Source organism: Ornithinimicrobium sp., from assembly GCF_051004135.1.
Lineage (GTDB): Bacteria > Actinomycetota > Actinomycetes > Actinomycetales > Dermatophilaceae > Ornithinicoccus.
Window position 1 is genome coordinate 1 of record NZ_JBPCKQ010000206.1, and the last position, 55,851, is coordinate 55,851.

Annotated in this window: 53 protein-coding genes (1 of these 53 only partly in view); 24 read left to right on the top strand and 29 right to left on the bottom strand. The window is 71.3% G+C overall.

Annotated elements, in window-relative coordinates; all coding sequences use genetic code 11:
* The 3 genes from dnaE to ACR2FV_RS14485 all read right to left on the bottom strand — a co-directional run.
* On the bottom strand, positions 1-2,868 hold a 2,868-nt coding region (gene dnaE, locus ACR2FV_RS14475), incomplete at its 3' end, for a DNA polymerase III subunit alpha (RefSeq protein ID WP_434016402.1).
* The gene (locus ACR2FV_RS14480; protein ID WP_434016403.1) at positions 2,865-3,347 is read right to left on the bottom strand and encodes an SAV_6107 family HEPN domain-containing protein; all 483 of its coding nucleotides are present in this window, start codon (positions 3,345-3,347) and stop codon (positions 2,865-2,867) included. The genes dnaE and ACR2FV_RS14480, both read right to left, overlap by 4 nt.
* 82 nt (positions 3,348-3,429) lie before the next feature.
* Positions 3,430-3,759, bottom strand: a complete 330-nt coding sequence (locus ACR2FV_RS14485) for a DUF6504 family protein (RefSeq protein WP_434016404.1) — start codon at positions 3,757-3,759, stop codon at positions 3,430-3,432.
* 68 nt (positions 3,760-3,827) lie between these two features.
* Between ACR2FV_RS14485 and ACR2FV_RS14490 the strand changes: the two genes are divergently transcribed.
* Positions 3,828-5,165, top strand: a complete 1,338-nt coding sequence (locus ACR2FV_RS14490; RefSeq protein WP_434016405.1) for a polyprenyl synthetase family protein — start codon at positions 3,828-3,830, stop codon at positions 5,163-5,165.
* 13 nt (positions 5,166-5,178) lie between these two features.
* Here the strand turns inward: ACR2FV_RS14490 and ACR2FV_RS14495 are convergent, their stop codons facing one another.
* Entirely contained in the window at positions 5,179-5,559 is a 381-nt protein-coding gene (locus ACR2FV_RS14495; protein WP_434016406.1) for an Rv2175c family DNA-binding protein, read from the bottom strand.
* Between the two features lie 176 nt (positions 5,560-5,735).
* Here ACR2FV_RS14495 and ACR2FV_RS14500 point away from each other — a divergent pair, with 176 nt between their 5' ends.
* Both ACR2FV_RS14500 and pknB read left to right on the top strand, forming a co-directional pair.
* A complete protein-coding gene (locus ACR2FV_RS14500) occupies positions 5,736-7,058 on the top strand; it encodes a LysM peptidoglycan-binding domain-containing protein (RefSeq protein WP_434016407.1) in 1,323 nt (440 codons plus the stop codon).
* A gap of 46 nt (positions 7,059-7,104) precedes the next feature.
* Positions 7,105-9,141, top strand: coding sequence for a Stk1 family PASTA domain-containing Ser/Thr kinase (gene pknB, locus ACR2FV_RS14505; RefSeq protein WP_434016408.1), 2,037 nt, complete (start codon positions 7,105-7,107; stop codon positions 9,139-9,141).
* 7 nt (positions 9,142-9,148) lie between these two features.
* Here the strand turns inward: pknB and ACR2FV_RS14510 are convergent, their stop codons facing one another.
* The 4 genes from ACR2FV_RS14510 to ACR2FV_RS14525 are packed head-to-tail and all read right to left on the bottom strand — an operon-like array spanning position 9,149 to position 13,114.
* Entirely contained in the window at positions 9,149-9,766 is a 618-nt protein-coding gene (locus ACR2FV_RS14510) for a molybdopterin-dependent oxidoreductase (protein WP_434016409.1), read from the bottom strand.
* Positions 9,763-10,809, bottom strand: coding sequence for a threonine aldolase family protein (locus ACR2FV_RS14515; protein ID WP_434016410.1), 1,047 nt, complete (start codon positions 10,807-10,809; stop codon positions 9,763-9,765). Before ACR2FV_RS14515 ends, ACR2FV_RS14510 begins: the two co-directional genes overlap by 4 nt.
* Positions 10,809-12,167, bottom strand: a complete 1,359-nt coding sequence (locus ACR2FV_RS14520) for a class II 3-deoxy-7-phosphoheptulonate synthase (RefSeq protein ID WP_434016411.1) — start codon at positions 12,165-12,167, stop codon at positions 10,809-10,811. The genes ACR2FV_RS14515 and ACR2FV_RS14520 overlap by 1 nt, the downstream gene beginning before the upstream one ends.
* Before the next feature lie 35 nt (positions 12,168-12,202).
* Complete coding sequence (locus ACR2FV_RS14525) at positions 12,203-13,114, bottom strand: 1-acyl-sn-glycerol-3-phosphate acyltransferase (RefSeq protein ID WP_434016412.1); 912 nt, start codon at positions 13,112-13,114, stop codon at positions 12,203-12,205.
* Positions 13,115-13,197: 83 nt separating this feature from the next.
* Between ACR2FV_RS14525 and ACR2FV_RS14530 the strand changes: the two genes are divergently transcribed.
* On the top strand, positions 13,198-13,959 hold the full coding sequence (locus ACR2FV_RS14530; RefSeq protein ID WP_434016458.1) for an alpha/beta hydrolase: 762 nt from the start codon (positions 13,198-13,200) through the stop codon (positions 13,957-13,959).
* Complete coding sequence (locus ACR2FV_RS14535; protein ID WP_434016413.1) at positions 13,956-14,522, top strand: hypothetical protein; 567 nt, start codon at positions 13,956-13,958, stop codon at positions 14,520-14,522. The genes ACR2FV_RS14530 and ACR2FV_RS14535 overlap by 4 nt, the downstream gene beginning before the upstream one ends.
* Before the next feature lie 29 nt (positions 14,523-14,551).
* Here ACR2FV_RS14535 and ACR2FV_RS14540 read toward each other — a convergent pair whose 3' ends face one another.
* From ACR2FV_RS14540 to ACR2FV_RS14550, 3 genes are read right to left on the bottom strand one after another with little or no spacing between them, the layout of a single operon-like run.
* Positions 14,552-15,550: an ROK family glucokinase gene (locus ACR2FV_RS14540; protein ID WP_434016414.1), complete on the bottom strand. Its 999-nt coding sequence runs from the start codon at positions 15,548-15,550 to the stop codon at positions 14,552-14,554.
* Positions 15,547-16,518 carry an ROK family glucokinase gene (locus ACR2FV_RS14545; RefSeq protein ID WP_434016415.1) on the bottom strand — a complete coding sequence of 324 codons (972 nt, stop codon included), beginning with the start codon at positions 16,516-16,518 and terminating at the stop codon, positions 15,547-15,549. The genes ACR2FV_RS14540 and ACR2FV_RS14545 overlap by 4 nt, the downstream gene beginning before the upstream one ends.
* Positions 16,515-16,991, bottom strand: coding sequence for an SRPBCC family protein (locus ACR2FV_RS14550; protein WP_434016416.1), 477 nt, complete (start codon positions 16,989-16,991; stop codon positions 16,515-16,517). Before ACR2FV_RS14550 ends, ACR2FV_RS14545 begins: the two co-directional genes overlap by 4 nt.
* A gap of 112 nt (positions 16,992-17,103) precedes the next feature.
* On the opposite strand from ACR2FV_RS14550, the gene ACR2FV_RS14555 reads away from it, so the two are divergent.
* The 5 genes from ACR2FV_RS14555 to ACR2FV_RS14575 all read left to right on the top strand — a co-directional run bounded on the left by ACR2FV_RS14555 (position 17,104) and on the right by ACR2FV_RS14575 (position 23,469).
* Positions 17,104-18,894 carry an AMP-dependent synthetase/ligase gene (locus ACR2FV_RS14555; protein ID WP_434016417.1) on the top strand — a complete coding sequence of 597 codons (1,791 nt, stop codon included), beginning with the start codon at positions 17,104-17,106 and terminating at the stop codon, positions 18,892-18,894.
* 65 nt (positions 18,895-18,959) lie between these two features.
* A complete protein-coding gene (locus ACR2FV_RS14560) occupies positions 18,960-19,388 on the top strand; it encodes a MarR family winged helix-turn-helix transcriptional regulator (protein WP_434016418.1) in 429 nt (142 codons plus the stop codon).
* On the top strand, positions 19,385-21,349 hold the full coding sequence (locus ACR2FV_RS14565; RefSeq protein ID WP_434016419.1) for an MFS transporter: 1,965 nt from the start codon (positions 19,385-19,387) through the stop codon (positions 21,347-21,349). The genes ACR2FV_RS14560 and ACR2FV_RS14565 overlap by 4 nt, the downstream gene beginning before the upstream one ends.
* An 87-nt stretch (positions 21,350-21,436) precedes the next feature.
* Entirely contained in the window at positions 21,437-23,188 is a 1,752-nt protein-coding gene (locus ACR2FV_RS14570) for a DEDD exonuclease domain-containing protein (protein WP_434016420.1), read from the top strand.
* Positions 23,185-23,469 carry an Lrp/AsnC family transcriptional regulator gene (locus ACR2FV_RS14575; protein ID WP_434016421.1) on the top strand — a complete coding sequence of 95 codons (285 nt, stop codon included), beginning with the start codon at positions 23,185-23,187 and terminating at the stop codon, positions 23,467-23,469. Before ACR2FV_RS14570 ends, ACR2FV_RS14575 begins: the two co-directional genes overlap by 4 nt.
* A 12-nt stretch (positions 23,470-23,481) precedes the next feature.
* On the opposite strand, the gene trpD is transcribed toward ACR2FV_RS14575, so the two are convergent.
* Both trpD and ACR2FV_RS14585 read right to left on the bottom strand, forming a co-directional pair.
* Positions 23,482-24,549, bottom strand: coding sequence for an anthranilate phosphoribosyltransferase (trpD, locus tag ACR2FV_RS14580; RefSeq protein WP_434016459.1), 1,068 nt, complete (start codon positions 24,547-24,549; stop codon positions 23,482-23,484).
* Between the two features lie 41 nt (positions 24,550-24,590).
* Positions 24,591-25,004: a hypothetical protein gene (locus tag ACR2FV_RS14585; RefSeq protein ID WP_434016422.1), complete on the bottom strand. Its 414-nt coding sequence runs from the start codon at positions 25,002-25,004 to the stop codon at positions 24,591-24,593.
* Between the two features lie 131 nt (positions 25,005-25,135).
* Here ACR2FV_RS14585 and ctaE point away from each other — a divergent pair, with 131 nt between their 5' ends.
* The 5 genes from ctaE to ACR2FV_RS14610 all read left to right on the top strand — a co-directional run bounded on the left by ctaE (position 25,136) and on the right by ACR2FV_RS14610 (position 29,887).
* Positions 25,136-25,777 carry an aa3-type cytochrome oxidase subunit III gene (gene ctaE, locus ACR2FV_RS14590; RefSeq protein ID WP_434016460.1) on the top strand — a complete coding sequence of 214 codons (642 nt, stop codon included), beginning with the start codon at positions 25,136-25,138 and terminating at the stop codon, positions 25,775-25,777.
* A gap of 67 nt (positions 25,778-25,844) precedes the next feature.
* A complete protein-coding gene (gene qcrC / locus ACR2FV_RS14595) occupies positions 25,845-26,666 on the top strand; it encodes a cytochrome bc1 complex diheme cytochrome c subunit (RefSeq protein ID WP_434016423.1) in 822 nt (273 codons plus the stop codon).
* Positions 26,666-27,730 carry a cytochrome bc1 complex Rieske iron-sulfur subunit gene (gene qcrA, locus ACR2FV_RS14600; protein ID WP_434016424.1) on the top strand — a complete coding sequence of 355 codons (1,065 nt, stop codon included), beginning with the start codon at positions 26,666-26,668 and terminating at the stop codon, positions 27,728-27,730. The genes qcrC and qcrA overlap by 1 nt, the downstream gene beginning before the upstream one ends.
* Complete coding sequence (qcrB, locus tag ACR2FV_RS14605) at positions 27,727-29,523, top strand: cytochrome bc1 complex cytochrome b subunit (RefSeq protein ID WP_434016425.1); 1,797 nt, start codon at positions 27,727-27,729, stop codon at positions 29,521-29,523. The genes qcrA and qcrB overlap by 4 nt, the downstream gene beginning before the upstream one ends.
* A gap of 25 nt (positions 29,524-29,548) precedes the next feature.
* Positions 29,549-29,887, top strand: coding sequence for a metallopeptidase family protein (locus ACR2FV_RS14610; RefSeq protein ID WP_434016426.1), 339 nt, complete (start codon positions 29,549-29,551; stop codon positions 29,885-29,887).
* On the opposite strand, the gene ACR2FV_RS14615 is transcribed toward ACR2FV_RS14610, so the two are convergent.
* The 11 genes from ACR2FV_RS14615 to ACR2FV_RS14665 form a co-directional block, all read right to left on the bottom strand.
* Positions 29,884-33,000: an FAD-binding and (Fe-S)-binding domain-containing protein gene (locus ACR2FV_RS14615; RefSeq protein WP_434016427.1), complete on the bottom strand. Its 3,117-nt coding sequence runs from the start codon at positions 32,998-33,000 to the stop codon at positions 29,884-29,886. The genes ACR2FV_RS14610 and ACR2FV_RS14615 overlap by 4 nt on opposite strands.
* Positions 33,001-33,178: 178 nt before the next feature.
* Positions 33,179-33,580, bottom strand: coding sequence for a cytochrome c oxidase subunit 4 (locus ACR2FV_RS14620; protein WP_434016428.1), 402 nt, complete (start codon positions 33,578-33,580; stop codon positions 33,179-33,181).
* A complete protein-coding gene (ctaD, locus tag ACR2FV_RS14625; protein ID WP_434016429.1) occupies positions 33,577-35,379 on the bottom strand; it encodes an aa3-type cytochrome oxidase subunit I in 1,803 nt (600 codons plus the stop codon). Before ctaD ends, ACR2FV_RS14620 begins: the two co-directional genes overlap by 4 nt.
* Complete coding sequence (ctaC, locus tag ACR2FV_RS14630) at positions 35,379-36,212, bottom strand: aa3-type cytochrome oxidase subunit II (RefSeq protein ID WP_434016430.1); 834 nt, start codon at positions 36,210-36,212, stop codon at positions 35,379-35,381. Before ctaC ends, ctaD begins: the two co-directional genes overlap by 1 nt.
* A gap of 133 nt (positions 36,213-36,345) precedes the next feature.
* Positions 36,346-37,035: a leucyl/phenylalanyl-tRNA--protein transferase gene (gene aat, locus ACR2FV_RS14635; RefSeq protein WP_434016431.1), complete on the bottom strand. Its 690-nt coding sequence runs from the start codon at positions 37,033-37,035 to the stop codon at positions 36,346-36,348.
* 10 nt (positions 37,036-37,045) lie between these two features.
* Entirely contained in the window at positions 37,046-38,029 is a 984-nt protein-coding gene (locus ACR2FV_RS14640) for a carbohydrate kinase family protein (protein ID WP_434016432.1), read from the bottom strand.
* A 22-nt stretch (positions 38,030-38,051) separates the two neighbouring features.
* Positions 38,052-38,414, bottom strand: a complete 363-nt coding sequence (locus ACR2FV_RS14645; protein WP_434016433.1) for a HesB/IscA family protein — start codon at positions 38,412-38,414, stop codon at positions 38,052-38,054.
* 81 nt (positions 38,415-38,495) lie between these two features.
* Positions 38,496-39,605, bottom strand: a complete 1,110-nt coding sequence (locus tag ACR2FV_RS14650; protein ID WP_434016434.1) for a glycerate kinase — start codon at positions 39,603-39,605, stop codon at positions 38,496-38,498.
* A 45-nt stretch (positions 39,606-39,650) separates the two neighbouring features.
* On the bottom strand, positions 39,651-40,781 hold the full coding sequence (trpS, locus tag ACR2FV_RS14655) for a tryptophan--tRNA ligase (RefSeq protein ID WP_434016435.1): 1,131 nt from the start codon (positions 40,779-40,781) through the stop codon (positions 39,651-39,653).
* 73 nt (positions 40,782-40,854) lie between these two features.
* The gene (locus ACR2FV_RS14660; protein WP_434016436.1) at positions 40,855-41,874 is read right to left on the bottom strand and encodes a glutathione S-transferase family protein; all 1,020 of its coding nucleotides are present in this window, start codon (positions 41,872-41,874) and stop codon (positions 40,855-40,857) included.
* 4 nt (positions 41,875-41,878) lie between these two features.
* Positions 41,879-43,291, bottom strand: coding sequence for a dipeptidase (locus tag ACR2FV_RS14665; RefSeq protein WP_434016437.1), 1,413 nt, complete (start codon positions 43,289-43,291; stop codon positions 41,879-41,881).
* Positions 43,292-43,396: 105 nt separating this feature from the next.
* On the opposite strand from ACR2FV_RS14665, the gene ACR2FV_RS14670 reads away from it, so the two are divergent.
* On the top strand, positions 43,397-43,975 hold the full coding sequence (locus ACR2FV_RS14670) for a DUF3043 domain-containing protein (RefSeq protein WP_434016438.1): 579 nt from the start codon (positions 43,397-43,399) through the stop codon (positions 43,973-43,975).
* 12 nt (positions 43,976-43,987) lie between these two features.
* Here the strand turns inward: ACR2FV_RS14670 and ACR2FV_RS14675 are convergent, their stop codons facing one another.
* Both ACR2FV_RS14675 and gcvT read right to left on the bottom strand, forming a co-directional pair.
* Complete coding sequence (locus ACR2FV_RS14675) at positions 43,988-44,203, bottom strand: hypothetical protein (RefSeq protein WP_434016439.1); 216 nt, start codon at positions 44,201-44,203, stop codon at positions 43,988-43,990.
* Between the two features lie 17 nt (positions 44,204-44,220).
* Positions 44,221-45,327, bottom strand: coding sequence for a glycine cleavage system aminomethyltransferase GcvT (gcvT, locus tag ACR2FV_RS14680; protein WP_434016440.1), 1,107 nt, complete (start codon positions 45,325-45,327; stop codon positions 44,221-44,223).
* 130 nt (positions 45,328-45,457) lie between these two features.
* Between gcvT and ACR2FV_RS14685 the strand changes: the two genes are divergently transcribed.
* Complete coding sequence (locus ACR2FV_RS14685; protein ID WP_434016441.1) at positions 45,458-47,005, top strand: leucyl aminopeptidase; 1,548 nt, start codon at positions 45,458-45,460, stop codon at positions 47,003-47,005.
* Between the two features lie 19 nt (positions 47,006-47,024).
* On the opposite strand, the gene ACR2FV_RS14690 is transcribed toward ACR2FV_RS14685, so the two are convergent.
* Both ACR2FV_RS14690 and ACR2FV_RS14695 read right to left on the bottom strand, forming a co-directional pair.
* Positions 47,025-47,210 carry a DUF5302 domain-containing protein gene (locus ACR2FV_RS14690; protein ID WP_434016442.1) on the bottom strand — a complete coding sequence of 62 codons (186 nt, stop codon included), beginning with the start codon at positions 47,208-47,210 and terminating at the stop codon, positions 47,025-47,027.
* A gap of 81 nt (positions 47,211-47,291) precedes the next feature.
* The gene (locus ACR2FV_RS14695; protein WP_434016443.1) at positions 47,292-47,657 is read right to left on the bottom strand and encodes a hypothetical protein; all 366 of its coding nucleotides are present in this window, start codon (positions 47,655-47,657) and stop codon (positions 47,292-47,294) included.
* Positions 47,658-47,715: 58 nt separating this feature from the next.
* Here ACR2FV_RS14695 and lpdA point away from each other — a divergent pair, with 58 nt between their 5' ends.
* From lpdA to ACR2FV_RS14710, 3 genes are all read left to right on the top strand, one after another.
* Positions 47,716-49,101, top strand: coding sequence for a dihydrolipoyl dehydrogenase (lpdA, locus tag ACR2FV_RS14700; RefSeq protein ID WP_434016444.1), 1,386 nt, complete (start codon positions 47,716-47,718; stop codon positions 49,099-49,101).
* Positions 49,102-49,177: 76 nt separating this feature from the next.
* Positions 49,178-51,151, top strand: coding sequence for a 2-oxoglutarate dehydrogenase, E2 component, dihydrolipoamide succinyltransferase (sucB, locus tag ACR2FV_RS14705; RefSeq protein ID WP_434016445.1), 1,974 nt, complete (start codon positions 49,178-49,180; stop codon positions 51,149-51,151).
* Between the two features lie 23 nt (positions 51,152-51,174).
* Positions 51,175-52,140 (top strand): TIGR01777 family oxidoreductase, encoded by a 966-nt coding sequence (locus ACR2FV_RS14710; protein WP_434016446.1) that lies wholly within the window; start codon positions 51,175-51,177, stop codon positions 52,138-52,140.
* Between the two features lie 4 nt (positions 52,141-52,144).
* Here ACR2FV_RS14710 and ACR2FV_RS14715 read toward each other — a convergent pair whose 3' ends face one another.
* A complete protein-coding gene (locus ACR2FV_RS14715) occupies positions 52,145-53,764 on the bottom strand; it encodes a protein kinase domain-containing protein (protein WP_434016447.1) in 1,620 nt (539 codons plus the stop codon).
* 138 nt (positions 53,765-53,902) lie between these two features.
* Between ACR2FV_RS14715 and lipB the strand changes: the two genes are divergently transcribed.
* The 4 genes from lipB to ACR2FV_RS14735 form a co-directional block, all read left to right on the top strand.
* Positions 53,903-54,559 carry a lipoyl(octanoyl) transferase LipB gene (lipB, locus tag ACR2FV_RS14720; protein ID WP_434016448.1) on the top strand — a complete coding sequence of 219 codons (657 nt, stop codon included), beginning with the start codon at positions 53,903-53,905 and terminating at the stop codon, positions 54,557-54,559.
* 115 nt (positions 54,560-54,674) lie between these two features.
* Positions 54,675-55,235, top strand: coding sequence for an ATP-binding cassette domain-containing protein (locus tag ACR2FV_RS14725; protein ID WP_434016461.1), 561 nt, complete (start codon positions 54,675-54,677; stop codon positions 55,233-55,235).
* Positions 55,232-55,540, top strand: a complete 309-nt coding sequence (locus tag ACR2FV_RS14730) for a hypothetical protein (protein WP_434016449.1) — start codon at positions 55,232-55,234, stop codon at positions 55,538-55,540. The genes ACR2FV_RS14725 and ACR2FV_RS14730 overlap by 4 nt, the downstream gene beginning before the upstream one ends.
* Positions 55,495-55,851, top strand: the 5' portion of a protein-coding gene (locus tag ACR2FV_RS14735) for a hypothetical protein (protein WP_434016450.1). The gene runs 198 nt beyond the window's last position; 357 of the gene's 555 nt are visible here — the first part of the coding sequence; it begins with the start codon at positions 55,495-55,497; its stop codon lies beyond the right edge, outside the window. The genes ACR2FV_RS14730 and ACR2FV_RS14735 overlap by 46 nt, the downstream gene beginning before the upstream one ends.

A 55,851-nucleotide genomic window follows, 5' to 3' on the forward strand; every position in this document is an offset into this window, starting at 1 on the left:
GACCTCGGCGAGGGAGAGCCGGATGCCGGAGCCGCCGGCCCGCCGCTCGATCCTGGCCATCTCGGCATCCACCCGGCCGACGGCGGTCGGCCGGGCAACGTCGGTCGGCCGGGCAACGTCGGTCGGCCGGGCAACGTCGGTCGGCCGGGCAACGTCGGTCGGGTCGCCGAGAGGCCGATTCTCAAGAGACACCGGGTGCGGCGGAACTCGGTCCGCCACGACCCCGCCCGCTGGGTCCATCCGCGCGTCGTCGCCGCGCTCCACCCGGTAGGTCCCGCCCGAGGCGTTGACGTCGAGCCCGAGCACCTGCACCCCCATGGTGCGGGCCTCGTCGAGGATCAGTCGCTTGGGATACATCCCCGGGTCGTGGGTGAGCACCCCGGCCAGGAACGCCGCGGTGTGGTGGGTCTTGAGCCAGGCCGACTGGTAGGTCGGCAGGGCGAACGCCGCCGCGTGAGCCTTGCAGAAGCCGAACGAGGCGAACGCGGCCAGCACCGTCCAGATCCGCTCGACGTCCGGCGGGGAGTAGCCGCGCGCCGCCGCCGCCGGGCGCCACCACTGCTCGACCTGGCGCTGCCCCTGCGGGCTGCCCATGGCTCGCCGGACCTCGTCGGCCTGGGCCAGGCTCACCCCGGTGGTCTCGGCGACGATCTGCAGCACCTGCTCGTGGAAGACGACCACCCCGCAGGTGCTCCGCAGTGCGGGGACCAGGGAGGGGTGGAGGTATTCCGGCTCGCCCCACCCCTGCCGGGCGTGCAGGAACGGACGGATCATGTCCGACTTCACCGGCCCAGGCCGGAACAGCGAGATGTCGATGATGACATCCTCGAACGTCTCCGGCGCGAACTTGCCGACCAGCTCGCGCTGCCCGGGAGACTCGATCTGGAAGCAGCCCAGGGTGCGGGTGGACTGGATCAGGGCGAACGTCGACCCATCGTCCAGCGGCACCTGCTGCTGGTCGTCGAGGTCGATCTGCTGACCGTCGACCCGCTGCACCTCCGCGACGGCGTGGGCCATCGCGGACTGCATCCGGATGCCGAGCACGTCGAGCTTGAGCAGCCCCAGCTCCTCGACGTCGTCCTTGTCGAACTGGCTCATCGGGAAGCCCAGCCAGCTGGCCTCGACCGGCGTGCGGTCCAGCAGCCCGGTGTCGGACAGGACGATGCCGCAGGGGTGCATCGCCACGTGCCGGGGCAGCCCGTCCAGACTCTCCACCAGCTCGAACAGCAGCTGCATCCGCGGCGCGTCGAAGCCCATCCGGCCCAGCTCGGGCAGGTCGCGGACGGCGGCGCGGGCGTCGCGGGCCCGGATGTGCGGGAACGCCTTGGCGATGACGTCGATCTCACCCGGCGGCATCCCCAGAGTCGCGGCGACGTCGCGGATGGCGTGCCGCACCCGGTAGGTCTCCATCATCGACACGCAGGTGACCCGCTCGGAGCCGAACCGCTCCAGGATGCGCTCGTAGATCTCGGTGCGCCGGGCCGACTCGACGTCGATGTCGATGTCGGGCAGCTGCGCCCGCAACGGCGAGCAGAAGCGCTCCATCAGCAGCTCGTGCCGGATCGGGTCGACCCCGCTGATCCCGAGCAGGTAGGTGATCAGGCTGCCGGCCCCCGACCCCCGGGCCGCCACCCGCACCCCCTGCTCGCGGATCAGGTCACACACCTGCGCCACGGTCAGGAAGTAGGTGGGGTAGCCCAACCCGGAGATCACCGCCAGCTCCTCGTCGAGCCGGTGCTGCACGCCCTCCAGGTATGACGTGGAGCTGCCCGGGTAGCGCCGGTGCACCGCCGCGCGGCACCGCTGCGTGAGCACCTGCTGGGCCTGCCCGATGCCGCTGACGCCCAGCACCTCGGGCTCGGGCAGGTGCACCGCGCCGATGCCCAGGTCGGAGCGGGCGTCCTGGCGGCACTGCGCGGCGACCGCCACCGTCTGCGCGAGCAGGACGGCGGCGTGGGCACCGGCACCTGCCGCCTCGGCCACCCGGTGGGCCACCGCGACCATGGTGGGCGTGTCGGCCAGGTGCCCGGCGGTGCTCACCCGGTCCAGGTGACGCTCGTCCAGCGGCACCATCCGCCGCGCGGCGTCGAGCACGTCGACCACCCGGGCCTCGGGGACGGTGGCGTGCCGGACCGCCGCGCTGAGCACCGCGGGGACGTCGTGCTCGAGTGCCAGGGCCCACAGGCGCGCTGCGTGGGGCAGGCTCGCCGGAGTGTGCGCCGGACCGCCGTGGCACACCACCTCGACCCGCAACGCGTCGGCGGGCAGCACCTGGAGCCACCGGTGCAGCAGCCCCCGCGCCCGGTCCCGGTGACCGAGCAGCACGGCCCGGCCGACGTCGGAGTCCGGGCCCAGCAGCACCACCACGGGGGCGACCCCGTCGACCGGCGCGGCGGCCCTGGCCAGCAGGGTCGTCGAGGTCAGCGGCTGACCTCGAGTCCCCGCCAGGTGGGTGTGCGTCAGCAGTCGGCAGATCCGCGACCACCCGGCCGCCGGTGCGACGCCACCGTCCTGCCCCCGGGCCAGGACGGTCACTCTCGGATGGTGGTCCTGCACCGTCACTCCGCCCTTGACCGGCTGCGCCCGACCCGGGTGGTGCCCCGGATCGGCGGGGCCCACGGCATACCCCTCGTGCGGAGCCAGCGCCAGATCGGCACCGAGCACGGGTGAGACCCCGGCCTCCTGGCAGGCCCGCATGAAGCGCACCGCACCGTAGGCACCGTCCCGATCGGTCAGTGCCAGCGCCGGCTGGCCCAGCTCACCGGCCCGGGCCACCAGCACCTCAGGAGGGCTCGCGCCGTAGCGCATCGAGAAGCTGGAGGCCACGTGCAGGTGCGCGAAGTCGATGTCCACCCCGTCCCCGCTCACCGCACGCTGACCGCAGCCAGCCCTGCGGGGATCGGCTCGGCCACCGGCAGGTGCAGCGCGCCGCGGACGATCTCCAGGAACCGCTCACCCTGCCGGACCAGGTCGTCGGCCTCCCGGCAGGTGACCGCTCGGCTGCCTCGCTCCACCGCGAGCCGCAGCTGACCGGAGGAGGCGTAGAACACCGCCCACTCGGTCAGCTCCGGAGCGACGGTCGGCAGCACCTCCCACACACTGCGCGGCCGGGATCGTCGGGAGGGGGCGGTGCGGGCGGCGATCAGGGCGGAGGCGGCGCGCAGGGCCGCGAGGTGGGCCTGGGTGTAGCGCTCTGCGGGGGTCCGGCTGTGACAGGCCCGCAGCAGACCCTCCCGAGCCCGGTCCAGCAGGTCCAGCACCGTGCTGGCCATGGGTGCGGACATCATCGGCACCGCCCTGGTGGGGGTGCTCTCACCGGTCGTGGTCGCGCTGGTGGTCGTCTCCATCTGCCGTCTCCTCTGCTGTGCTGTGATCAGGTGTTTCTTGATCGGGTGCTGTCGGTGCTGTCGGACCGTGCTGCGGGTCCCCTCAGTCGGCGACCCGGATGAGCTGCCAGTGCTCCGCCTGCGCCAGGTCATAGATCCCCGTGCCGGTCGCGACCCCGGTGCCGGCCTCCACTCGCCAGACCTGGTGCTCCAGCACCTGCTGCTCGGTCTCGTCCTCCCACACGGTGCGCCACCAGGGCAGGCGCTGGGTCCACTGCGCGACCACCGCCCGCACCAGGTGGAGTCGGCCTCTCCAGATGAATGCCGTCGGGACGACCGAGCAGGAGCCCGCGCGAGCTGCCGACTGGAGCAGCCGAGCCTGCACCGGCTCTCCCAGCTGGACCTCGATGCGCTCGTGGTACTGCCGACTCATCGTCCTCACGCTCCTGCCTCATCCACCATGCTCCCAAGCTTACTAGAACTCATGTTCTATACGAACAAATGTACGCCTACTGCCCGAGTCGGTGTCAAGCCCCTTCCTCCGGCGTCCGGTCTCATGTCAGCAGCGAGCACCGACAGACCCCGTCGACGACGACCGAAGGGCACCCGGCTCCCCCGCGCCCCGTAGGCTCGTCCCGGCGCCACCGCGCGCCCCGCACCGCAGCCGCCCACCAGGAGGACCCGACCCTGTCCCCGCCCCCAGCGCGCCGCGCCGACCCGGGCGCCTCCTCGCTCAACGAGCCCACCGAGCAGCGGATCCATCCCCTCGACGGGGTCGACCTGCGGGTCCGTGTCCAGCGCGGCCTGGACGAGCACATCGCGCGCCAGCGCACGGTCCTGGCCGAGGTGGGCGCCCCGGTGACCGATCTGGTCGACGCCGTCGCCGACCTCCTGGCTGGCGGCAAGCGGCTGCGCGCAGCCTTCCTCTACTGGTGCTACCGGGCCGCCGGCGGACCGGACTCCCCTGAGCTGGTCCGGGCCGCCGGGGCGGTCGAGATGTTCCAGGCCGCCGCACTGCTGCACGACGACGTCATGGACAACAGCGACCTGCGCCGTGGCCGGCCCACCGCCCACCGGGCGTTCAGCACACTGCATACCGACGCCGGGTGGGCCGGTAGCTCGACCGCCTTCGGCCAGGCCGCCGCCATTTTGGCCGGCGATCTTTGCCTCAACTGGTGCGACGAGATCTTCGCCGGCTCGGGACTGCCGCAGGACCAGCTCGCCCGATCACGGCCCGTCTTCGACACCATGCGCACCCAGCTGATGGGCGGGCAGTACCTCGATGTGCTCCTGGCCGCGCGGGACTGGACCGGCCTCACCCATGCCGAGCGGATCGAGCAGTGCCGCACGGTCATCCGCTACAAGAGCGCGAAGTACTCCGTCGAGCACCCCCTGCTCATCGGGGCCGACGCCAGCGGCGTCCCCCCCGCCACCCGGGCGGCGCTGTCCCGCTATGGACTGTGTCTGGGCGAGGCGTTCCAGCTGCGCGACGACGTGCTCGGCGTGTTCGGGGACCCAGGGACCACCGGCAAGCCGGCCGGCGACGACCTGCGCGAGGGCAAGCACACCGTGCTGGTCGCCCACGCGCTCGAGCACGGCAGCTCCGCGGACTCGGCCCTGCTGCGGGAGGCGCTGGGCCGACCGGACCTCACGGAGGCGCAGGTGGACCGCTGCCGCGCCGCGTTGGAGCGCAGCGGTGCGCTGCACCGCACCGAGCAGATGATCACCCAGGGGTGCGACTTGGCCAGGTCCGCCCTGGCGCAGATCCCCGACCTGGATCCGCCCGGCGCTGCGGCCCTGGACAACCTCGTGGGGATCAGCACCGCTCGCAGCACCTGAGCGGACCTGCGGCTCAGTAGGCCGTCTCCTGGGCCCGGCGGCGCACCTCGGTCTTGCTCCCCGCCTGCAAAGAGGCGACCGGACTGCCGCCGATGAGCGTGTCGTCCGGCGCGTGCATCCAGTCGATGATCTCGTCGTCCTGCAGCCCGCTGTCGGTCAGCACCGTGATCGTCCCGCGCAGATGCTTCAGCGGGCCGTCCTCGGTCACGAACCCCTCCGGCACCATGAGCGCCCGGTGCGATCCCCTGCGCACGCCGATCAGCTCGTGGTCCCGCAGCCAGGCGCGCACGGTCGACAGCGAGGCTCCAGTGCGCTCCATGATGTCTGGGACGGCGAGCCAACCGTGGTTCGGGTCGTCCGGGATGTCCAGAATCACATCGTTGTCACTTATCACATACACCAGTCTGCCACAGGGAACGACACGCAGCCGGTGTAGCAATTGCCGCTGTCGTCAGGTACTTTCCCACCAGTCACTTGAGTCACGTTTCACTCTGATTTATGTCACGTTCCACTCACTGAGACTGTTCGGTGCCATCCCCACCTGTCCCCGACCGCCACGAAGGGAAGCCGATGAGTCCGCTGCCTGCCGCCCTGCCTCCGCTCGACCTGGCCACCACGACCGTCGCGTATGCCACGCACAGCACCGGTCCCAGCCTCTCCGACTTCTCCGTGGCGGCCACGGAGCGGGTCTGGACCGACTACACGATCGCTGCGGGTGACACGCTCTACGACATTGCCGAGCAGTTCGGCACCACCGTGCCCGCCCTGGTGCAGCGCAACACGCTGGCGCACGGTGGCCGCTGGCTGATGCCGGGGCAGCGGCTCCTGGTGCCCGGCTCCGAGGCCACGCAGGGCGGCGCAAGTACAGCGTCCGACCCCGGTGCCAGCACCAACACCGGCGCCGGCAAGGACTCAACCCGCAGCCGGGCTTCCGCTCGGGTCACCGTCCGCCCCGGCGACACGCTCTCCGAGATCGCCGTGCGCAACGGCGTCAGCGTCACCGAGCTCGCACGCGCCAACGGCATCAGCAACCCGCGCCTGATCTACCCCGGTCAGCGGCTCAGCATCCCGGGCGCCGCATCCCGCGCCACGGCGACCGCCACCTCCTCGCCGGAGGCGCCGTCCCGCTCCGCCACCACCCTTCCGGCCGCGGCCGGGACCGTGACCGTGACCGTGCGCTCCGGCGACACCCTCTCCGGCATCGCGGTGCGCCACTCCGTCTCGTTGAGCGCCCTGCAGCAGGCCAACCCGGAGCTGGACCCCCGGCGGCTGTGGGTTGGCCAGAAGGTCGTCGTCCCCGGATCCGCCGCCTCCGCGAGCGCGACCTCCACCTCTGTGAGCACGACCTCCACCACCCCCTCCGGGCCGTGGACCGAGCACACCATCGGTGACCGGCACGCCGACGAGGACGTCGAGGACACCTTCCTGCACTACACCTACAGCTCGGGCATCGCGCGCTCGGCGGCCGCGAACCGCGACTACCTGGCCGGTGTGCCGGTCCCGTCCCGGGACCGCACCAAGTCGATGATCATCGAGACCGCCCGTCGGCACGGGGTCGACCCCGCCCTCATGCTCGCGCTGTCCTACCAGGAGTCCGGGTGGAACCAGCGGGCGGTCTCCCCCGCCAACGCCATCGGGATCATGCAGGTCATCCCCACTTCCGGTGAGTGGGCCTCCGCGCTGGTAGGCCGCAAGCTCAACCTGTTGGACCCGCAGGACAACGTCACGGCGGGCACGGCGATCATGCGAGCGTTGCAGCGCTCGGCCAAGACCCAGCCGGAGGCCATCGGCGGCTACTACCAGGGCCTGGCCAGCGTCCAGAGCCGAGGGCTGTTCGCCGACACCGAGCACTACATCGAGTCGGTCCAGACCTTGCGCGACCGGATGGGGTAGCCCGTCGCTCCCAGTCTTTTCCCGGGCGGCTCCGTACAATCACCCTGTGAGCACTGTGAGTCCGCCCGCGATCGACCGCGTCATCGACGGTCGCTACCGGGTAGAGGTGCACCTGGCCGAGGGGGGCATGGCCTCGGTCTACCGGGCCACCGACCTGCGGCTGGACCGCCCGGTGGCGCTGAAGGTGATGCGCCCGGACCTGGCCCGCGACGCCGACTTCGTCTCCCGGTTCCGGCGGGAGGCCCAGGCCGCAGCCCGGTTGTCCCACCCGCACGTCGTCTCGGTCTTCGACCAGGGTGAGGACGACGACGTCGTGTTCCTGGCCATGGAGCTCGTCGAGGGGGACACGCTGCGTGACGTGGTCGCGACGCAGGCTCCGCTGTCGGTGCGACGGGCCACCGAGATCGTCGATGAGATCTTGCAGGCGCTGTCGGCGGCACACCGGGCCGGCATCGCCCACCGTGACATCAAGCCGGAGAACGTCCTGATGAGCGCCACGGGCACCGTCAAGGTCGCCGACTTCGGGCTGGCCCGCGCGATCACCGCCGGCTCGATGAGCCGCACCAGCGACCTGCTGTGGGGCACGGCGGCATACCTGTCTCCCGAGCAGGTCGAGCACGGGCGCTCCGACGAGCGCACCGATGTGTATGCCGTGGGCTTGCTGCTCTACGAGCTGCTGACCGGGGTCAAGGCCTTCCCGGGACAGAGCCCCATCCAGGTCGCGTACGCGCACGTGCACGGCGAGGTCCCGCGGGCGGTCGACACGGTGGCCGGGCTCCCTGCCGAGATGGACGTCGTGATCGCTGCCGCGACGGCCACCGACCCCAGGGGCCGGCCCGGTGATGCCGCGGCGCTGCGCCGAGAGCTGCGCCGCGGGATCGGGCAGCTGTCCGAGGAGGAGCTCGACCACCGGCCCACTCGGCCCGAGCGCAGCGGCGCCACCGCCGCAGCGCAGGCACCGGGCCAGGCCGACGCGACCGTGGCGGTGCATCAGCCGACCGCAGTCGTCCCGTTGACCCCCGCCGGGTCCCGGGTCCGCACCGAGAGCCACTTCGCCCGCACCACCGGCAACCGCAAGCCCGCCGCGGCAAGCGCCCCCGCCGTGCCGGCGAGCGAGGCTCGCCCTGCCCGGCCCGCTCGCGCGACGCCCACCCCGGCTTCCCGGCGGGCGCGGCCTCGTCGGCGGCGCAGGATGGGACTCACCGGTGTGCTCGTCCTCCTGCTGCTGGTGATCGGCGGCGGCGGCGCGGCCGCGACCTGGTACTACACCAACGGTCCCGGCGTCCACTCTCCCGTGCCACCCCTGGTCGGTCTCACCGAGCAGGAGGCTGTGACCGCGCTGGAGACCGAGGATCTCGACGCGGTGAGCGTCGCGGCGTTCTCCGAGACAGTGCCCACCGGGCTGGTGCTGGCCTCGTCGCAGGAGGCCGGCGCGTCGCTGCGCCACGGCGCCGAGGTGGAGATCACGGTCTCGCAGGGCCCGGAGCGGCATGCCGTGCCGACCGACCTGGTCGGCGACACGCTGGAGGAGGCGCAGACCGCGCTGGAGGAGGCCAGTCTCACCCTGGGCGAGACCAGCGAGAAGTTCGACGAGGAGGTGCCTGAGGGGCAGGTGCTGTCGGTCTCCCCCGCGCCCGGTGAGCAGCTCAAGCCGGACACCCCCGTCGACCTGGTCCTCAGCGCCGGCCGCGAGCCGATCGAGGTCCCGGAGGTGGAGGGCGCCACGCAGGAGCAGGCCACCTCGAGGCTGGAGGGTGCCGGGTTCACCGTGCAGGTCGAGTCGGAGCGGGTCTTCGACAAGGACGTCCCCGCGGGCTCCGTGACCGCCCAGGTCCCCGCGCGGGGCACCGGCTTCCGTGGTGACCAGGTCACCCTGACCGTCTCCAAGGGACCTGAGCTCGTGCAGGTGCCCCAGGTCATCGGCATGCCCTGGAAGCAGGCCCAGCCGCTGCTGAAGGATCTGGGGCTGAAGGTCAAGCGGGAGGACATCGCCGGGGCGTTCTTCGGGACCGTGCGCTTCCAGAGCATCGACTCCGGCGAGCAGGTGCCGGTGGGCACCGAGATCGTCATCAGCGTGCTCTGAGACCAGCTCAGTCCTGGTGGGCGTAGCGCTCCTGCTCCCAGACCCGGCCGCGCGGGTGATAGCCGTGCTCCTCCCACATCCCCCGCTGCGGGTGGTGGTGGTAGTCCAGCGCCAGCACCCACTTGGGTCCCTTGAAGCCGTAGAGGTGCGGCATCACGATGCGAGCCGGCCAGCCCTGCTCGGGCGTGAGCGCCTGGCCGTCGAGGTGGGTCGCCAGCAGCGCCTCCGGCACGTCCAGCTCCGCCAGCGGCACCGCCGCGCTGTAGCCGTAGGCCGCCGACAGCAGGACGTGCTCGGCCCCGGGCTCCGGGGGAGCCAGGGCGATGACCTCGCTCAGCGGCACCCCGGTCCAGACCAGCCCGCTGACGCTCACCTTGGCAACACAGTGCAGGTCGGCCCGCACCGTCCGGGTCGGCAGCCGCTGCAGCGCCGCCCAGTCCAGCACCTGCACCCCACCGTCCCGGGTCGCCCCGCCGACGGTGAGGGCCCAGTGCTGCAGGTCCAGCCGCGGCACCCGACCGTAGTGCATCGGCACCAGCTTGTCGGTATGCCGCTGGCCAGGGGGCAACACCCGATCGCCACCGGGATCGGGTGGCTGGTCGGGGGGCAGTGGCGCAGGGGTCACCGGCGGCCTCGGCCCACCAGCCCAGTCAGCACCGAGGCCGCGTGATCGGTCTCCGCGTCTCCGACGTCCAGGTGCCACACGTAGCGCACATGGCGGGCATCGGTGGCGAACCCCCGGACGTCCTGAGCGCCTGCCTGAGCGACGAAGTCCGCGGCGCTCCAGCCGGCCGCACCGACGTCGAGCACCAGGATGTTGGTGCGGACCCGATCGGGGTCAACGACCTCGGGCCCGACCTCGTGCACGGCCCGCGCCACCCGGGCTGCTCGCTCGTGGTCCTGCGCCAGCCGCTGCAGGTGGTGCTCCAGGGCGTAGGCGCCCGCGGCAGCCACCAGCCCGACCTGGCGCATCCCCCCGCCCAGGCGCTTGCGCCATACCCGGGCCTGCGCGACGGTGTCGGCGGACCCGAGCAGCACCGAGCCCATCGGGGCCCCGAGACCCTTGCTCAGGCAGACCGAGACCGTGTCGGCGCAGGCGCCGTAGTCGGCCAGCGGCACCCCCGTGGCCACGTGGGCGTTCCACAGTCGCGCGCCGTCCAGGTGCACCGCGACCCCGCGCTCCTGGCACGCACTCGCGAGCTCCTGCATCGCGGCGAGTGGCTGCACCGTGCCGCCGCCGAAGTTGTGCGTGTTCTCGAGCACGACGCAGGCGGTGCTGACCAGGTAGGGGCCGGCCGCGGGAGCCATCAGATCGAGCGGGCGCTGCGGGTCCAGCAGTCCGTGCGGGGCCGGCCAGGACCGGCTGGTGATGCCCGACAGCGCGGCGGCCGCCCCCATCTCGGCTCGCAGCACGTGCGACATCTCATCCGCGATCAGCTCCTGGCCCGGTGCGACGTGGTGCCGCACGGCCAGCTGTCCGGCCATCGTCCCGGTCGGGGTGAACAGGCCCGCCTGGTGGCCGAGCAGGTCGGCCACCCGCTGCTCCAGCGCGAGCACGGTGGGGTCCTCGCCGTAGACATCGTCGCCGACCTCCGCCTCGACCATCGCCTGCCGCATCCCGGGGGTGGGGCGGGTCAGCGTGTCCGAGCGCAGGTCCACGCGGGGCATCAGCGAGCGCCCTGGTCCAGCATCTCGGCGACCTGAAACGCCATCTCGAGACTCTGCTGGTGGTTCAGCCGCGGATCGCACAGGGTCTCGTAGCGCAGCCCCAGGTCGTCGACGTCGACCGCGTGCGAGCCCCCGACGCACTCGGTCACGTCGTTGCCGGTCAGCTCCACGTGGATGCCACCGGGCCAGGTGCCCGCTTGGCGGTGCGCCTCGAAGAAGCCGCGGACCTCGCCCACGACGTCCTCGAACCGACGGGTCTTGTAGCCCCCCGGCGAGGTGAAGGTGTTGCCGTGCATCGGGTCGCACACCCAGGTGACGTGGTGTGCCTCCTCCCCCACCGCGCTGAGCAGCTCGGGCAGGACCTCACGGATCTTGCTCGCACCCATCCGGGTGATGAAGGTGAGCCGGCCGCGGACCCGCTCCGGGTCGAGCCGGTCGATCAGCCGCAGCACCTCGTCCCGGGTGGCGGTGGGACCGAGCTTGACCCCGATCGGGTTGTGCACGCGGGACACGAAGTCGATGTGCGCCTCGTCGAGGTCGCGGGTGCGCTCGCCGACCCAGACGAAGTGCCCGGACGTGGTGTAGGGGTTGCCGGTGCGCGAGTCGCGGCGCACCAGCGCCCGCTCGTAGTCCAGGACGAGGGCCTCGTGACTGGCGTAGAGCTCGACCCGCCGCAGCGCCTCCGCGTCGGCGGCCCCGGAGGCCTCCAGGAAGCGCATCGCCCGGTCGATGTCCCGGGCCATGCTCTCGTAGCGAGCCTGGGCCGGGCCGGACAGGAACCCCTTGTTCCACAGGTGCACGCTGCGCAGGTCGGCGAACCCGCCGTCAGTGAAGGCGCGGACCAGGTTGAGCGTCGCCGAGCTGCCGTGGTAGGCGCGCAGCAGCCGCTCCGGGTCCTGCTGGCGCGCCTCCCGCGTGAACTCGAACCCGTTGACCATGTCACCGCGGTAGGCCGGCAGGGTCACCCCGTCGCGCGTCTCGTCGTCGCTGGAACGGGGCTTGGCGAACTGGCCCGCGATCCGGCCCACCTTGACGATCGGCATACCGGCGCCGTAGGTGAGCACCACGGCCATCTGCAGGATGGTCTTGATCCGGTCCCGGATGTTGGGCCCGGTCACCCCGGACAGCGTCTCGGCGCAGTCCCCGCCCTGCAGCACGAAGGCCTGCCCCAGGGAGGCCTGGGCCAGCTTGTCCCGCAGGTGGTCGCACTCCCCGGCGAAGACCAGCGGCGGATAGTGCGAGAGCGTGGTCAGCACGTCGGCGAGCGCGCCGGCATCGGGCCAGTGCGGCTGCTGCCGGGCGGGCAGGTCGGGCCAGTCGAGGACATGGCCGACCGGGACGGCGGTGTCGGAGTGCACCGCACCATCGTAGGAGGGCCAGCAGGGTGCTCAGGTCACTCGGTGCTGGTAGGCCGGGCCGCAGGGTCGGGGTGCTCCCGCGGCGGGCGCTCCTCTCGGACCCCGCCATCGTCCTCGATGGCGCTCTGGTCAGCGCCGTCCCCGGTGTCCTCGTCCTCGCGGGTGAACCGCTGGGACAGACCCGCGGCGACCTGCTGGGTCGTGTCCCGGACCTGACCGCGAGCCTGGTCGACACCGGCCCTGGCCTGCTCGACCGTGGCGCGGGCCCGGGCGGCCAGCCGGTCCTTGATCGTCGCGGCGTACTCGTCGACGTAGGGCTTGCCGGACAGCTCGGCGAGCTGGTCCATGACCTCGTCGGTGATCGAGCGCAGCACGTAGCGGTCCTCCTCCATCCCCTCGTAGCGGGAGAAGTCCAGCGGGCGCCCGATCCGCACCCCCACCGGGTGCAGGTTGGGGATCTTCTGACCGGTCGGCTGGGCCTTGTCGGTGTCGATCATCGCGACGGGGATGACGGGGACTCCGGCCTCCAGGGCCATCCGGGCCACCCCGGTCTTGCCCTTGTAGAGCCGGCCGTCGGGTGAGCGGGTGCCCTCGGGGTAGATCCCGAACAGCTCACCCCGGCGCAGCACCTTCAGGCCTTGGCGCAGCGCCGTCATGCTGGCCTCGCCGCCGGAGCGGTCGATCGGGATCTGGCCGGTCACGGTGAAGAACATCTTGGTGGCCCAGCCCTTGAGGCCGGTGCCCGTGAAGTACTCCATCTTGGCCGGGAAGGTGATCCGGCGCGGCACCACGAGGGGCAGGAAGATCGAGTCCGAGAAGGACAGATGGTTGCTGGCAAAGATCGCGCCCCCGGACGTGGGGACGTGGTGCAGTCCCTCGACCCGGGGCCGCCACAGCAGCCGGACCACGGGGCCGACCAGGATCGACTTGAGCAGCCAGTAGACCATCGGACCCTCCTCCCGGGCGCGCGCCGAGCCTACGCCACGCCGCAGCCGCCGTCACTCGTGACAAGATCGGAGCTGTGCAGATCATGCCGGGTGCGGAGTCGTTCGCCAGCGCGGCCTCCCCGGAGCATCCGGGCGTCGGCGTGCTGCTCGTGCACGGCCTGACCTCCACGCCGCAGACGATGGGGCCGCTCAGCGAGCACCTCGCCCGGCTCGGGTATGCCGTGCGCTGCCCGCGGCTGCCCGGTCACGGCACCCGGGTGCAGGACATGCGGATCACCCGGTATGCCGACTGGCTGGCCCGGGTGGAGACCGAGGCGGTCGCCCTGCAGCGCGAGCACGGGCGCGTCGTGGCGGCCGGCATCAGCCTGGGCGGGGCGCTGGTCACCGATCTGGCCGCGCAACGCCCCGACCTGGTCGACGCCCTGGTGGTGATCAACCCCGGCTTCGCCTCCGATGACCAGCGGCTGGCGCTGCTGCCCCTGCTCAAGCTGCTGACCCCGACGTTCCCGGGGCTCGCCGACCAGATCCGGCGATCCGGCCCGCCGCGTGAGCTGGCCTACGACCGGCTGCCGCTGCACGCCTTCCACAGCTTCGTGCAGCGGTGGAAGGGGCTGCGTCGCGACTTCGCCAAGGTCGCTGCGCCGATCCTGCTGCTGCGCTCGGCGCATGACGAGCTCGTGCCGGCCCGGTCGGCCCGACTGTTCCTGGACGGGGTGGGCTCGACCGACGTGACCGAGGTCTGGTTGCGTGACTCCGGCCACGTGGCCGTCCTGGACCACGACCAGCCGCAGGTGCTGCAGGAGACCGCGGACTTCGTGGCCCGGATCGAGCGGATGCCGGCATGAGCCATGACGGCACGCCGCCACCTGGCGGGCCCGGCGGAGGCTTCGACGACATCGACCGCCGGTTCAGCGAGATCGTGGCTCACCTGCAGGACCCCCGGCAGCCCGCCACCCCGGAGTCCCCCGACGAGCCGGGCTCGGCCCCAGCCGAGACGGGCGAGACCAGGCCGGCCCCGGGCGAAGGGGACGACCCCGGCCCACCGGAGCGCGAGCCGGCGACGCCCGCCTCCGGCGCGGGTGCCGACCCGTCTGTTCCGGCTGTGCCAGGCGTCGAGGGGGCCGGCCCGTGGCGCGGCAGCGCGGACGCGTCCCGTCCCGACCCCGCCGACGACCACTTCGTCCCCCCGGATCCTCCTCCGCTGCCTGCGGGCGACCTGCACTTCTGGGCGATCCTGGTCGGACTCAGCCTCGGACCGTTGCTGCTGCTGCTCAGCACCGTCTTGCCCCTGCTCGACGGACCGGTGTGGGGCGCACTCGGTGTGGTGCTGTCAGTGACCGGCTTCGTGCTGCTCGTGCTGCGCTCCCCCGGCCGCGACGGCGACGACGACTGGGGCGCCCAGGTCTGAGATCGGCGGTCCCGCCCCGGGCCTCGCCGTCACACCTGCGGCGTCTGCTCGATCCGCGCCAGGTCGGCTGCCCCGATCAGACCGGCGCTCGGCCCGAGGTATGCCGCACGCACCGGGGCCACGGGGCGGTGCCCCCGGCCGGTGAGGTGGCGGGCCAGGGTCTGCCGCGCCGGCCCGAGGACCAGGTCGTCGGCGGCGCTGACCCCGCCGCCGACGACGACGCAGCCTGGATCGAGCGCCGCCACCAGGTTGGCCAGCCCGAGCCCGAGCCACCGGCCGACCTCGGCGAGCACCTCCTGCGCGGCGGCGTCCCCGGCGTGCGCGGCGGCGGTCACGGCGGGGCCGTCCAGGTCCTCCGGCAGGCCCCCGCACCGACGGGCCAGCTCCGCTGCATACGGGCCCCCCGCGCGGACCAGCTCGCGCGCCTCGCGCAGCACCACGGATCCGCTGGCGTACTGCTCCCAGCAGCCCCGGTTGCCGCACTCGCAGCGCCGGCCCTCCGGCACCATGACCATGTGCCCGAACTCGCCGCACAGGCCGTGCCGACCGCGCTCGACCCGGCCGTCGAGCACCAGTCCACCCCCGATCCCGGTGCCGAGGGTGACCAGCAGCAGCCGGGACTCCCCCTGTCCGGCCCCGAAGCGGTGCTCGGCCCACGCAGCAGCGTTGGCGTCGTTCTCGATGGTGACCGGCAGGCTCAGCCGCCGGCTGAGTCGGTCGCGCAGCGGCTCGTCCCGCCAGGACAGGTGTGGCGCGAAGAGCACGGTGCGCCGATCTGCGGAGACGAACCCGGCGGCCCCCACGCCGACCCCGACCACCTGATCCGGGGTTAGCCGGGCGTCGAGGAGCACCTCGCGCACCGCCGAGACGATGACGTCCTCCACGACCTCCGGCCGGGTGCTGCGGCCCGGTGTGGCACGGTGCACCTGGGCCAGCACCCGGCCGCTCTCCTCGACGGCACCGGCCCACACCGTGGTCCCGCCGATGTCCACACCGACCGCCGGTGGGGCGCCGGCGGCACGGCTCACCCCGAGGCTTCCAGTCGGCGTGCACCGCCCAGGTCGGCGGCCCCGATCATGCCCGCGTCGTTGCCCAGCTGTGCCACGACGATGTCGGCGACCCGGCGGTGCCCGCGCCCGGTCAGCTGACGGGCGAAGGCCGCCCGTGCAGGCTCCAGGACGAGATCTCCGGCGGCACTGACTCCGCCCCCGATCACGATCATCTGCGGGTCGAGGATGGCGACCAGGCTGGCCACACCCTCACCGACCCAGCGACCGAGGTCCTCGAGCAGCTCTCGCGCGGCCGGGTCGCCCTCTTGTGCCACCTCGGTGACCATGCCGCCCGTGAGCGCGCTCGGGTCCCCACCGCAGCGGGCGGCCAGCTCGGCCACGTGCGGGCTGCCCCCGCCGACCATCTCGCGGGCCTCCCGCACGAGCGCGGACCCACTGGCGTACTTCTCCCAACACCCCCGGTTGCCGCACCCGCAGCGGTGGCCGCCCGGGACCACCCGCATGTGCCCGATCTCGGCAGCCATGCCGTGCGTGCCGCGCAGCACCGCGTGGTTGCTGACGACTCCACCGCCTACCCCCGTGCCCAGGGTGACCATCACCATGTCGGCGACGTCCCGCGCGGCTCCGAAGCGGAACTCACCCCACGCCGCGGCGTTGGCGTCGTTCTCCAGCACCACGAACAGCCCGGTCTGCTCGACGATGCGCTCGGCGAGCGGCTCGTCCCGCCAGGCCAGGTTGGGTGAGAAGCGCACCACCGCACCCTCGGCGTCGATGAAGCCGGCGCAGGCGACACCGACGGCCTGCACCTCCTCCGGCCGGTGCCGCTCGCGCAGCTCCTCGACGACCTCGACGATGGCCGCGGAGATGGCGGCCGCGTCCTGGGCCGGCGTCTCGCGCCGGGCCCGGTGCCGGATCGCGCCGTGTTCGTCCACGGTGCTGGCGGCGATCTTCGTGCCGCCGACGTCGACCCCGATGCTGATGCTCACGACGTCCCTCCGTTGGTGGTCATCGGCTGCAGCTGCAGCACCCGACGGTGCAGCGAGTCCAGCGCTGAGGTGATGATCAGCTGCTCGGTCTTGCCGCGCAGGGTGCCCAGCATTGGCACGACCGGCTGCACGCTGAGTCGGTGGGTCACCATCGTCCCCGTCGGCTCCGGGGTCAGCACGTAGCCGCCGCGCAGGGCCTTCAGGGTGCGCCCCTGGACCATCTCCCAGCAGACCGTGCCGCTGCCGCTCAGGTCGAGCTGCCAGTCGTAGTCCAGGACGTAGCGGTCCCGGATGATGCCCGCGGTCAGGTCGAAGCGCACCCGGTCCGGCCACCCGTCACCCTCGGTCGAGAGCACCTGGGCCTCGCGAACCCCGTCGGCCCACTGCGGGTAGGCCGCGAAGTCGGCGATGACCTCCACGACCCGGGGCGCCGGGGCCGGGATGTGGATGCTGGACTCGCTGCGCTGGGCCATGGGCCAGAGCGTATCGGTGACCGACGCCGGAGTGCTGCCCACGCGCGGATCTCGCCGGCCACAGCCGGTTAGGATGCGCTGACGCCGCATACCAGGATCCAGGAGGCAACTCGTGCAGGACATCGTCGTCCCTCCGTTGGTCCCCGTCGCGACCACGGGCAACCTTTCGGACCTTCCCCACGGATGGGCGCAGCGCGACCCGGGGCGGGTGCTGATCCGGGTCACGGAGGGAGAGTCCTGGCGCGACGTCAGCGCCGCCGAGTTCAGCGGTCAGGTCAACGCACTGGCCAAGGGCTTTTTCGCGGCCGGGGTGCAGGTCGGAGACCGGGTCGGGATCATGAGCCGGACCCGTTATGAGTGGACCTTGGTCGACTTCGCCCTGTGGACCGCCGGCGCGGTGCCGGTCCCGGTCTACGAGACGTCGTCGGCAGACCAGCTGGCCTGGATCTGCTCCGACTCGGCAGCCGTCGCGCTCATCGTCGAGAGCGCCGCGCACGCCGCCAAGCTGAGCGAGGTGCGCGACCAGGTGCCCAGCCTGCGCGACGTGTGGCAGATCGATTCCGGCGCCCTCGACGAGGTGGGCGCGGCCGGCGCCGAGGTCTCCGACGACGACCTGCAGGCCCGCCGCGCCGAGGTGGACCGGGGCGGTCTGGCCACGATCATCTACACCTCGGGCACCACGGGCCGGCCCAAGGGCTGTGAGCTCACCCACGACAACTTCATGGCCCTGGCCGAAAACACGACGCAGCGCCTCGCCGAGGTCGTCAGCGCCCCCGGCGCAAGCACGCTGCTCTTCCTGCCGCTGGCGCACGTCTTCGCCCGCTTCGTGGCGGTGCTGACCCTGCACAGCGGGGCGGCGCTGGGTCACACCGCCGACCCCAAGCAGCTGCTGGAGGATCTCGGGACCTTCCAGCCGACGTTCCTGCTGGCCGTGCCCCGGGTGTTCGAGAAGATCTACAACTCCTCCGAGCAGAAGGCCGAGGCCGCCGGTCGAGGCCGGGTGTTCCGCTGGGCGGCCCGGGTGGCAAGCGACTGGAGCAAGGCCCAGGACGCCGGGTCACCGGGTGTGCGGTTGCGGGTCCAGCACCGCGTGGCCGACCGGCTCGTCTACGGCAAGCTGCGCGCCGCCATGGGCGGCCGGCTGCAGTATGCCGTGTCCGGAGGGGCTGCCCTGGGCGAGCGCCTGGGTCACTTCTTCCGCGGCGTCGGGCTCGTGGTGCTCGAGGGCTACGGGCTGACCGAGACCACCGCTCCGAGCAACGTCAACACCCCGGACCTGATCAAGATCGGCACGGTCGGGCGTCCACTGCCCGGGGTCGGGGTGCGGATCTCCTCCGACGGCGAGATCCTGATCAAGGGCAACAACGTCTTCCGCGGCTACCACGACAACCCGGAGGCCACGGCCGAAGCGATCCGGGACGGGTGGTTCCACACCGGCGACCTCGGCGAGATCGACGACGACGGGTTCCTCAAGGTCACCGGCCGCACCAAGGAGTTGCTGGTCACCGCAGCGGGCAAGAATGTCTCTCCGGCCGTCTTGGAGGACCGGTTGCGCGGTCATCCGCTGATCTCGCAGTGCATGGTGGTCGGTGACGGCCGCTCCTACATCGCCGCGCTGATCACGCTCGACGAGGAGATGCTGCCGCCCTGGGCGGCCAACCACGACCTCGAGGGCCTGACGATGGAGCAGGCCCCGACGCACGAGGCCGTCATCGCCGAGGTGCAGGAAGCGGTCGACCACGCCAACACGGCGGTCAGCCGGGCCGAGTCCATCCGCCGGTTCGAGATTCTTGAAGGCGACTTCACCGAGGCCAACGGCTACCTCACGCCTTCGCTCAAGCTGTGCCGTGGTCGGGTCCTGCACGACATGGCCGACCGGGTGGACGCCCTCTACTCGGACTGACCGGCCCCACCGCCCGACCCCGACCTCGCGCGATCACGAACTCGGCCGATCGGCTTGCGACCGCGTTGATCCGCAACCTGAAGACGATGCAGGCCGTGCGGCAGTCGATGCCCCGGCCCCACCCGGCGGTCGACCCCCTGTCCTATCCGGTGCTGTTCACCCTGTGTGGCGGACCGTCCCGCGTGGGAGACCTGGCCGCCGACCTGCACAGCGACATCTCCACGGTGAGCCGGCAGGCCAGCAGCCTGGCCGCCCATGGCCTGGTCGACAAGGGCGCCGATCCTGACGACGGACGGGCCCAGCTGCTGCGCCTCTCACCCGCGGGACAGGAGCTGCTGGACCGGGTCCGGGTCGAGCGGGCCCGGATGTTCGCCGAGCTGCTGCACGACTGGGACGACGACGACGTCGCCCGCTTCACCACATACCTGGACCGGCTGAGTGACGCCCTGCGCGATCGCCACCTGTCCCCCCTGACCTCGGAGGAGTCTTCGTGACCGCTTCTGCCCCCCGCGCCGGCGAGCCCGGCGCGGGGCTGGAGCACCGTGAGATCGTCACGATCCTGGTCGGGCTGATGATGGGCATGTTCCTGGCTGCCCTGGACCAGACGGTCGTCGCCACGGCCATCCGCACCATCGCCGACGACCTGCAGGGTCTGGAGCACCAGGCGTGGGCCACGACGGCCTACCTGATCACCGCGACGATCTCCACCCCGCTCTACGGCAAGCTGTCCGACATCTACGGACGCAAGCTGTTCTTCAGTACCGCGATCACCATCTTCCTCATCGGGTCGGCCCTGTGCTCGTTCGCCGGGAGCATGGAGCAGCTGGCCGTCTTCCGCGCGGTGCAGGGTCTGGGGGCCGGCGGTCTGTTCTCCCTCGCGCTGGCCATCATCGGCGACATCGTGCCGCCCCGGGAGCGCGCGAAATACCAGGGCTACTTCCTGGCGGTCTTCGGCACCTCGAGTGTGATCGGACCCGTCATCGGCGGCTTCTTCGCCGGAGCTGACTCGTTCCTCGGCCTGTCCGGCTGGCGCTGGGTATTCCTGGTCAACGTCCCCATCGGTCTCGCGGCCTTCGCCGTGGTGCAGCGTACCCTGACCATGCGGCACACCCGGCTGGATCACCGCATCGACTGGTGGGGGGCGCTGAGCCTGAGCACCGGACTCGTGCCGCTGCTGCTCGTCGCCGAGCAGGGCCGGGACTGGGGCTGGGGCTCGACCGCGGCCATCGTCTGCTACGCCATCGGCGTCGTCTCGCTCACCGCGTTCTTCCTCATCGAGCGGCGGATGGGCCGGGAGGCGCTGCTGCCGCTGACCCTCTTCGCCAACCGCACCGTGCGAGTCGCCTCCATCGCCTCTGTGCTGCTGGGCATGTCGATGTTCGGTGGCCTGGCCGCTCTGCCGCTCTATCTGCAGATCGTCAAGGGCGCCAGCCCGACGCAGGCCGGCCTCATGCTGCTGCCGATGACCCTGGGCATCATGACCGGCTCGATCGTCTCCGGCCAGGCCATCTCACGGACCGGTCGCTACCGGATCTTCCCGATCATCGGCTCCGCGCTGCTGGCCCTGGCCCTGTTGGCACTGCACTTCGTCGGTGCCGACACCCCGCTGTGGGTCACCATGACCATGATGCTGTTCTTCGGGCTGGGTCTGGGCGGCAACATGCAGCCGCTCACCCTGGCCGTCCAGAACGCCGTGCCGGCCCAGATGATCGGCGGATCAGCGACTCCGTGCAGCGGCTGGCGCCCACGCAGGACTTCCAGCAGGCCCTCGCCGACCCGGCCAACACCGCCGTCGCCGAGCAGCTGCGCGCCAGTGCCACCAGTGCCACCAGCGGAGCCGACGCGACCTCGACCTTCGGCGCAGTGCTGCAGGACTCCTCGTTCCTGTCCACCCTCGACCCACGCCTGGCCCGCCCGTTCCTGGTCGGCTTCTCCGAGGCGATGGACGTCGTCTTCCTGGTGGGAGCCGTCGTCGCCGCCGTGTGCTTCCTGGTCCTGCTGGCGCTGCCGGAGGTGCCCCTGCGCTCCGGATCGGCCTACGCCGAGCGGGCGGCGGCGGACGCCGCGGCGGCGGAGTAAACCCGCAAGCTTGGCGCGAGAAGCCCTAGCCCACGCGCGACCACGCTCCCCCGGCCGCCACCCGGGCGGTGGACCAGGCAGCGTCGAGGGTGTTGACCATCCCGGCCCGCACGAACACGTCGACCGCCTCCCACTCGGCGTCGTCGAGCTCGTCCTCCTCGTCGTCCGCGGCAGCCCTGGTCCCGCGAGGCAGCCCCGGCGGAGCTCCACGGTGTCGTGGCGGCGACCCGGGCGGACCCGCCTGCGGGTCGGCGAGCCACTGCTGGGCCACCACGGGCACCATGCAGCCGGCACAGTGCGTGCCCCGGACCGGGCAGCTCTGACAATCGATGATCATCCGATCTCACCTCCTGAAGTGATGTGCTGTGCACGCTAGAGGCGGGCACCGACATACCCGCGGCGATCCACGACATACCGGCGGCGCAGCCCGGGTCTGTCGGGGCCGGCGCCTACGGTCAGCACCATGACGACCACCACCGGAGCGCGAGGCACCGGCGCCACGCTCGGCGCAGTGCAGCGCACTTTCGACGACCTGGGCACGCCACTGGCCGAGGTGACCTTCGTCGTGGTCGACCTGGAGACCACGGGCGGCTCGGCGCAGAGCGCTCAGATCACCGAGATCGGCGCGGTCAAGGTGCGCGCCGGAGCGGTGCTCGGCGAGCTGCAGACCCTGGTGCGCCCCAGCACCCCGATCCCTGCGTTCATCACGCTGCTCACCGGGATCACCAACAGCATGGTCGCCGACGCCCCGTCCATCCAGGTGGCGCTGCCCGCCTTCCTGGAGTTCGCCCAGGGCTCGGTCCTGGTCGCCCACAACGCAGGGTTCGACGTCTCCTTCCTCAAGGCGGCGGTCACCGCGACCGGGCATCCCTGGCCCGGATTCGCGGTCGTTGACACCGTCCGGCTGGCCCGCCAGCTGGTGCACCGGGACGAGACCCCCGACCACAAGCTGGCCAGTCTCGCCCGGCTGTTCGGCGCCGGGACGACACCCGATCACCGCGCACTGCACGACGCCCGCGCCACCGTCGACGTGCTGCACGGCCTGATCGCCCGAGTCGGCAACCTGGGGGTGCACACCCTGGAGGAGCTGAGCAGCTTCTCCAGCCGGGTCAGCGCGGCCACCCGGCGCAAGCGGTTCCTCGCCGACGCGATGCCCTCGGCGCCGGGGGTCTACGTCTTCAAGGACGGGCGGGGGCAGCCGCTCTACGTCGGCACCGCCACCGACCTGCGCCGACGCACCCGCACCTACTTCACGGCCTCCGAGAGCCGACGCCGGATGGGCGAGATGGTCGGACTGGCCGAGTCCATCACCCCCATCGTCTGCCAGACCCCCCTGGAGGCGCAGGTGCGCGAGCTGCGGCTGATCGCCGAACACAAGCCGCGCTACAACGCCCGGTCCCGGCATCCGGAGAAGGTCGTGTGGGTCAAGCTGACCGCCGAGGCATTCCCCCGGCTGTCGGTGGTCCGCCAGGTCCGTGCCGAGGGGGCGACGTATGCCGGGCCCTTCCGCAGTCGTGCCGCCGCTACCGAGGCGATGGCCGCGGTGCACGAGGTCATCCCGTTGCGGCAGTGCACCTCGCGGCTGCGCCCCGCCGACGGAGCCGGTGCCTGTGTGCTCGCCGAGCTGGGTCGGTGCGGCGCGCCGTGCACGGGCGAGCAGAGCGAGGCGGAGTATGCCGAGGTGGCCGGGCGGGCCCGGGCGGCGCTGGCCGGGGACGGTCGGCCGGCGCTCGCCGCGCTGCAGCACCGGTTGAGCGGCTTGGCCGGCGCGGAGCGGTTCGAGGAGGCACAGACCCTGCGCGACCGGATGCTCGCCCTGGTCCGGGCCAGCGCCCGGGCACAACGCATCGCCCCGCTCGCGCTGGCCCCCGAGATCGTCGCGGCGCGTCGCCAGGAGGCCGGTGGGTGGGAGGTCGTCAGCGTCCGGCACGGCCGGCTGGCCGGGACCACCCTCAGCCCGCCGGGTGCCGACCCGATGCCGTTCATCGAGGCGATGCGGGCCTGCGCCGAGGTGGTGGCCCGACCGACCGCCCCCGCTCCCTCGGCGCACCCGGAGGAGACCGAGGTGATCCTGCGCTGGCTGGAGACACCCGGCACCCGACTGGTCGACGTCGACGGCGCTTGGACCTGCCCCGTGGGGGGTGCCGGCGCTGCCCGTGGCGACCTGGAGCCGCGGGCCCGGCGCTGGGGTAATGTGGATAGGGTGGTCCGGTGATTGCAGCCATCGTCTTGATCAAGGCCGAAGTGGCCCGCATCCCCGAGGCGGCCCAGGAGATCGCCGCCATCGAGGGCATCACCGAGGTCTACTCGGTCACCGGCGAGGTCGACCTGATCGCCGTGGCGCGGGTGAGTTCGCACGAGCAGTTCCACGACGTCATCGCCGACCGCCTCAACAAGGTGGCCGGGGTGCTGGAGACCAACACCCACATCGCCTTTCGCACCTACTCCAGCCAGGATCTGCAGGCCGGCTACGCGCTCGGTCTCGACGACGAGTAGGGGTCTGTGCGGTCAGGGCGTGACCGCGGTCTGCGTGGCCTCGACCCACGCGGCCAGCTTGTCGCGGGCGGCGCCGGAGTCGATGGCGCTGGCCGCCTGAGCAGCGCCGGCCTCGACCCGCTCGTGCAGTTCCTGCGCGCTCCTCGGTGGCGCGAGCGCGCTGTCGGCCTCACCGTCGGCGACCACCGCGAGCGCCAGACCGGCGTTGAGCAGGACGGCGTCGCGCACCGCTCCGCCTGCGCCGGCAAAGATGTCGCGAGCCACCGCAGCGTTGAAGTCGGCATCAGCGCCCACCAGGTCGGCCACCGCATGCGGTCCCAGCCCGAGCCGCACAGGGTCCAACGTGAGCTCGGTCACGCCGCCGTCGGCCACCCACCAGATCGTCGACGTGGTCGCCGGCGTCACCTCGTCGAGCCCGTCGTCGCCGCGGAAGATCGCCGCGCGGCCCCCTCGCTCCGCGAACACCCCCGCGAGCAGTGGCGCCATCCGGGCGTCGGCCACCCCGACCGCGGCATACGACGGTTGGGCGGGGTTGGTCAGCGGCCCGAGGAAGTTGAACGCCGTCGGAATCCCCAGGTCGCGGCGCACCGGCGCGGCGTGCCGCATCGAGGGGTGGAACGCCTGGGCGAAGCAGAACGTGATGCCGACCCGGGTGCCCACCGAGGCCACCTGCTCGGGGGTCAGGTCGAGCCGGACTCCCAGCGTCTCGAGCAGGTCGGCGGCCCCCGATCGGGACGAGGCGGCGCGGTTGCCGTGCTTGACCACCGGGACCCCCGCGGCCGCGGCCACCACACAGGACATCGTCGAGATGTTGACCGTGTGCGCCCGGTCGCCGCCGGTGCCGACGATGTCGAGCGCAGAGCCACTCACCTCGAAGCGGTGGGCGTGCGCCAGCATCTCGTCGGCCAGCCCGCGCATCTCCTCGACGGTCTCCCCCTTGGCACGCAGCGCCGTCAGGAAGGCGGCCAGCTGAGCAGGCTCCGCCTCGCCGCTCATCACCTGGTCCATGGCCCAGGCGACATCCGGCGCGCTGAGGTCCTGCCCACCCAGCAGGCGGGTCAGCAGCTCGGGCCAGGACATGGCGGAAGCGGTCGAGGGCACCACGGTGTCAGGGCGCGACGTCACCGGGCGAGGCGAGCGACCGCGGCAGCGAGCGCGGCCGGATCCAGCGGGTGCGCCACCGCCCCGTCGGCCTGCGACCAGGCGGCCAGCCAACCGTCGCCGGGACGGCCGGTGAGCACGAGCACGGGCGGACAGTCGTAGAACTCGTTCTTGAGCTGTCGGCACAGCCCGAGACCGCCGTAGGGCTGCGCCTCGCCGTCCAGGATCAACAGGTCGTAGGACCCGTCCTGCAGCGCCAGCTCGACCCCGGGCGCGGTCGCGCACTCGAACCACTCCTGAACCCGCACCTGGGGCGCCGGCGCGGACCCCACACCCAGGCGCACAGCATCGCGGGTCGAGGAGTCGTCGCTGAAGAGCAGGATGCTGATCCGGCGCACGCCGGCATCGGCGTCGGTCGCGGTCGAGGCGGTCATGCACCGATGCTACCCATCCGGGGGGGTCGGACGGCATACCTGCTGCTGAGGCGCTTGGCGTCGACGGAGGGTCGGTTGCCCACGACGAAGGGTCGTGGGTCATACTGGATCTCGTGGCGACCTCTACCTCCATGACGACCGGTTCGGCGCCGGCGGCCTCGGCCGGCCCGCACGGGCCGGCCACCCGGCCCGACATGGTCGCAGTCGGCACCATCGTATGGCTGGCCAGCGAGATCATGTTCTTCGCCGGGCTGTTCGCGATGTACTTCACCATCCGTTCGGTCTCCCCGGACCTGTGGTCCGAACGGGCCAGCGAGCTCAATGTCCCGTTCGCGTTGATCAACACCACCATCCTGGTCATCTCCTCGCTGTGGTGTCAGCTGGGGGTCTTCGCCGCCGAGCGCGGTCAGCCCAGCCGCACCGGCGGGATCATGGAGATCGGCAAGTGGGGGATGCGTGAGTGGTACGTCCTGACCTACCTCTTCGGCGCCGTCTTCGTGGCCGGCCAGGCACTGGAGTATGCCGAGCTGGTGCATGCGGGCCTGACCCTGCAGGCGGACCCCTACGGCTCGGTCTTCTACCTGACCACCGGGTTCCACGCGATGCACGTCACCGGCGGGTTGATCGCCTTCTTGCTGATCATCGGGCGCAGCTTCACGGCCAAGCGCTACACGCACGCCCAGGCCACCAGCGCGGTCGTCACCTCCTACTACTGGCACTTCGTCGACGTGGTGTGGGTGGCACTGTTCCTGACCATCTACGTCATCAAATGACCGGTATGCCGACCGCCCCGCCCCGTGAGATCACTGACCTGACCGACACCGACGGAAGGAACGGCGCGTGAGACACCTGGCCGCTCGACGCCGCAGTCCGCTCGCGCTCCTCGTCGTGCTCCTGCTGGGCCTGGCGATGACCGGCACGGCCTACGCCGCGCTGCAGCCCAAGGCCGAGCCGGGCACCTCCGTCGCCACGGCCTCGACCGACGAGATCGCGGCCGGTCGTCAGCTGTTCCTGGCCAACTGTGCCTTCTGCCACGGCACCAACGCCCAGGGTGCCGCGCCGGAGGCGCCGGAGGCGCAGGCCGGTCCTTCCCTGGTCGGTGTCGGCGCCGCAGCGGTCGACTTCCAGGTCGCCACCGGTCGGATGCCGCTGGCCGCACCCGGGGTGCAGGCACCGGCCAACCGCGACTCGGTGCTGCTCTCTCAGGAGGAGATCACCGCGCTCGCGGCCTACGTCGACAGCCTCGGCCCCGGTCCCGACGTCCCCGCTCAGGAGTGGATCGACCTCGAGGGAGCCGACATCGCCAACGGCGGCGCCCTGTTCCGCACCAACTGCGCCATGTGCCACAGCTCCTCGGGGGCCGGTGGCGCGCTGACCCGCGGCAAGTACGCGCCGGGCCTGATGAACGTGGAGCCGCAGCACATCTACGAGGCCATGGTGACCGGGCCGCAGTCCATGCCGGTGTTCAACGACGCGAACCTCAGCCCGGAGGACAAGGAGGATGTCATCGCCTTCGTCAAGGACATCGAGAACGGCGGCAACTCCTACGGCGGTCATGCCCTGGGTGCCTTGGGGCCGGCCGGTGACGCGATGTTCATCTGGACCTTCGGCATCGCCCTGCTGATCGCCTCGGCGGTCTGGCTCGGACGGAAGGCACGCTGATGGCCGACATCACGCCGCACCAGGGTGGCGACGACCGCCCGGCGACCCGGTCCAGCTCCCTGCCGGAGCGCTTCGACAACCCCGGTCTGCCGCCGCACGTGCCGCGTCGCGCCGACGTCGACACCAAGGCCGCCAAGCGCGCGGAGCGCCAGGTCTTCGCCATGTTCGCGCTCTCGATCCTCGGGACGCTCGGCTTCATCGTGGCCTACTTCCTGATCCCGATGGAGGCACGGGGCACCGTGCTCGGCATCGGGGAGATGAACCTCTACCACCTGGCTCTCGGCATGACCCTGGCGATCTCCCTCAGCGGCATCGGCTTCGGCGCGGTGCACTGGGCCAAGACCCTGATGCCCGATGAGGAGATCATCGAGCATCGGCACCCGCAGGCCTCCTCGCAGGAGAACCGGGACGGCGCCGCTGCCATCCTCCGGTCGGGGTGGGAGGAATCCCAGCTCAACCGCCGGCCGCTGCTGCTGACCAGTGCAGCGGGTGCCTTGGGCCTGTTCGCCATCCCCCTGGTCCTGCAGGTCGCCGGGAGCCTCGGCCCGGCCCCGGGCCGCGCGCTCTACGACACCAACTGGCAGAAGGGGCTGCGGTTGATGATCGACCCGAGCGCGACCCCGATCCTGGCCTCGGACGTGACCCAGGGCTCGGTCTTCCACGTCATGCCCGAAGGCTTCGTCGGTCACGACGCGGAGGAGAGCCTCTCCGCGGAGGAGCTGATGGTGGCCAAGACCGAGGACCAGGTCATCCTGGTGCGGCTCGACCCCCAGCTGATCGAGAGCGAGAAGCAGCGCTCCTGGGGAGTCGACGGCATCGTGGCCTACTCCAAGGTCTGCACCCACGTCGGGTGCCCCGTGGCGCTCTACGAACAACAGACCCATCACCTGCTGTGCCCGTGTCACCAGTCGACCTTCGACATGACCCGGGACTGCAAGGCGATCTTCGGGCCCGCGAGGCGGCCTCTACCGCAGTTACCGATCAGCATCGATGACGAGGGCTACCTGGTCGCGGACGACTCGTTCCGTGAGCCGATCGGCCCGAGCTTCTGGGAGCGTGGATGATGACAACGACATCTCGAGTGCCGCAAGGCGCCGACCGGACTCGCCCCGAGCCGACAAGTGGGGGTTCGACCTCGAGCGCCGGCACGGACAAGGCCACGCTGCCACCCCCTGTGATCTGGTCCGACGAGCGGGTGGGCACGGCCAAGGGGATGCGCTTCCTGCTCAAGAAGGTCTTCCCCGACCACTGGTCCTTCCTGCTCGGCGAGATCGCCATGTACTCCATGGTGATCTGTCTGATCACCGGCACGTTCCTGACCTTCTGGTATGTCCCGAGCATGGGCCACGTCACCTACGACGGCTCGTTCGTCCCACTCAAGGGCGTGGGCATGAGCGAGGCCTATGCCACGACGCTGGACATCTCCTTCGACATCAAGGGCGGGCTGCTGATCCGCCAGCTGCACCACTGGGCAGCGCTGCTGTTCGTGGTGGGCATCGCCCTGCACATGGCCCGGGTCTTCTTCACCGGCGCCTTCCGCAAGCCGCGCGAGATCAACTGGCTGATCGGGGCGGTGCTGAGCCTGCTGGCCATCATCGAGGGCTTCGCCGGCTACTCCCTGCCCGACGACCTGCTCTCCGGCACGGGCATCCGGGCGATGGCCGGCTTCATGCAGTCCGCACCGGTCATCGGCACCTGGATGACCTTCGCCGTGTTCGGGGGTCCCTTCCCAGGCGAGATGATCATCCCGCGGCTCTACATCGCGCACGTGCTGATCATCCCGGCCCTGCTGGTCGGGCTGTTCACCGCCCACATCGTGCTCGTGGCCGTGCACAAGCACACCCAGTACCCCGGCCCCGGTCGCACCGACGACAACGTCGTCGGCTTCCCGCTGATGCCGGTCTACATGGCCAAGGCCGGTGGGTTCTTCTTCATCGTCTTCGGCATCACGGCGCTGATCTCGGCACTGGTCTCGATCAACCCGGTCTGGGTCTTCGGGCCTTACGATCCCACCCAGGTCACGGCCGGCTCCCAGCCAGACTTCTACATGTGGTTCTCCGACGGCGCGCTGCGCCTCCTGCCGGGCTTCCTGGAGTTCGAGGTGTTCGGCACCACGTGGAGCTTCAACATCTTCCTGGGCTCGCTGGTGCTCCTGCCGCTGGTCTGGGTCATCATCGGTGCTTACCCGTTCGTAGAGTCCTGGGTGACCGGCGACAAGCGGGAGCACCATCTGCTGGACCGCCCGCGCAACGCCCCGGTGCGCACCGCGATCGGCGCCGCTGCGACGGCCGTGTATCTGGTGCTGGCGATGGCCTGCGTCAACGACATCCTGGCCATCAAGCTCAACCTGTCGATCAACGACCTCACCATCCTGTTCCGGGCCCTGTTCTTCATCGCGCCGTTCATCGTGTTCTTCGTCGTCAAGCGCCTGTGCGTCTCATTGCAGCGGGCTGACCGCGACCTGGTGCTGCACGGCACCGAGACCGGCCGGGTCGTCCGCACCCCCGAGGGTGAGTTCTACGAGGTCCATGAGCCGCTGGATCCCTACACCCGGTGGACCTTGGTGCAGCACGAGGCGCAGGTGCCGATTGCGCTGGACGACGGAGCGGACGTCGACGAGCACGGGGTGCGCCGCCCGCGCCCGCTCGGCCACCGGGCGCGCAGATCCTTGTCCGAGTTCTACTTCCGCGACCAGGTGCAGCCGGTGACGCCGGCCGAGCTCGCTGCAGCGCACTCGCACGGCGAGCACGACGCGCTCGAGCCGAGCGAGAGCACACCGCAGCTGGGTGAGCCCGTCACCGCCGTGCCCGGTGAGCGCGAGCAGCAGCGAGCATCCCTGGGTCAGTCTCGCGACTGACCCAGTCATCGCAGCACCTGCCTCGATGACCGAGGAGGAGTTCGAAGACGCCGTGGCGGACGCGCTCGATGAGGTACCACCTGAGCTGATGGGGCTGGTCGACAACGTCGTGTTCCTCGTGGAGGACGAGCCGGCTCCCGATGAGCCCGAGCTGCTCGGCCTCTACGACGGGGTGCCGTTGACCGAGCGGGATGACTGGGGTGGCGCTCTGCCCGACCGCATCACCCTCTACCGCGGACCGCTGAGCAGGATGTGCGAGTCACGGGAGGAGCTGCTGGAGGAGATCGCGGTGACCGTCGTGCACGAGATCGCCCACCACTTCGGCATCGAGGACGATCGGTTGCACGAGCTGGGCTGGGGCTAACGGGTCAGCAGTCGCCGAACGATGGTGCCGACACCGAGGGCCACCACCGCGACGCCCGCCAGGGCACCCAGCCCGGCCAGCAGGCCCGGGGTCTCGGGTCGCACCGCCAGCAGTTGCTCCGGTCGCGTCATCTGCCCCCCGAGTGTGGCCGCGCCCTGGTCCCGCCTCGACAGGCCCGCGGCCAGCAGCTCGGCCAGATGCACCGCCTCCCGGCCGGCGCTGTCGAGCCCGTGGATCTGGGTGCGGCAGGAGAAGCCGTCGGCCAACACCACGGCCTGCTCATCAGCCCCTCGAACGGCCGGGAGCAGCACCCGCTCGGCACACGCCTCGCTCACCTCACCGTGTCCGGCCGTGAAGCCGAAGTTGCCGGCCAGCCCACAACACCCCGAGCCCAGCCGGTCGACGTCCACTCCCGCAGCCTCGAGCAGCCGCGCGTCGGCGTCCCAGCCCATGACGGCGTGCTGGTGGCAGTGCACCTGGGCCATCGCCTGCACCCGCTCGTCGGCGTCCAGTCGGGGAGGCTCCCACCCGGGGGTGTGCTCGGTCAGCAGCTCGGCCAGCGTCAGCGTCGCCTCCTTGACGCGCTGTGCATCCTCGTCCCCAGCGAACAGGTCACCCGCATCGTGCCGGAACACCGCGGTGCAGCTCGGCTCCAGACCCACCACCCAGCCGCCCGTCTGCACGTGCTCGGCCAGTCGGTCCAGCGTGCGCCGCAGGACCAACTTGGCGGTGCTCAGCTGCCCCGTGGAGATCCAGGTCAGACCACAGCACAAGGGCTCGGTGGGGATGTCGACCCGCCAGCCTGCGTCCTCCAGCACCGCGACCGCGGCCTGACCGACGTGCGGCTCGAACGCGTTGGTGAAGGTATCCGGCCACAACAGCACCGTCCCGCGCTCTCCCGAGCCCCGCGGTCCCCGCCGGGACCACCACCCCTGCAGGCTCTCGCCGGCGAACAGCGGCACCTCCCGGGGCTCCAGGCCCGCGAGCGGCGGCCCGTAGCGGGCCAGCAGCGGAGCATGGCTCAGCGCGTTGACCACACTTGCCGCGCCGGGGATCCGCCCGACGATCTGGGTGACCAGCGGCAGCGCCCCCAGCGCGTAGTCGGCCCGGGGCCGCAGCCGACCCTCGTAGTGGTGCGCCAGGAACTCCGCCTTGTAGGTCGCCATGTCCACATCGGCCGGGCAGTCCGACATACACCCCTTGCAGGCCAGGCACAGGTCCAGAGCCTCCTTGACCTCGGTGGAGCGCCAGCCGTCCTGGACCGGCGTGTCCGGGTGCCCCTGCATCATCTCGAAGAGCAACCGGGCCCGCCCTCGCGTGGAGTGCTGCTCGTCCCGCGTGACCTGGTAGGAGGGGCACATCACCTCCTCGTGCTCGGTGCTCAGCTGGCGACACCGGCCGACGCCGACGCACCGGTTGGCCGCCTGGACGAACGAGCCGTTGTCGTCGGGGAAGCCGAAGAACAGCCGCTGGGGCTCCTTCGGCGACCAGCTGCCACTCAGCCGCAGGTTGCGGTCGAGGGGCCGGGGGTGGACCACCTTGCCCGGGTTCATCCGGTTGTCCGGGTCCAGGATCGCCTTGAGCTCGCCGAAGGCATGCACAATCTCCTCCCCGAACATCCGCTCCAGCAGCTCGCCGCGGGCCTGCCCGTCACCGTGCTCCCCGGACAGCGAGCCGCGGTAGGAGACCACCAGGTCGGCCGCTCGCTCCAGGAAGCGTCGGTAGTCCTGCACCCCGGGGGAGGTGTAAAGGTCGAAGGGGATCCGCGTGTGCACGCACCCCTGGCCGAAGTGGCCGTAGGTCGAGGGCCCCACCTCGCTCGTGAGGTCGAACTCCTCGAACAGCGCCTTGAGGTCGCGTAGGTAGTCCCCGAGCCGCTCCGGCGCGACGGCGGAGTCCTCCCAGCCGGGCCAGGTGTCCGGCTCCCCCTCCATGTGCGCGGTCGCGCCCAGGCCCGACTCGCGGACCGTCCAGATCTTGTCCAGCCGCTCGGGTACGGTGAACACCTTCTGGCTGGGTGCCCATTCGGAGCGCTCCACCGCATCGCACATCGCCTGCGCCGCCCGGTCCGCCTCGCCCTTGTCGGCCGCCGCGAACTGAACCATCAAGAAGCCCTGCCCCTCCGGCAGCATGGCCAGCGCGTCCTGGTTCATCTGCTTGTGACGTTGGGCGGCCAGCAGGTAGCGGTCCAGGCCCTCCAGCGCCACCGGCTCGTGCTCGAGCAGGAGCGGGACAGCGTCGGCCGCGGTGGCCACGTCAGGGTAGCCCAGGATCACCAGGGTGCGGTGCGGCAGGACCGGGATCAGGTCCAGCTCGGCCTGCAGCACGGTGACCAGGGTGCCCTCGCTACCGACCAGTGTCCCGGCCACGTCGAAGTCGTGCTCAGGCAACAAGGAGTCCAGGTTGTAACCGGACACCCGCCGGGGGATCTCCGGGAAGCGCTCACGGATCCGGTCGGCGTAGTCATCGCGGAGCCGCCGCAGCCCTTGGTAGACCTCGGCCTTCCGATCCCCTCCTCGCGCGATCGAGACGTACTCCTCGTCGCTGGTGGGGCCGCACCAGAAGCGGGTGCCGTCATAGAGCAGGACGTCCAGGCCCGGCACGTTGTCGACCACTTTTCCGGTGCGCTGGGCGCTGGCTCCGCAGGCGTTGTTGCCGATCATCCCGCCCAGGGTGCAGTTGGGGTGGGTAGACGGCTCGGGTCCGAAGCGCAGCCCGTGCGGGGCGAGCTGGCGGTTGAGGTCGTCCAGCACGATCCCTGGCTCGACCACACAGCGCCGCGCCTCGGTGTCCACCGAGATCAGCCGGTTGCAGTACTTGGAGAAGTCCAGCACCACTGCGGTGTTGGTGCACTGACCGGCCAGGCTGGTCCCTCCGCCCCGGGACAGCACCGGCAGACCGTACTCACGGCATACCGACACCGTGTCCATCACCGCTTGCTGCGTGCGCGGGATGACCACGCCGATCGGCACCTCTCGGTAGGCCGAGGCATCGGTCGAGTATGCCGCGCGCGAGCCCGCGTCGAAGCGCACCTCCCCGTCCACCCGCTCGCGCAGCGCCCCTTCCAGCCCCTCGGTGTCCGTCCGCGCGCCCGTCTCCTGGGTCGTCGTCATCGTGGCGCTCCCTCGCTGTGTGGCCCGCGCAGGGTGCCGTGTTGCTCGGATGTCCGCCCCGGCGCCTGGTGGTGTGTGCCCTCAGCCCCCAACATAGAAGCCGCTCGGGCACCTGTCGCAGCGAACACAGTCGGTCCTGCGTCGCAGTGCGACCCTGAGGGCCTGATCTGCAGGAGGCTTAGACGGCCTTCTCGCCCCGGAAGTACTCGAAGGTCCACCCGACGGTGGCCAGCGCCACGAGCGGCGCGGAGATGATCACCATCCACCAGCCGATGGCCACCCCGAGGAAGAGCGCCGCACAGGACAGGCCCAGCCACAGCGGCCACCAGGAGTAGGGGCTGAAGAAGCCGTAGTCACCGGCCTGCTCCGCGATCTCGCCGTCCAGCCGATCCTCCGGACGCGGGTCCAGCTTGCGACTGACGAGCCACAGGTAGAACGCGATGAACCCGGACAACGCGGCCACGAGGGTGATCCCGACGATGCCCACCCACTCCTTCCCGCCGGTGAAATAGGTGTAGGCCATCGCCGCCATGATGCAGAAGGGGACAAGAAAGCCGAACAGCCGCGCCTCGCTCTTCATGACTGCGGCTCCCCCGGTCGACCCCGGGAACGGCCGGTGTCGCCACCGTTGACCGTCCCTGTGTGACCGTTGTGGTCGGTATTCGGACCGCCGAGCAGTCGCTCCAAGGTCTGCTTGTCGGGCTCCGCCTTCTCCAGCGTGCCCACCGTGGGGTGGTGCAGGTCGAAGGCAGGGCGCTCGGAGCGGATCCGCGGGATGGTCTCGAAGTTGTGCCGCGGCGGCGGGCAGGACGTCGCCCACTCCAGCGACATGCCGTAGCCCCAGGGGTCGTCGCCCTCTACTTTGGGCGTCCGGAAGGATTGCCACACGTTGTACATGAAGAACAGGGTGGAGATGCCCAGGATGAACGCGAACACCGTGGAAATCTGGTTGAGCAGGGTGAAGTCGTCCTCGGGCAGGTAGTCGGCATACCGCCGCGGCATGCCGTAGACACCCAGCCAGTGCTGGATCAAGAAGGTCCCGTGGAAGCCGATGAACAGCAGCCAGAAGTGGATCTTGCCCAGCGTCTCGTTGAGCATGTGCCCGGTGAGCTTGGGCCACCAGAAGTAGAACCCAGCGAACATCGCGAACACCACCGTGCCGAACACCACGTAGTGGAAGTGTGCCACCACGAAGTAGGAGTCGGACAGGTGGAAGTCCAGCGCCGGGCTGGACAGGATGACGCCGGTCAGTCCACCGAAGAGGAAGGTGACCAGGAAGCCGATCGCCCAGATCATCGGGGTGGCGTAGACGATCGTGCCGCCCCACATCGTGCCGATCCAGTTGAAGAACTTCACCCCGGTCGGCACGGCGATGAGCATGGTCATGATCGCGAAGAACGGCAGCAGCACATCACCGGTGGCGTACATGTGGTGGGCCCAGACGCTGATGGACAGCGCGGCGATGGCGATCGTGGCGAAGACCAGGGTCTTGTAGCCGAACAGTGGCTTGCGGCTGAACACCGGGAGGATCTCGGAGATCAGCCCGAAGAACGGCAGCGCGATGATGTAGACCTCGGGGTGGCCGAAGAACCAGAACAGGTGCTGCCACAGCAGGGCACCGCCGTGGGCCGGGTCGAAGACCTGGGCTCCCAGGATGCGGTCGGCGGCCACCCCGAAGAGAGCGGCGGCCAGCACGGGGAAGACCATGATCACGAGCAGTGAGGTGATCAGCACCGTCCAGGTGAACATCGGCATACGGAACATCGTCATCCCCGGTGCCCGCATGCAGATGATGGTCGTGATGAAGTTGACCGAGCCGAGGATGGTGCCGAAGCCGGCCAGACCCAGCCCCATCACCCACAGGTCGCCGCCCATGCCCGCACTGTGCGCCGGGCCGGCCAGCGGCTGGTAGGCGAACCAGCCGAACGACGCCGCGCCACCGGGAGCCACGAATCCCGCGCCGGCGATGAGGCCGCCGAACAGGTAGAGCCAGTAGGCAAACATGTTGAGCCGCGGGAAGGACACGTCCGGTGCGCCGATCTGCAACGGCATCAGCGCGTTGCCGAACGCCGCGAACAGCGGCGTCGCGAACAGCAGGAGCATGATCGTGCCGTGCATGGTGAACATCTGGTTGTACTGCTCGCCGTTGTCGACGACCTGCAGACCAGGGACGTAGAGCTCGGCCCGGATGATCAGGGCCAGCACCCCACCGATGAGGAACCACACGAAGGAGGTGACGAAGTAGAGGTTGCCGATGATCTTGTGGTCGGTGGTCGTGATGACCTTGACGAACATCGTGCCCAGGCTGGGACTGTGCCGCGGCCTGGGTGTCTGCGGGTCCGGAGGCGCCTCGGTGTCCGGCCGGACGATCGTGGCCATCAGTTGCTCCCCTCCGGCAGCTTGTCGACTTGGTCGGGTTGTAGTGGGTAGAGATTCAGGTCGTTGCCCAGCTGCCCCGTGTTGCCCGACGCCTCGAGGTCGTCGACGAATTGCTGGTACTCCTCCTGCGACACCACATCGACCTCGAACAGCATCTGGGAGTGGTAGGCCCCGCACAGCTCGGCGCACTTGCCCTCGAAGGTCCCCTCCTCGGTGGTCACCACCTGGAACTTGTTGACCCGCCCAGGGATGACATCCAGCTTCTGCAGGAACTGCGGGACCCAGAAGGAGTGGATGACGTCGCGGGCGGTGAGCACGAACTCCACCCGCGTGTCGACGGGGAGCACCATCCGGGGCAGGGTCTCGGGCACACCTGGCTCACCCGCATCCATGTTCTCCGGCCGCTGCCCGGGGACGAAGACGTCCTCGTTGACGTAGTTGAAGTCCCAGGACCACTTCTTGCCGATGACGTTGACCACGACCTCGGGCTCCTCGTCGGTGCTGATCAGGTCGTTCTCCAGCTCGACCGTCTTGCCGAAGAGCACGGCCACCATGAGGACGGGGACGACGGTGTAGAGGATCTCCAACGGCACGTTGTAGCGGATCTGCGGCGGCAGCGGGTCGTCCTCGCCGCGGCGGCGGTAGGCCACCATGCACCACAGGATCAGCCCCCAGACCAGCACGCCGACGGCCAGCGCCGCGATCCAGGTGGCGTTCCAGAAGTCGATGATGGGCTGGCCGTTCTCGGTGACCGGCTCGGGCAGGTAGCCGCGCACTGCTGCGGTCCCACACCCGGAGAGCAGGAGGGCCATGATCACGGCGGTCAACGCCACGGGCAGGCGGCGCGCCGGGCGCCGCCGACTCCGAGCCTGATCAGCACGCGAATGCAAAGCACACCTCTACTGTCGTCACCTAGACCGTCTGCTCAAGCGTACCCCGCGCTACCCCGGCCCGGTGCCGGGTGGGTCAGCCCGTGTCTCGGGGCTCTGGCCAGCGCGAAGGCCCGTCCACCAGCTGCTCCACCAGCGCCAGGTATGCCGTGCGCCGCACCTCTCGCACCCCCATCCGGGCCAGGTGCCCGGTCTGCCACTGCACGTCCACAGCCCAGCCCGTCCCGGCGGAGTGGGTGGACAGGTGCTCCACCAGCCCGACGAGGGCCACCTTCGAGGCGTCCCGGGTGTGGTGAAACATCGACTCCCCGGCGAACAGTCCGCCGATCGCGACGCCGTACAGTCCCCCGACGAGCTGCCCGTCCCGCCAGGTCTCGACCGAGTGGGCCCAGCCGAGCTGGTGCAGCAACCCGTAGGCCCGGCGCAGCGGCGCGGTGATCCAGGCGCCCGGCCGGCTCGCGTCGGCACAGTGCCGCACCACGTCCTCGAAGGCGGTGTCCACCCTGATCTCGCAGTGCCGCTGTGCGCGTTGCAGCGACCGGCTGACGTGCAGGTCGCCGGGCAGCATCACCCCGCGGGGGTCGGGGGACCACCAGCCCATCGGCGCTGCCCCGGCCGACCCCACTCCCATCGGGAACAGCCCGGCGCGGTAGGCGGCCAGCAGGGTCCCCGGCTCCAGGTCGGCGCCGACGCCGACCAGGTCCTCGCCATCGGCTGCACCGACTGCGCTCATCCGCCACACGGTCGGCGGCGGCTGGATCGGCATACCAGCAGCGTCAGCCGTCGCTGCCCAGGTGCGGGGCCACCTCGGCCACCGCGTCGGTGCCGTAGGTCCGCTCGAAGCGGTCCAGGAACGCGTCAGCGCTCATGTCGTACTCCTGTGTTCCCACGGTCTCCAGCACGTAGGAGGCCAGGACGGCGCCGAGCTGGGCGCACCGCTCGTGACCCAGGCCCCAGGCCAGCCCGGACAGGAACCCGGCGCGGAACCCGTCGCCCACGCCGGTCGGGTCGACCGGGTGCACGTCCAGCACCGCGGGGACGTGGATCGGCTCGGCGTCGCTGCCGAGCACGCTGACGCCGTCCTTGCCTCGGGTGATGACCCGGGTGCCCACCCGGCGCATGACCTCCTGCGCGTCCCAGCCGGTGCGGCGCTCGGTGAGCGTGGCCTCGTAGTCGTTGGTGAACAGGTAGGTCGCCCCGTCGACCAGCCGGCGGATCGACTCACCGTCCATGACGTTGAGCTGTTGCGAGGGGTCGGCCGCGAACGGCAGGCCCCGGGTGCGGCACTCGGCGCTGTGCCGCAGCATGGCTTGCGGGTCGTCCGGGCTGATCAATACGAGGTCGAGGCCACCGACGCTGTCCACGATCGGGCCGAGCTCGATCGTGCGGGCCTCGCTCATCGCGCCGGCGTAGAAGGACGCGATCTGGGCCATGTCACGGTCCGTGGTGACGACGAACCGGGCGGTGTGCAGCATCTGCGACACGTGCACGTGCTCACAGCTCACCCCATGCCGCTCCAGCCAGGACCGGTATGCCGCGAAGTCCTCCCCGACGGCGCCGACCAGCAGCGGGTGATGGCCCAGCTGGGCCATCCCGAAGCACACGTTGGGCGCGATGCCGCCCCGGCGGACCTGCAGGTCGTCGACGAGGAAGGACACCGAGATCTTGTCCAGCTCCTCGGGGACCAGCGACTCGGCGAACCGGCCGTCATAGGTCATCAGGTGGTCGGTGGCGATGGATCCGCAGACGGCGAGCTTCATGCGGGGCAACCTACCCGCTGAGTCAGCTGAAGGAGTCCCCGCAGGCACAGGAGCTGCCCGCGTTGGGGTTGTCGATGGTGAAGCCCTGCTTCTCGATCGTGTCGGCGAAGTCGATGGTCGCGCCGTCGAGGTAGGGGGAGCTCATCCGGTCCACGACCACCTCGACCCCGTCGAAGTCGCGCATCAGGTCACCGTCGAGATTGCGCTCGTCGAAGTAGAGCTGGTAGATCAGTCCCGAGCACCCACCAGGCTGCACGCCGATCCGCAGCCGCAGGTCGTCACGGCCCTCCTGTTCCAGCAGACTCCTGACCTTGCCTGCGGCCAGGTCGGTGAGCACGACGCCGTGCCCGGTCTGGGTGTCGGTCTGAGTGTCCTGAACGCTCATCGCTGCTCGATCCTCATCGTCTCGGGGGTGGTGCTGTCGGGGAACGCCCCGCAGCCGAGAACTTGTTCCCGCTGTACCAGCCTACGCCGGGTCCGGAGGTGCTCCTGGTATGTCGGGTGTCGGCGGCGGCGACCAGGTGCGCGCGACCCGTGCGGCCAGGTCGCTCAGGTCCTCCCCCGCGCGGCGGCCGTAGCTGCCGCTGATCCCCAACGACATCCCCTCACGGCGCCCGACCATGACCTCCCCGGCCAGCACCACGGTCGGGACGGCGACCTGCAGAGCGGCGCTCGCCGTCTCGGCGACCACGCCGTCGTGCACGGTCCGCCAGTCGTAGCACCCGGTGGCCGGCACCACCAGTGTGCCGGCCAGCCGGGCCCGCAACCCCGTGTCCTCCAGCAGCAGCCGGGCCCCGGGCTCGGTCCGCGCGCCCAGCAGCTGCACGGCATATCCCACCCCTCCCCCGGCCCCCGCCCCGGGCTCCCGCTCGGGCCGCCGTGGCACCCCCGTGAGCAGGTCCCTCGGGGTCGGCAGCGCGCGCTGGACCCGCTCGGTCAGCTCACCGATCTGCCGCTCCAGCTGCTGGGTGACCGGCGCGGGGAGGCCGTGCTCGCTGCCCAACGCGGCGCTGGCCCCGTGGAAGCCGGTCAGCGGCGCCCCGGTCGCGGTCGCCAGCACCAGGGACACCCCATGCCAGGCCTGCACCACGTCCTGTAGATGGGCGAGGTCATCCCCGGCCCCGAGTGCCTGCAGCAGTCCCAGGCCCCCGTCGTGACAGGCCAGGTCGCCGACGCCCAGCACGATCCGGTCCGGCGCCTGCTCCCGCGCGGCGAGCAGCAGCGCGCCGACGCCGGCACTGCTCAGCCGGTCGGGCTGCGCCAGCCCCGCCGCGTCCACGAGGTGCCGCCCGGCCGCGTGCGAGGCGTCCAGGTATGCGGTGCGCACGGCGCCGTCGCGCACCGCGATCTGTGCGGGGACCTCCGTCCCGCTCGGTCCGTGGACGACCACGGGCACCGTGCTCACCCCGGGCAGGTGGGCGACCGCGTCCAGGAAGCCCGGCCCGCCGTCGGACAACGGGTGCACCTCCACCAGGTCGTGCGGTGCCTGCCGTCGCCACCCCCGCGCCAGAGCCTCACCCGCGCCGGGCGCGCCGAGCTCATCGCCGAACCGGTCGGCCACGATCAGCACGCGCACGCGGCACCGTCCTCGTGCTTCACCGGGTGGTCCACGACCGCGTGCTCACGCGTACTGCATCCGCATGGCGGCACGCACCTGGTCGAGAGTCTGCCGGGCCACCTCGCCGGCGCGCGCGTTGCCCTGGGTGAGGATCTGCTGCAGGTATGCCGGGTCGTCGGCCAGCTCGGTGCGGCGCGCCCGGATGGGGGCGAACTGCTCGTTGACCGCCTCGGTCACGACCCGCTTCAGCGCGCCCCCACCGCCGTCACCGATCTCCGCGGCGACCTCGTGCGGGTCCCGCCCGCTCGCGAGCGCAGCCAGTAGTACGAGGTTGGAGACCTCGGGCCGGCCGGCCGGGTCGTAGGTGATCTGGCGGTCGGAGTCGGTCACCGCCTTCTTGAGCACGGCCGCCGTGGTGTCGGCGTCCATCCCGATCTCGATGGTGTTGTGCCGCGACTTGCTCATCTTGTGCCCGTCGGTGCCGAGCAGGTTGGCGGCTCCGGACAGCAGCGCCTCCGGTGCCCGGAAGACCGGCCGGTCAGACTGCGCCCGGCCGTAGCGCTCGTCGAAGCGCCGGGCCACGACCCGGGCCTGCTCCAGGTGCGGCAGCTGGTCCTTGCCCACCGGCACCAGGTTGGCGTTGCAGAACAGGATGTCGGCCGCCTGGTGCACCGGGTAGGTCAGCAGCAACCCCGACATGGGGCGGCCGCCGGTCGCGTCGGCCTCGGCCTTGACCGTCGGGTTGCGGCGCAGCTCGGCGTCGGTGACCAACGACAGGAAGGGCAGCATCAGCTGGTTGAGCTCGGGGATCGAGGAGTGCGTGAAGATGGTGGTGCGCTCAGGATCGAGCCCGATCGCCAGGTAGTCGGCCATCAGCGAGAGCACGCGCTCGCGGATCGGACCGACGCCGTCCCGGTCGGCGATCACCTGGTAGTCGGCGACCACCAGGAACGTGTCGACGCCGCGGCGCTGCAGGGCGACCCGGTTGGCCAGCGTGCCGAAGTAATGGCCGAGGTGCAGGTTGCCGGTCGGCCGGTCGCCGGTGAGCACCCGGAACCGTGCCGGGTCGGCCGTGATCTCCTGCTCGATCTGCGCCGACCGCGCCACGGTGCGCTGCAACGACGCGTCAGAGGTCGCCTCGGCGAGCGAGTCACCGACGGCGTCGTGCGGGCTCGCCTGGGTGTCTGTGGTCACGCCGGCCTAGGTTACGGCACCCGTCCCGACCGGCCCGATTGTGCACCTGACCGATCCAGCCGATGGCTCGGACTCAGGAGGAGACGAGCGGGTTGGCGTCCGATGGGATGGCCTCGTCCTCGACGACCGGGCCGGGCGCGGTGCCCTCACCGAACGGTGAGCCGCCCAGCTCCTCGCGCCGGTGCACGGTCAGCCAGCCGGAGGTGTCCGGGCCGAGCGGGACCACCCCGGTCGGGTTCACGTCCCGGTGCGTGGCGTAGTAGTGCGCCTTGATCTGGCCGAAGTGCACCGTGTCGCCGAAGCCGGGCGTCTGGAACAGGTCCCGCGCGTAGGCCCACAGCACCGGCATCTCGCTCAGCTTGGACCGGTTGCACTTGAAGTGTCCGTGGTAGACCGCGTCGAAACGGACCAGGGTCGTGAACAACCGGATGTCGGCCTCCGTAATGTGCTCACCCACCAGGTAGCGCCGGGCCTCCAGCCGCTCGGAGACCCGGTCGAGGCGGTCGAACAGCCGGTGGTAGGCCTGCTCGTAGGCCCCCTGCTCGCCGGCGAAACCACACCGGTAGACCCCGTTGTTGACGTCCTCGTAGATCTGCTGGGCCACCTCGTCGATCTCCGCGCGCAGCGCCTCGGGGTAGAGGTCCGGGGCCTGGTTGCGGTGCAGCGCGCTCCACTTGGTGGCGAAGTCCTCGGTGATCTGCCGGAAGTCGTTGGTGACGACCTGACCGGTCGCGATCTCCACGATCGCGGGGACGGTGACCCCCGGCTTGTAGCCGTCGGGCCGCGCCTCGTAGGCGTCCTTGAGCAGGGGGATGCCCAGCACGGGGTCGACCTGGCCGGGGTCCAGGTCGAAGGTCCAGCTCTGCTCGTCGTGCACCGGCCCGCAGATGCCCATCGACAACGCGTCCTCCAGCCCCAGCAGCCGCCGGGAGATGACCGTGCGGTGCGCCCACGGGCAGGCCCGGCTGACGACCAGGCGGTAACGGCCGGGCTCGACGGCATACCCGCTGGGCTCGCCGTCGGCGGTGATCCGGTCGGGGAGGTAGCGGGTGTCGCGCTCGAAGCTCGTCTCGACGTATCCGGTCTGTGCCATCAGCTCACTCCTGTGGGGTCTCATCGCCGGTCAGGGACAGCCGCTCCAGCAGCAGCGCCTCGGCGAGGCACACCCGCTCGAACTCGCCGAGATGCAGGCTCTCGTTGGCGGCGTGGGCGCGGGTGTCGGGGTCCTCGACTCCGGTCACCAGAATCGCCGCGTCCGGGAAGCGCTGCGCGAAGCTGGCCACGAACGGAATCGACCCGCCGACGCCGATGTCGACCGGCGCCACGCCCCAGGCATCCTCGAACGCGGCCCGCGCCTGGGCATAGACCGGCCCGTCGGCCTGCGCCGCGAAGCCCGGACCGTCGTCCTCCAGCTCGACCTCGACCCGGCACCCCCACGGCGCGTGCGCCAGCAGATGGTCACGCAGCGCCTGGTATGCGGTCGCCGGCTCCTGGTCGGGGTGGATGCGCATCGACAGCTTGGCCCGCCCGACGGGGGTGAGCAGGTTGGCGGCCGTCGCCACCGAGGGTGCGTCGATGCCGATCACGGTCATCGACGGCTTGGTCCACATCCGGGACAGCAGCGACCCGGTGCCGATCGGCCGGGCCCCCTCGGTCAGCCCGGAGTCGGCCCGCAGGTCCTCCTCGGTGTAGTCCAGCTCCGCCGCCTCGGACATCAACAGACCCGGCACCGCCACGTCGCCGGCGTCGTCGTGCAGGCTGGACAGCAGCCGGCACATCGCGGTCAGTCCGTCGGGGACCGCCCCGCCGTACATCCCGGAGTGCACCCCGTGGTCCAGGGCCCGCACGCTGACCACGACCCGGACCAGCCCCCGCAGCGTGGTGGTCAGGGCGGGCACGCCGACCTTCCAGTTGTGCGAGTCGGCCAGCACGATCGCCTCGGCCCGTAGGTCCTCGCCGTGCGCCTCCAGCAGCGCGGGGAGACTGGCGGAGCCGATCTCCTCCTCGCCCTCGACGAACACCGTGACCCCCACCGGCGGACGCCCACCGTGCGCACGCAGCGCAGCCACGTGGGCCATCACCCCGGCCTTGTCGTCCGCGACGCCGCGGCCGTAGATCCGCTCGCCGCGGGGGGTGGGCTCGAACGGCGGGGTGTCCCAGTCGGCATCGTCACCCGGCGGCTGCACGTCGTGGTGGGCATAGAGCAGCACCGTCGGCGTTTCGGCCGGCCCGTCGAGGTGTCCGATCACGGCCGGGCGGCCACCCTCGCGGACGATCCGCACTGTCAGGCCCTCGGCCCGCAGCAGGTCGGCCACGGCCTGTGCGCTGTCCTCGACGTGGCGCTGGTCGAAGGAGTTCAGGGACACCGACGGGATCGCGCTCAGCGACTCCAGATCGGCGCGCACCCCCGGCATCAGCGTGCCGACCCGCTCGGCGAGCTCGGCACGTCGGGACCGGGACAGGCCGCGGTCCTGCGGCAGCGTCGAGGAGTCGGTTGCAGATTCGCTCACGGCCCCGACTGTACCGATGACGCAAGGATGCCTGCGCCGGTGAGCTCGGCGCAGCTCTGCCTTGGACCGGCACGGCGGACCCCGCACACGGCATACAGTGGGGTGGTGTTCTCGCGCAAGAAGTCCGAGCCCGTCGCCGACGCCGGCCCGGCGCCCACCACGACCCGGGTTGGCAAGGGTCACCCGACCCCGAAGCGCCGGGACTCCGAGGCCGCTCGGCGTCGCCCGCTGGTGGCCGACACCAGGGGCGCGAGCCGCGAGGACAAGGCCAAGCGCAAGGTGGCACGGGCCAAGTCCCGCCAGGCCATGATGCGCGGCGACGAGGCCTACCTCGGCCCCCGCGACAAGGGACCGGTCAAGCGTTACCTGCGGGACATCGTGGACAGCCGCTGGAACATCGGCGAGATCCTGCTGCCCACCATGCTGCTCATCCTGGTCGGCTCGCTGATCAACGTGCCGGGTGTGCAGATCGCCATGTTCGCGGCGGCCTACGGCCTGATCCTGTTCGGGCTGGTCGACTCCATCGTGCTCTGGAAGCGCACCAAGGCCAAGATCCCGCAGATCTTCGGCGAGGAGCCGCCCCGCGGCTCGGCGTCCTACGTCGTGCTGCGCGCCTTCCAGATGCGCAGGTCGCGCATTCCGCGGCCCGCGCTCGAGCGCGGCGACGAGCCGCGCCGCCGCTGAGTCGGGGCCCGATCAGGTGGCCGGGCGCAGGCTCATCGGGCCGTAGACCACCTCGGTGCCGTAGCACAGCGTGACCGCCTCCACCCCCGCGGCGGCGAGCGCCTCCCACTCCTGACCAACGTAGGCCTCGGCCTCCGCCTGGTCCGGGAACGCACCGCTCGCCGGGTCCGGGTCGGTCATCGACGCGCCGGCAGCGTCCAGGCAGGTCCAGGTGTATGCGGTGTCCATGCCGACCAGGGTAGGGCTCAGGTCGTGGTGTGCGCCTCGACGAACGGGGGCTTGACCACCTGCGCCGACAGTCGCCGACCGCGCACGTCGACCTCGACGGCGTCCCCCTCCTTGACCGCGCGGTCCAGGAGCGCCAGCGCGATCCCGTGCCGCAGGGTCGGGGAGAACGTGCCCGAGGTGACCTCGCCCACCGCCTCGCCCTGAGCGTCGAGCACGGTGCACCCGGCGCGGGGGATGCCCCGGCCGGTGAGGCGCAGCCCACGGGCCAGCGGGCCACTCTTGGCCGCTCGCTCCCGCGTGAGCACGTCCTTGCCCCAGAACGTGGGCTTGTCCCAGCCCACGGCCCACACGGTGCGGGCCATCACCGGGGTGATGTCGGGCCCGAGGTCGTTGCCGTGCAGGGCGTAGCCCATCTCGGTGCGCAGGGTGTCGCGCGCGCCGAGCCCGCACGGCAGCCCCTCGAGGCTCGCGGCCGCCTCGGACAGCGCGTCCCAGACCGCCTCGGCGTCACCCCACGCCGGCACCAGCTCGAAGCCACGCTCGCCGGTGTAGCCGGTACGGCATACCCGCACGGTCTGCCCCTGCCAGGAGGCGTCGACGAAGCTCATGAAGGACAGGTCCACCGGCAGCCCGAGGGCCCGCAACACTTCCTCGCTGCGCGGACCCTGGACCGCGAGCACGGCGTGCCCGGTGTGCTCGTCGCTCACCTCCACCCCGTCGGGGGCGGCGTCGCGCAGCCGCTGGACCACGGTCGCGGTGTTGGCGGCGTTGGGGATCAGGAAGACCTCGTCCTCGGAGACGAGGTAGGCGATCAGGTCATCGAGCACACCCCCGTCGTCGGCACAGCACATCGTGTATTGCGCCTGCCCCGGCTCGATCCGGTCCAGGTCGTTGGTCAGGCAGGCGTTGACGAAGTCGCGCGCCTCCGGTCCGCGCACGACAGCCTTGCCCAGGTGGGAGACGTCGAACAGTCCCACCCGCTCCCGCACGGCGGTGTGCTCACGGACGACCCCACCCCCGGGGTACTCCACCGGCATCGACCACCCCCCGAAGTCGGCCATCTTGGCTCCCAGCGCCTGGTGCCGTTGGTGCAGGGGGGACACCCTCGTCGCGTCGTCGCTCATGCGGTCGAGACTATCGCGAGCGCCTCATCGGGTGCCCGTCCACGAGGGCGGCTACTCTCGGGCGCAGTGACCGTGACCTCACGAGCACCTCTCCGGGGTGTCTCGTCCACCTGAAGATCGAGGATTTTGTATGCACTCACCACAGACCCAGCTGCAGCTGACCGACGCAAGCCCCGCCGGCATTCGGACCGATGCGCTCGTGCTGGTCTCCTGCGAGGTCGGGGACGGGTGCCGTCTGCGCGAGGGCCATGGCCTGCCCCGCGGCGTCGCCGCTGCCGTCGACACCGCCTTGCGCGCCGTGGGTGCCACCGGCCACACCGACGAGGTGATCCGGCTGAGCTCGGTCGCCGGGGTCAAGGCTGCGCTGGTCGTCGTCGTCGGCATCGGAGCCGACCCGACGGCGGCCCGCGGCCCGCAGCGACCGGACACCAAGGAGCGGCTGCGCCGCGCCGCCGGCACCGGCGCTCGAGCCCTGGCGGGCACTGCCGAAGCGGTCTTCGCTCTCGGAGCGAGCTCACCCGAGACGGTCGCGGCGGTCGCCGAGGGGGCGCTGCTGGGCGGCTACTCCTTCCAGACCTTCTACGGCACCGGCAAGACCGCGAAGGCCAAGGCGCCGCTGGGCACCGCTTACGTCCACGGCCTCAAGGCACGCTCGGCGGACGGCAAGGCGGTGATCGCCCGGGTGGAGGCGGTCGTCGCGGCCGTGCGCTACGCCCGGGACCTGGTCAACACGCCGCCCAACGTGCTCTATCCCGAGTCGTTCGCGGAGTCGGTGAGCCGCCGTGCGACACAGGGCAGCGGCAAGGTCAAGGTCGAGGTCTGGGACGAGGCGAAGCTGCAGGACGAGGGGTGCGGAGGCATCCTCGGCGTCGGACAGGGATCGGGGCGCGGCCCGCGTCTGGTGACGTTGACCTACGCCCCGATCCGGGCCCGCGCCCGGCTGGCGTTCGTCGGCAAGGGCATCACCTTCGACTCCGGCGGGCTGTGCCTGAAGCCCGGGGCGTCGATGGTCACCATGAAGTGCGATATGGGCGGGGCCGCCGCCGTGGCCGGTGCTGTGCTCGCCCTGGCCGAGCTCAAGGTCCCCGTCGCGGTCACCGGCTATCTGTGCCTCGCGGAGAATATGACCGGCGACCTGGCCCAGCGTCCCGGTGACGTAGTCACCATGCGGGGCGGCACCTCGGTGGAGATCATCAACACCGACGCCGAGGGCCGACTGGTGATGGCCGACGGGCTGGCGCTGGCCAGCGAGCAGACCCCGGATGCGATCGTCGACGTCGCCACCCTGACCGGGGCCGCGGTCGTGGCCCTGGGTGAGCGCACCCTTGGCGTGATGAGCAACGACGAGGAACTGACCGCCCAGGTGCGGGCGGGCGCCCAGGCTGTCGGCGAGCCCGCGTGGACGCTGCCGCTGTTGGAGGAGCTGCGCCCCACGATGGACTCCCCGGTGGCCGACCTGAAGCACACCGGCGAGAAGTCCGCCGGGGCGATGGTCGCGGCGACGTTCCTGGCCGAGTTCGTCGGCAAGGGCTCCGACGGCCAGCAGCTGCCCTGGGCACACCTCGACATCGCGGGTCCGGCGTTCAACGACGCGTCGGCCTACGGCTACACCCCCAAAGGCGGCACGGGCGCCGGCGTGCGCACGCTGATCGAGCTGGCCCGCTCCTACGCCCGCTGACACCCTGCACCCCAGCCCCCTAGCCGCTCTTGCGCCGGAACATCTGCTGTGCCCCGCTGGTCTTGGCGGAGCGGACGCCGCCGACCTTGCCGTGCTCGGAATGGTCTGCGACGTCGGTGCCGCCGTGCGCGTGCTTCTTGGCCAGCGCGTCACGAAACTTCGCCTTGACGTCGTCGGCCACCTCTGGGCGCGTCTCGTCAGCCATGTGCGCCACCTCCTTCGATCGGGTTGAGCCCACCTTGCCACTGCACGGTGCGCTCCGGCGACCGGTTTGGGGCGCCGGGCTTCAGGAGCCCTCGCGCTGACGCCGGCTCCACTCGCGCATCCGGGCGGGGTAGCCGGTCTGGTTGACGTCGTAGACCGGGATCGAGAGGTCCCGGCAGATCCCGAAACCCGCCCGCGGCGTGCCGACGGCCCGGCGGGTCCACTCACCGTCATGCGCGATCAGCACCAAGGTGGTGGTGCTGATGTTGGTCGCCGGCTCCACGTAGCCCTCGACACCGCGCCGGGACCGGGCGAAGTCCTGGGCATAGCGGTGCACGGCGGGCAGGTCGATCCGCATGTCCGGACCGTCCTTGCGCCCGAAGCTGTCCTGGGACCCGGCGCCTGAACTGCTCGCCCCGCGCCGCCGCCACCGCTGCAACCACGTCATACCGCACGAGATTAGACCCTCTGCCTCACAACGAGCCCAGCAATGGCAGGATGCGGGTATGCAGTCAGCGTCGCCGCGGCAGGCCTACGACCTCGTGATCCTGGGAGGCGGCAGCGGTGGCTACGCGTGTGCTCTGCGGGCGGCCGAGCTCGGCCTCACGGTGGCCCTGGTCGAGCGGGATCTGCTCGGCGGCACCTGCCTGCACCGCGGCTGCATCCCCACCAAGGCGCTGCTGCACACCGCGGAGGTCGCCGACGCCGCCCGGGAGAGCCACCGGTTCGGCGTCCGCGCCACCCTGAAGTCGATCGACATGGCGGCCGTGCACGCCTACAAGGACGGGGTGGTCGGGCGACTGCACAAGGGTCTGCAGGGGTTGGTCGGTGCCGCGGGAATCGAGCTGGTGAGCGGCACGGGCACACTGCGCTCCGCCACCGAGGTCGAGGTCGAGGGTCGGGTGTTGAGCGGACGGCACATCGTGCTGGCCACCGGCTCCTTCGCGCGCAGCCTGCCCGACCTGCCGATCGGCGGGCGCATCGTCACCAGCGACGAGGCGTTGACCCTGAGCGAGGTGCCCGATCGTGTCGTCGTGCTCGGGGGTGGGGTGATCGGGGTCGAGTTCGCCTCGATCTTCGCATCGCTCGGTTCCGCGGTCACCGTCCTGGAGGCGCTGCCCCGGCTAGTGGCAGGCGAGGACGAGGACGTGTCCACGCAGCTGCACCGGGCGTTCCGCAAGCGTGGGATCACCACCCGCACAGGCGTCAGCCTGCAGAGCGCCGAGCAGGATGGCGAGGGCGTGACCATCACTCTCGAGCCCGACGAGCAGCTACGCGCCGACGTCCTGCTGGTCGCGGTGGGCCGCGGCCCCCGCACCGAGGGCCTGGGCTTCGCCGAGGCGGGCGTGGCGATGGAGCGTGGCTTCGTGAGCACCGACGCGCGCCTGCGCACCAGCCTGCCCGGGGTGTATGCCGTGGGCGACATCGTGCCCGGCCTGCAGCTGGCGCACCGCGGCTTCGCCCAAGGCGTGTTCGTGGCCGAGGAGATCGCGGGCCTGGAGCCGGCCGTGGTGCAGGAGGAGGGCATCCCCCGGGTCACCTACAGCGATCCCGAGATCGCCAGTGTGGGGTTGACCCAGGCCCAGGCGCAGGAGCGCTACGGCGCCGCCAGCAGCAGCTACACCTACAACCTGGCCGGCAACGGCAAGTCCCAGATCCTGGGCACCGCAGGCTTCGTCAAGCTGGTGCGCGTCGACGACGGGCCGGTGGTCGGCGTGCACATGGTCGGCTCTAGGGTCAGCGAGCAGGTCGGCGAGGCGCAGCTGATCGTCAACTGGGAGGCCCTGCCGGAGGACGTGGCCGCCCACGTGCATGCCCACCCCACCCAGAACGAGGCGCTCGGGGAGGCCCACCTGGCGCTGGCCGGCAAGCCGCTGCACGCCCACGGCTGACGGCCCGCCATGCATCTGCCCACACGACCACCATCCACCACTAGACTGCCAAACCCCGGACGAGGAGACGTCGAGAATGTCTGAACGCGTGAGCATGCCGGCCTTGGGTGAGTCCGTCACCGAGGGCACCGTGACCCGATGGCTGAAGAGCGTCGGGGACGAGGTCGAGGTCGACGAGCCGCTGCTCGAGGTCTCCACCGACAAGGTCGACACCGAGATCCCCTCCCCCGTCGCGGGCACCTTGCAGGAGATCCTGGCCGAGGAGGACGAGACCGTCGAGGTCGGCGCCGACCTCGCCGTGATCGGCGACGGTGCGGCCGGCGACGACTCCGGCGGCGACGAGGAGTCCGCACAGGACGACTCCGCGGGGGATGACAGCTCCGAGGACACCGAGGAGGCCGCGCCGCAGGAGACCGCCGACGAGGCGGAGGAGTCGGCCGACGAGGCCGTACGCGACGCCGACTCGGACGACGGCAGCTCGGACGACGCCGGCTCGGATGGCAAGGACAACGAGCAAGGGGCCGGCGGCGGCTCCGGCGAGGGCGAGACGGTGACGATGCCGGCCCTGGGCGAGTCGGTGACCGAGGGCACGGTCACCCGGTGGCTGAAGTCAGAGGGCGATGAGGTGGAGGTCGACGAGCCGCTGCTCGAGGTCTCGACCGACAAGGTCGACACCGAGATTCCCTCACCGGTCGCCGGGGTGCTCACCTCGATCCTGGCCGCCGAGGACGAGACGGTCGAGGTCGGCGGGCAGCTGGCCGTGATCGGGGGCTCCGGCTCGGCGTCGGAGGGTTCCGAGACGTCGTCGGAGGGCTCCGGTGACACCTCGTCCTCGTCCTCCTCCGAAGACGAAGACGAGGGCGAGGGCGACGACACGGCGCAGCCGGACGGTGCGGATGATGACCTCGCCTCCGAGCAGCAGACGCAGGACGCCGCTGCCCAGGAGGCGGAGGACAAGACCTCCTCCCAAGGTGGCGAGTCGGCCAAGCCGGCAGCATCCTCCGGCGAGGACAAGCAGACCTCGGGTGAGGAAAAGCAGACCTCCGATGAGCAGAAGCAGGCACCCTCGGGGGGTGAGGACAAGGGTTCGTCCGACAGCGACCGCGACGTGAGCGCCTACGTCACTCCTCTCGTGCGCAAGCTCGCCGCTCAGCACGACGTGGACCTCGGCTCGGTGGAGGGCACCGGTGTCGGCGGACGCATCCGCAAGCAGGATGTGCTGGACGCCGCCAAGAAGGCCTCGGAGAAGCCGGCGGAGTCCGAGCCGGAGCAGCAGCCCTCCGCCGACGGCGGCAAGGCGGCGTCCCAGCCCTCCGGCCAGGCGCCCGCCCCGGAGGTGTCGGCCAAGCGCGGCCAGACCGAGAAGATGTCGCGGCTGCGCAAGGTGATCGCGACCCGCATGGTCGAGTCGCTTCAGGTCAGCGCCCAGCTCACCACCGTGGTGGAGGTCGACGTCACCAAGGTCGCCCGGCTGCGGGCCTCGCAGAAGCAGGCGTTCCAGGAGCGGGAGGGAGCCAAGCTCTCCTTCATGCCCTTCTTCGCGCTCGCCGCCGTGGAGGCGCTCAAGGCGCACCCCAGCGTCAACGCCAGCATCGATGGCGATCAGGTGGTCTACCACGCCCAGGAGAACCTCGGCGTGGCGGTCGACACCGAGCGCGGCCTGCTGGTTCCGGTCATCAAGGACGCCGGTGACCTCAACATCGCCGGGCTCAATCGCAAGATCGCCGATCTCGCCGAGCGCACCCGGACCAACAAGATCGGGCCGGACGAGCTGGGTGGTGGCACCTTCACCCTGACCAACACCGGGAGTCGAGGTGCGTTGTTCGACACCCCGATCCTCAACCAGCCGCAGGTCGGCATCCTGGGCACCGGCTCGGTGGTGCGCCGACCCGTCGTCGTGCTCGACTCCGAGGGCGGAGAGACGATCGCCATCCGGTCGATGGTCTACCTGGCGTTGACCTACGATCACCGGCTCGTGGACGGCGCCGACGCGGCCCGCTTCCTCGAAACCGTGAAGCGTCGCCTCGAGGAAGCCAACTTCGAGGTCTGAGCCACCGCCAGGAGCACACCCCCATGACCGAGTCGTCCACACCTCACCGCACCGTCGCGCTCACCGGCGCCTCCGGGCTGATCGGGTCTGCCCTGTCCGAGGCGCTGCGAGCACGCGGCGAGCGGGTCGTTCACCTGGTGCGTCGGGAGCCGGTGACGGACGGTCTGCCCGCAGGTGTGCGGGAGGCCGCGTGGGAGCCCGACGAGGGCGAGCTGGACCCCGCCGGACTGGACGGCGTCGATGCGGTGGTGCACCTGGCCGGCGCCGGCATCGGCGACCATCGATGGACCGAGGACTACAAGCGACGCATCCGGGAGTCGCGCACGGAGGGCACCTCCGCCGTGGCCGCGGCGGTGGCCACGCTCCCGGGTCGGGTGCGCCTGCTCTCCGGCTCCGCGGTGGGCTACTACGGTGACCGCGGCTCGGATGTGCTCACCGAGGAGTCGAGCCTCGGGCGCGGGTTCTTGGCGCAGGTCTGCCGTGACTGGGAGGGCGCCACCTGGCGGGCCGAGCAGGCCGGTGCTTCGGTGGCGCACCTACGCACGGGCATCGTGCTCTCTCGTGAGGGCGGCGCGATGGCCAAGATGATGCCGTTGGCCAAGGCCGGACTGGCCGGCCCGCTGGGCTCGGGCAAGCAGTACTGGCCGTGGATCACCCTGCACGACCAGGTCCGCGCCATGCTGTTCCTCCTCGACCACCCGGACCTCACCGGCGCCGTCAACATCACCGGGCCGCAGCCGGAGCAGCAGGCAGCCGTGGTCAAGGCCCTCGGCGGCCGGCTGCGCCGGCCGAGCCTCCTGCCGGCCCCCACCATCGCCCTCAAGCTGGCCCTGGGACAGATGGCAGCCGAGATCCTGGGCAGTCAGCGGGCGCTGCCGGCGGTGTTGAGCGAGGCCGGCTTCGTCTGGGACCACCCGGACCTGGATTCTGCGATGGCCTGGCTCGTGGAGTCGTCCGGGCAGTCGGCGGACACTGTGCAGTCAGGCTGACCGGCTACTGCCACGACCAGATGCGCCACCCCTGCTCACCTCGGCGGAGTTCGAGGGTGATCTCATCGACCCTCGGCGGCACCGTGCTGAGCTCGCCGGAGCCGGTGTGCGCGGACATGGCGTCGCGTCGCACGGTCGCTCGGACCCGAAGTCGCTGCGCCGCCGGCTTGGCTGCCTCGACACTCCCGTCCACCGACTCGAGCGATGCCTCCAGGACCTGGAAGGCCAGGCCGTCGTAGGCGACGTTGCGACGGACAGCCTCGGCGAGGGCGGCGCGGTCGGTCTCCAACGCCGGGGAGTCCGCGGCCAGGGCTGCACCCAACAGGTCGGGATCGGTCCGGCTCCAGGCGGTGGCGCGAGCCTGCACCAAGGTCTGCACCGTGGCGCGGACACGCGGGGCCTCGGGCGACGCATCGGTGGTGGCGATGACTGTGTCGGCGGCTGCCTCTTGGGACCCAGCCGGTGCTGACCCCCGTGGTGGGGCCGGAACGGGTGGCTCCGGGGTCGGCCCCCCGTCGGCGGTCGCTGCCGGGCGGGCGGTGTCCACAGGCCCCCCGTTGGAGGCATCCCGGTCCACGACCAGCGCAGCGACCGCGGCGACCGCGAGCAGCAGGACGAGCGACGCCACGATCGAGCGTCGCCCCGCCAGCAGACCACTGCGCCCGGTCGCCGGTTGCTGCCCGCCTCGTCGGTGCCTGGCCGGACGTCCGCGCGAACGCCGCCGGCGCCACCACCGGCCCGCTCCGGCCGGCCCATCGGCACGCGCCTGCGGCTCCTTCCGGGCAGCGGCTCGCAGCCGGCGGGTCAGGCCCACCGCCGGGTCGGCGTCCGGCGCCACCTCGATCGGCTCCGGATCGGCCAGCGTCAGCACCGCAGCGGCGACCTCCTGCGCTTCGGGGCGGTCCTCCGGCTCCGGGGACATGGCACGCTGCACCAGCTCCCGCATCTGCTCGGGAACCTCGGGGATCAGGTCGGCCAGGTCTGCCCGAGTGCCGACCCACCCGGGCACCTCGCCGGTCAGACACCACCAGGCCAGCGCTCCGAGCGCATACACGTCGGCCTCCGGGCCGGGGTGGAAACCCTCCAGCACCTCCGGCGCCACCATCCCGTCGGTGCCGTGCACGGCACGGTCCAGCTCACCGACGAGACGAGCCACGCCCACATCGCCGAGCATCGGCATACCGTCTGCGAGGAAGAGCACATTGGCCGGCGACACGTCGCCGTGGACGACTCCAGCCCCGTGCAGCTGGGCCAGCGCATCCCCCAGGGGAGCGAGCAGGGTGACCACCTCGCCTGCCGTGAGGTGGCGCCGGGCCGCGAGCACCTGGGCCAGCGAACCGCCGCCCGCGAGCTGCACGGCCAGGGCCAGACGGCTCGGGGAGCCCGCCTCGTCCGGCAGTGGCAGCACGTCGTAGAGGTGCAGCACGTGGGGGTGCCGCACCCGGGCCAGCACGCCGGCCTCACGCAGCGCATCGTCGAGCCCACCACCGGTGACACCCACCACCTTGAGGGCGACCAGCAGGTCGTCGGCCTCGCGGCGGGCACGCCACACCTGGCCCCCGGCACCCGCGCCGACCGGGTCGAGCACGACATAGCCGGGCACCTGCGGCCAGCTCGGGACCATCACCACTCCCAGGGTCTTCGGATGTCGTGGGCCGGCCGGACGCCCGGCACCGACCCACGCCCCAGCGTCTCGCGCCGGGGGCCTCCGGCGCAGAATCTGTCCACAGGGGCATCGAGGCAGGCGCGTAGAGTGCTGATCATGCGCTTCGAGCTCCTCGGCCTGGCTCCCGACACCGTCGACTACGAGCAGGCCTGGGCCCAGCAGCGGCGGGTCCACACCGAGGTGGCCGACGGGGCCCGACCCGACACCGTGCTGCTGCTGGAGCACACCGCGGTCTACACGGCCGGCAAGCGCACCGAGACCCACGAGCGCCCCCTCGACGGCACACCGGTGATCGACGTCGACCGGGGCGGCAAGATCACCTGGCACGGGCCGGGCCAGCTGGTCGGCTACCCCATCGTGCGGCTGCCCTCCCCCGTCGACGTCGTGGCCCACGTGCGGCGGCTGGAGGACATGATGATCGGGGTGTGCGCCGATCTGGGTCTGGTGACGCGGCAGGTCGAGGGGCGCAGCGGGGTCTGGGTGAGCGCCGACGCGCGTGGCCCGGACCGCAAGATCGGTGCCATCGGCATCCGGGTCAGTCGCGAGGTCACCATGCACGGCTTCGCGCTCAACTGTGACTGCGACCTCACCTGGGCCGGACCGATCGTGCCGTGCGGGATCGCCGACGCCGGCGTCACCTCGTTGAGTGTCGAGCTCGGCCGGGACGTGTCGGTGCGCGAGGTGCTACCCCTGGCGACGCAGCACCTGGAGCGCGTGCTCGAGGGCGCGCGGACAGACCTCATCACCCGCTAGAACGAGCGCAGCAGTGCAGCCCACCCCCGATGACGGGCTCGCGGTCGCGACCCGGGGGTTGCGCAAGACCTATCGTGGGCTGCGCGGCTCGCACGTAGCGGTGCACGGGCTGGACATGGACGTGCCCTCGGGAGGTGTGCACGGCTTCCTCGGGCCCAACGGCTCGGACAAGACCACGCCGATCCGGATGCTGTTCGGTCTCATCCACGCCGACGCCGGGCGCATGCACATCTTCGGCGCGCCGGTGTCTCAGCGACTGCCCGATGTGGTCTCCCGGGTCGGGGGCGATCGTCGAGTCCCCCAAGTTCACCCCGGGCTTCTCCGGTCGCAAGAACCTGCTCCTGCTCGCCCGGCCGATCGGCACCCCGCGACACCATGCGCTCCCTCGCCGACCAGGGACGGACGGTCCTGGTCAGCAGTCATATCCTGGCCGAGATCGAGTAGATCGCCGACACCGTCTCGATCATCGGCCGCGGCCGGGTGGAAGGTCACCCCCGGCAAGGACCCAGCCACATCGCTGCTGGTGCTGGGTGCCGACGACCCGGCCGACATCACCCCGGCTCCTGGCGGGGCAGGGTCTCTACGTCCACCGTCTGCTGCCGGTCCGCCGCGACCTGGAGGCTGCCTTCCTGGAGCTGACGGTGACGACACCCTCGGCCCGCGGAGCGAGTCGTGACCCGGCTGCCGATCGTGGCCGCGCTGGGCCTGCTGGTCGTCGTGGTCATCACGCTGTTCGGGGTCAACCAGCAGGCGGGTGCCACCGCTCGCGCCCTGGCCGGGCAGGACGAGGACTTCAACCGAGCGGTCGCCGACTGGGAGGCCAACGGCGAGGACATGGTGGCCGAATGCCTGACCGAGCAGGAGCAGGAGCGCGAACGCTCCGGGGACTCCGAGATCGACTTCGGCTGCGAGGAGATGGAGGCCACGGTCGAGCAGTGGTTCGGCACGCCGCCCAGCGCGGCCGAGCTGTTCCCCAGCTGATCTACGGGCTGTCCTGGGTGCTGCTGTTCGCCGTCGTCGTCATCGGCTGCTCGGCCACCGCCAAGGAGATCGGCCAGCGCACCCTGGGCACCTGGCTGACCTTCGAGCCCCGGCGTCGCCCGGTATTCCTCAGCAAGGTCCTGGCTCCCGCCCTGTGGGCGGTGCCGCTGGCCCTGCTGCTGATGGTCGGGATCCTCGTGGGCACCATCGCTGTCCTGGAGGGCAACGGCGTGCCCGAAGGGATGAACTCCGGCGAGTGGGCCGACCTGGCGTGGATCTCGCTGCGGGTCGTGCTGCTAGCGATGGCGGTC

What these genes read in the sequence shown, in the direction of transcription:
- qcrA (WP_434016424.1), top strand. Translation starts at nt 26,666, where the DNA reads ATGGCCGACATCACGCCGCACCAGGGTGGCGACGACCGCCCGGCGACC.
- ACR2FV_RS14515 (WP_434016410.1), bottom strand. Translation starts at nt 10,809, where the DNA reads ATGCCCCGCGTGGACCTGCGCTCGGACACGCTGACCCGCCCCACCCCC.
- ACR2FV_RS14645 (WP_434016433.1), bottom strand. Translation starts at nt 38,414, where the DNA reads ATGAGCGTTCAGGACACTCAGACCGACACCCAGACCGGGCACGGCGTC.
- ACR2FV_RS14500 (WP_434016407.1), top strand. Translation starts at nt 5,736, where the DNA reads ATGAGTCCGCTGCCTGCCGCCCTGCCTCCGCTCGACCTGGCCACCACG.
- ctaE (WP_434016460.1), top strand. Translation starts at nt 25,136, where the DNA reads ATGACGACCGGTTCGGCGCCGGCGGCCTCGGCCGGCCCGCACGGGCCG.
- lpdA (WP_434016444.1), top strand. Translation starts at nt 47,716, where the DNA reads ATGCAGTCAGCGTCGCCGCGGCAGGCCTACGACCTCGTGATCCTGGGA.
- qcrB (WP_434016425.1), top strand. Translation starts at nt 27,727, where the DNA reads ATGATGACAACGACATCTCGAGTGCCGCAAGGCGCCGACCGGACTCGC.
- ACR2FV_RS14585 (WP_434016422.1), bottom strand. Translation starts at nt 25,004, where the DNA reads ATGACCGCCTCGACCGCGACCGACGCCGATGCCGGCGTGCGCCGGATC.
- ACR2FV_RS14610 (WP_434016426.1), top strand. Translation starts at nt 29,549, where the DNA reads ATGACCGAGGAGGAGTTCGAAGACGCCGTGGCGGACGCGCTCGATGAG.
- trpD (WP_434016459.1), bottom strand. Translation starts at nt 24,549, where the DNA reads ATGTCCTGGCCCGAGCTGCTGACCCGCCTGCTGGGTGGGCAGGACCTC.
- lipB (WP_434016448.1), top strand. Translation starts at nt 53,903, where the DNA reads ATGCGCTTCGAGCTCCTCGGCCTGGCTCCCGACACCGTCGACTACGAG.
- ACR2FV_RS14620 (WP_434016428.1), bottom strand. Translation starts at nt 33,580, where the DNA reads ATGAAGAGCGAGGCGCGGCTGTTCGGCTTTCTTGTCCCCTTCTGCATC.
- ACR2FV_RS14570 (WP_434016420.1), top strand. Translation starts at nt 21,437, where the DNA reads ATGACGACCACCACCGGAGCGCGAGGCACCGGCGCCACGCTCGGCGCA.
- ACR2FV_RS14725 (WP_434016461.1), top strand. Translation starts at nt 54,675, where the DNA reads ATGGACGTGCCCTCGGGAGGTGTGCACGGCTTCCTCGGGCCCAACGGC.
- ACR2FV_RS14685 (WP_434016441.1), top strand. Translation starts at nt 45,458, where the DNA reads ATGCACTCACCACAGACCCAGCTGCAGCTGACCGACGCAAGCCCCGCC.
- ACR2FV_RS14660 (WP_434016436.1), bottom strand. Translation starts at nt 41,874, where the DNA reads ATGGCACAGACCGGATACGTCGAGACGAGCTTCGAGCGCGACACCCGC.
- gcvT (WP_434016440.1), bottom strand. Translation starts at nt 45,327, where the DNA reads ATGAGCGACGACGCGACGAGGGTGTCCCCCCTGCACCAACGGCACCAG.
- ACR2FV_RS14675 (WP_434016439.1), bottom strand. Translation starts at nt 44,203, where the DNA reads ATGGACACCGCATACACCTGGACCTGCCTGGACGCTGCCGGCGCGTCG.
- ACR2FV_RS14715 (WP_434016447.1), bottom strand. Translation starts at nt 53,764, where the DNA reads ATGGTCCCGAGCTGGCCGCAGGTGCCCGGCTATGTCGTGCTCGACCCG.
- ACR2FV_RS14530 (WP_434016458.1), top strand. Translation starts at nt 13,198, where the DNA reads ATGCCGGGTGCGGAGTCGTTCGCCAGCGCGGCCTCCCCGGAGCATCCG.
- ACR2FV_RS14485 (WP_434016404.1), bottom strand. Translation starts at nt 3,759, where the DNA reads ATGAGTCGGCAGTACCACGAGCGCATCGAGGTCCAGCTGGGAGAGCCG.
- ACR2FV_RS14690 (WP_434016442.1), bottom strand. Translation starts at nt 47,210, where the DNA reads ATGGCTGACGAGACGCGCCCAGAGGTGGCCGACGACGTCAAGGCGAAG.
- ACR2FV_RS14525 (WP_434016412.1), bottom strand. Translation starts at nt 13,114, where the DNA reads ATGGTCTACTGGCTGCTCAAGTCGATCCTGGTCGGCCCCGTGGTCCGG.
- ACR2FV_RS14615 (WP_434016427.1), bottom strand. Translation starts at nt 33,000, where the DNA reads ATGACGACGACCCAGGAGACGGGCGCGCGGACGGACACCGAGGGGCTG.
- ACR2FV_RS14640 (WP_434016432.1), bottom strand. Translation starts at nt 38,029, where the DNA reads ATGAAGCTCGCCGTCTGCGGATCCATCGCCACCGACCACCTGATGACC.
- sucB (WP_434016445.1), top strand. Translation starts at nt 49,178, where the DNA reads ATGTCTGAACGCGTGAGCATGCCGGCCTTGGGTGAGTCCGTCACCGAG.
- ACR2FV_RS14710 (WP_434016446.1), top strand. Translation starts at nt 51,175, where the DNA reads ATGACCGAGTCGTCCACACCTCACCGCACCGTCGCGCTCACCGGCGCC.
- ACR2FV_RS14550 (WP_434016416.1), bottom strand. Translation starts at nt 16,991, where the DNA reads ATGGCCCAGCGCAGCGAGTCCAGCATCCACATCCCGGCCCCGGCGCCC.
- ACR2FV_RS14490 (WP_434016405.1), top strand. Translation starts at nt 3,828, where the DNA reads ATGTACGCCTACTGCCCGAGTCGGTGTCAAGCCCCTTCCTCCGGCGTC.
- ACR2FV_RS14695 (WP_434016443.1), bottom strand. Translation starts at nt 47,657, where the DNA reads ATGACGTGGTTGCAGCGGTGGCGGCGGCGCGGGGCGAGCAGTTCAGGC.
- ACR2FV_RS14535 (WP_434016413.1), top strand. Translation starts at nt 13,956, where the DNA reads ATGAGCCATGACGGCACGCCGCCACCTGGCGGGCCCGGCGGAGGCTTC.
- ctaD (WP_434016429.1), bottom strand. Translation starts at nt 35,379, where the DNA reads ATGGCCACGATCGTCCGGCCGGACACCGAGGCGCCTCCGGACCCGCAG.
- ACR2FV_RS14480 (WP_434016403.1), bottom strand. Translation starts at nt 3,347, where the DNA reads ATGGAGACGACCACCAGCGCGACCACGACCGGTGAGAGCACCCCCACC.
- aat (WP_434016431.1), bottom strand. Translation starts at nt 37,035, where the DNA reads ATGCCGATCCAGCCGCCGCCGACCGTGTGGCGGATGAGCGCAGTCGGT.